The sequence below is a fragment of the Methanomicrobiales archaeon genome (genome assembly GCA_030019205.1).
In the GTDB taxonomy this organism is placed as follows: Archaea; Halobacteriota; Methanomicrobia; order Methanomicrobiales; family JACTUA01; genus JASEFH01.
Genome location: JASEFH010000003.1, coordinates 112,543 through 168,240, shown reverse-complemented (window position 1 = coordinate 168,240; position 55,698 = coordinate 112,543). Strand labels below are relative to the sequence as shown.

Sequence of the window (55,698 nt, the reverse complement as noted above, 5' to 3'; positions counted from 1 at the left end):
GGATACCGTCGTCTGTGACAAAGGATACTACGCCTACGCAAACTACGTGCAGGGGATCTTCCGGTTCAACGTGGTTCCCCTGATCCTGACCAAGAAGAACTTCTCCCTGCAGAAACTCCTCGGGAAATTTGTCTATCCTCTCTCGATCTTCGGACGATCGGATACCGCCGACCGGATCCGGCGGTATCGGGAGCTGGCCCGCCGCCTCCTCCGGCAGCTGCAGGAGCAAGACCGGTTCCGGGAGATCCGATCCCGGATCGAAGATGTGTTCAAGATCGCCAAGAATGCATTCTCCTTACGGAGAATACACCGCTATACGACACGATCCGTGACAAAGGCGGTAGTCCTGAATGTACTTTTAACCGGACTCGTCATATCGCAGGGATTCCGGTCAAAGGTGCAGTTGCAGCGGCTGGCGGAATGGTGAAATGCGGAGGGGGCTATACGAAATTATGGCAGGCGTACTCCGCTCGAAGAAAGAGGAGGCATTTTTCGTCGCCCCTTCGCAGAGACCGAAATCCTTGAATGTACAATCCAAGCTGCCGAGATCGCAAGCATAATCAGCGCGAGGATGGCTGCGGCCGGCTCCCCGGTGAATGCATTCGATATTCTTATCGCCGCCACCTCGATGGCAAACCATGCTCGGGGAATTCTCACGGCCGATGCAGACTCCACTGAGATCGCAAAGTTCACGGAGATCGGCGTGCCCGGCTGCGACAGAGAATAATCTGGCAGCAACGGGGTTCTCCAATCTGACCGAGATGGTGCGAACCCGCACCACGCTGAAACCATTACCTTTTCACAATACGAGATTGTTGTGCAGATCGTCTGAACGTTGGCATGCTTGCGTTAGCGCAGGATTATCAGAGAATCTGCAGGAACGTGGATTACTGTCATTCTATGTCCGGGACCAGAACCTGGCCCGGTTTCCGCCATGTCGGAAGGATAATCTAGGGCCGGGAAAATACATGGACCGGCACAGATGGACGGACTCAAACGCTTCTCCTGCATCGCACGGATGCCCGACGATCCCGGGGCCCTGCACCGCGCCGCGGAGATCATAAAAAAGTACGAGGGCAACATCAACCGCATCCACTACAACCGCCGCATCGATCCCTACACGGTATTCTTCGAGCTGACGGCGACCGATGCGGCCTATGCCAGGATGACAGAGGACCTGGAGCGGATCGGCTACCTCCAGACCACGCTCGCGACGCCGAGCTTCCTGCGGTTCAACGTTTATCTCCCCCACCAGCCGGGCGCCCTGCTGGAGTTCCTCGATTATACCACCTCCGCCGACGCGAACATCGCCTTCATCGACTTCGACGACAAGGGGCGGCACCCGGAGCGGGTGACGATCTCCCTCACCCTCGAGGAGAGCGCGATCGCCGACCGCCTGCTGACGGCGCTGAAGCCCCGCTACCGCCTGGAGATCCTGGAGTACGACACCACGGGGGAGAGACTGGACGACACCGTCTTCTACGTGCGGTTCGCCCAGAAGCTGCGGCCGCTCGTCGGCGAGGCGGAGGACGCGTTCCTGATGCGGCTCCTATCCGATATCAACCACATCGTCCAGGAGCTGAGCGCCCTCGGAAAGGACCACCGCCAGGTCTTCGAGAGCATCCTCCGGAGCGGCGCCACCCTGCACCAGACGGCGGGGGACGGCTTCTACGCCGACGTCCAGCGATTTCCCGTCACGGAGAGCGTGGAGCTGCTCTGCTTCCAGCTCCCCTGCGGCGGGAACGTCTACCTCCTCGCCACGCCGGAAGAAGCCCTGATGGTGGACACCGGCTACGGCATCTACCATCCCGATGTGGCGGCGATGATCAAGTGCTACTACGCGGACGGCCCGATCACGCGCATCCTGGTCACCCACGCGGATGCCGACCACTCCGGGGCCGGGGGCTACTACGATGTGCCGGCCGACATGCACCCGGCGACGCGGTCCATCATCGAGAAGGCGAACCGCGCCTACGGGTCCCGCATCGAGACCTCCATTCTGGAAGAGGTCTATACCAAGCTGATCAACCTCTTCTCCCGCTTCCGCCCCCCGGAGCGCTACCGCCTCTTCCCGCCCCCGCACGGGGAGTACTACTCCGTCTTCCCCGTCCTGGAGCGGATCGGTATCGGAGACCTGGAGTTCCTGGTGCTGGAGGGGCTGGGCGGGCACCTCCAGGGGCAGGTCTACCTGATCTGCCCGGAGTGCGGGCTGCTGTTCACCGGGGACACGGTGATCAACTTCGGGAGCCTCACGGCCGAGCGGAGCGAGTTCAACACCTACGCGGACTTCCTGATGACCTCGGTGAACGTGGACTCCGATGTGGCGAGAGGAGAGAGAAAGGCCCTGCTGGATATCGCCCGGGACCTGGATGCCGCCGTGGCCGCATCGGGGCGGCGGTGCCTGGTCTGCGGCGGGCACGGCGCCGTCTCCGTCCTCAGGGAGGGGAGACTCGAGAGCGCGGGCAGGGTGGAGCGCTACAAGAGAGAGGGTTAGCGGGGGTCTCCCGCATCGGGCCCCCGGTACTTCGCCTGCTCGAGCAGGCAGTCCAGGATCACCAGCGCGAGCATCGACTCCGCCACGGGAAGGATTCGGGGGACGATGCAGGGATCGTGCCGCCCCTGCACCGTTATCTCCACTGCGCGGTTCTCGGTGTCGACTGTCTTCTGGGGTTTTGCTATCGATGAAGTGGGCTTCACGGCGATCCTCACCACGATCTCCTGCCCCGTGCTGATGCCGCCCAGGATCCCGCCGGCGTGGTTGCTGGCAAATCCCTGCGGTGTGATGGGATCGTTGTTCTCGGAGCCGAAGAGCCGCGCCGCCCGGAAACCCTCGCCGATCTCCACGCCCTTCACGGCGCCGATGCCCATCATGGCAGCGGCGATGAGGGCGTCCAGTTTTCCGAAGACCGGGTCCCCGAGGGCGGGCGGGACGCCGGATGCCGTGACCTCCACGATGCCCCCGACGGAGTCCCCGGCTGCCTGCGCCGCCGCGATCTCCTGCTCCATCTCCTTCGGATCCGTCCGCCCGTGGATCTCCCGGATCCGCGCCGCGATCCGGATCCCGCGGGCGGCCAGGATCTTCATCGCCACGGCGGCGGCGGCGACCCGGGCCGCCGTCTCCCGCCCCGAGCTCCGTCCGCCCCCGCGGTGGTCCCGGATCCCGTACTTCGCCTGGTAGGCGTAGTCCGCGTGGCCGGGGCGGAAGACGGTGCGGAGCGGCTCGTAGTCTTCGCTCCGCACGTCGCGGTTCTGGATCAGGAGCGCGATGGGGGCCCCCGTGGTCCTCCCCTCGAAGACGCCGGAGAGGATCTCCACGCGGTCCGCCTCCTGCCGTGCCGACGCGAACGGGCTCCGCCCCGGGCGGCGGCGGTCCAGGAGAGGCTGGATATCGGCCTCGGAGAGCGGCAGGCCCGGCGGGCAGCCGTCGATCACCACCCCGATCGCCTTCCCGTGGCTCTCCCCGAAGGTGGTACAGCGGAAGTTCCGCCCGAAGGTGTTCACGGCGGGATCGCCTCCCGAACCAGCTGTTCCGGCACCCGGATCCCCGTGAAGACCTCGAACTGCTCCCGTGCCTGGTGCACGAACATCTCCCTCCCGGAGATCGTGGCGCAGCCGGCGGCTTTCGCCTCGCGGAGCAGCGGTGTCACCGGCGGGGTGTAGACCAGGTCGAAGACCGTGCACCCGGGTCGCAGATCTGCGGCGGTCAGCAGGGTGCGGGTGTCGGGCTCCATCCCGACGGAGGTCGCGTTCACCACCAGGTCCGCCGGGATCCGGCGGATCTCCTCGAGCCCGCCGGCCCGGCACCCGAAGCGTTCGGCGATTCCCCGCGCCTTCTCCACCGTGCGGTTCAGGATCGTCACGTCCATCTCCAGCGCCGTCATCGCGTACGCCGCAGCTGCCGCCGCACCCCCCCCGCCCAGGAGCACGGCCCGTGAGCCCTTGAGGTGGGCGATTGGCCGCTGGATGCCCAGCCAGTCGGTATTGTAGCCGTACATCGCGCCTCCGCAGCGCACCACTGTATTCACCGCCCCGATGGCGGCGGCGTGCTCATCCACCACATCCAGGTATGGGACGGCATCCGCCTTGAAGGGGATGGTGACGGAGAGCCCGCGGAAGTCCATCCGCTGCACCGCCCGCATGATATCCCCGATCGAGGGCCACTCGATGCGGGTGTAGAATCCGCCAAGGCCGTAGCGGGCGAAGAGGCGGTTGTACATGGGAGGGCTGCGGCTGTGGGCGCAGGGGTACCCTACGATCGCGTAGAGGCGGGTGAGGCGCTGGTCGGGATCGCGGAGGATGCCCTCCACCCGCTGCAGGTCTTCCCTGCAGAGCCCGGTCATCTCTAGGAACCGGAGGCCTTCCCGTGCATCGCTGCGCCGGACCGCGCCTCTCGCAAGGATCCGGGCGATCGCCCGCGCTGTGCCCGCCGTACTGTGAGCGGTCGTATCGACGCAGAAGTCCGCTGCCCCGATGTAGCGGCCGCTCCGCCGCCGCAGCATTTCCCGCACCTCCTCTTCGAGGGGCAGGTCGGTGAGCGCCGGTCGATTCGACTCCCGTATCCTCCCCACGATTGCCTCCGGGGAGGCCTGGAGGAGGATGCAGGTGCTGTGGCGCCTGAGGCTCTCCACGTTGGCGGGATCCATGACGATCCCGCCGCCGGTGCTGACGACCGCATCCGCCGCCGGGAGCGTCTCGACGACCTCACGCTCCATGCGGCGGAACTCCTCCTCTCCATTCTCCGCGAAGATCCGCGGGATGGTCTTCCCTGCCCTCTCCTCGATCACGGCATCGGTGTCGTGGAACGGGACGCCGAGCATCTCCGAGAGCCGTCGCCCGACGGCGCTCTTCCCCGTTCCCCGGAACCCCAGGAGCACCACCCGCCTCACAGCCCCGCCTCCGCGAGCGCCTCCCAGAAGCGAGGGAAGGACTTCTCCACGACTTCCGCGTGCTCGATCGCGACGCCGCCGATCCCGAGACCCAGGACGGCGAAGGACATGGCGGTGCGGTGGTCGCCCTGCGGATCCACGGCGATCCCTCGGAGGGGTGCCGGGGCGATGGCGATGCTGTTCTCCCCCACCTCCACGCGGGCGCCCATTCGCCGCAGAATCTCTGCGGTGACGCGTACGCGGTCACTCTCCTTGTACTTCAGGTGGGCGATCCCCCGGATGGTGGTGGGCGAGTCAGCCACCGCGGCGGCCATGCAGAGGGTCTGGACGGTGTCCGGGGCGGAGGACATGTCGATCTCGATCCCCGAGAGCCCTCCCGTCCGCTCCACGGCAATCCGCCCGGCACTCCTCCGAACGCGGCAGCCCATCGCCTCCAGGGCGTCCAGGAAGAGACGGTCCCCCTGAACGGAGCCGGGGTTCAGGTTCTCAACGGCGACCCTGCCGCCGCAGACGGCGGCGATGGCAAAGAAGTAGGATGCGGACGAGTAGTCCCCCTCGACGGCGTACCGCGCCGCCCGGTAGCCCCTCCCGCCCCGAACCCGGAATCGGGAGTAGCCCTCCCGCTCCACGGGAACCCCGAAAACCCGCATGAGATCGACGGTCACGTCCAGGTAGGAGCGGGAGACCGGCGGGCCTCTCACCCGCACCTCCACGTCCCGTTCGGCATAGGGTGCGGCCATCAGGAGGGACGAGGCGAACTGGCTGCTCACGCTGCCGTCGATCTCGACACTCCCGCCGCGGAGCCTTCCCTGCACCCGGATGGGGGGGCAGCCCGCCCTCCCCAGGTAAGCGATCTCCCCCCCGAGCGCGTTGAACGCCTCCACGAGCGGCCCCACCGGCCGCTCCTGCAAGCGGGCGTCCCCGGTCAGGATGAGCGGGTTCCCGCAGAGCAGAGCCGCGCCGGTGAGCAGGCGGAGGCTGGTGCCGGAGTTGCCGAGGAAGATCGGCTCCCGCACGCGGCAGGGGGGCCGCCCGCTGCAGCCCTCGATCATGAGACGGTCGGTGCGGCAGTGGACCGCCACGACGCCCATGCGCTCCAGGGCATGGAGCGTGCGATCCGTGTCCTCGGAGCGGAGCGGGCGGTCCAGGATCGATTCGCCCGTGGCGAGTGCGGCCGCCACCAGGGCGCGGTGGGTGTAGCTCTTGGAGGGCGGGGCGGTAAATGCCGCGTCCACGCCCCTCCGCCGTTCCATCGTAACGTTCATTCCAGCCTCCCGTAGCAGCCGAGCTCTTTGACGCAGGTCAGTCGGGACAGCTCCGCGATCGCATCGATCCATCCCTCGGACGTCTCGAAGTCCAGGAAGAAGATGTAGCTTCCGATGCCCCGCTTGGAGGGGCGGGACTCGATCCGGGTCAGGTTGATCCCGTGTCGGGCGAAGGCGTCCAGGAGCGAATGGAGCAGCCCGGGACGGTCGGTCCGGGGATCGATGATGATGCTGCACTTGGTGCCCTCCCCCGCCGGGAGGGGCGTATTGCGCAGCAGCACGAAGCGGGTGATGTTGTGGGGGCTGTTCTGGATCTCCCGCAGGATGATGGGAACCCCGTGGAGATCCGCGACCATCTGCGAGACGACCGCCCCGCTGTGCGGGCGGTTCCGCATCGCCACCGCGCTCTCCGCGTTGCTGCTGGTGTGGATGATCGGACGCTCCCAGGCGTCCAGGAGGTTACTGCACTGCTCGTGGGTCTGGGGGTGGGCGTAGATCACCTCCAGCCGCTCCAGCGGCTCGAAGGCGGCGAGGTGATGGTGCACGGGAAGGTAGGCCTCGCCCACGATGTAGATCCGCTGGCGCTGGAGGGCGTCGAGCGTGGGCCCGACCCCGCCCGCCTCGCTGTTCTCGATGGGTACCAGCCCGAGGACACCTCCCTCCTCGACCCGGTTACAGATGCTGCGGATGGACGGGAGGAGCAGGATGGGCCCGGAGAAGAGTCTCTTCGCCAGTTCGTGGGAGAACGTCCCCTCCGGCCCGAGTGCTGCCACGATCATCGGTTCACCAGGAACTGGATGAGCGCATCCGTCTCTTCTGCCGCCTGCGGGCTGTAGTCCGCGTACTTCCGGGCATTCGCCCCGAAAAACGCACGGAATGCGGGCAGATCACCTCCCTCCACGATGGCGCTCAGATCCCCGGCCGCGCCGCGGAAAGCGGCCAGCACCTCGGGGACGAAGGGGTTCAGCTGGAGCATGTCCCCGTAGAGGTCGGGGTCCTGGGAGAGCAGCCTCCCGACGAGCCCGAGCTCGATGCGGTAGATCGGGCTGGTGAAGGCGAGGGCGCTTCGGATGTCCACCCCCTGGCGCCGCATCGCCTCTGCCATGCAGAGGGTGGAGAAGTGAACGAGCCCCTGCACCACCGCCATCATGCGGTCGTGCTCCTCCGGTGTGGCGAGCACGGTGCGCGCCCCCTCCCGCCGGAAGATCTCCAGCAGGCTCTCCAGGCTCTCCGGATCCACGCGGGCCGGCGTCGCCACCACGAGCTGGTTCCGCAGCGATCCTGCCGAGGGCCCGAACATGGGGTGCAGCCCCACCACCCGGGCCCTCGATGCGAGCATCGCCCGCACGGGCTCCACCTTGAGGGATGTGAGGTCGCAGAGGAGCTGGTCCTCCGAGAGAACAGATGCAATCTCCCGGATGACGGGGACCGTGCTGCGGATGGGGACGGAGACGACCACGAGGTCGCTCTCCTCCGCCAGCTCCCGGTTCGTGTAGGGCCCCCGGCTCCCCGTGCAGCGCACGCGATAGCCGGCCCGCTCCAGCACCCGGGCGAACAGCCCCCCCATCTTCCCCGTGCCGCCGATGATCCCCGCCTGCATCCCCTCACTTCTCCAGGATGGTTTCTTTCACCGCCACGCCGAAGTGCCGCCCGCCCTCTTCCGTGACGCCCAGCACGCGGTCGCCCACCTCCAGGTCGACGACCGAGATCGGCTGTCCGTCCTCGCCGACCAGGCGGACCGTCTCCGCGTTCTGCAGAATCAGGCTCGCCGTCCCCCGCTCGGACTCCGCCTCGACCAGGAGGAGGGGGCGGCGCTCGATCTTCACTCTTCCTACCACGGCGACGGAGAGCCCCCCGCATCGGTCTGCGACCAGCACGTCGTCCCCGATGGCCAGCTCGGAGAGGTAGGCGGTCCTGCCATCCGGCATCAGGACGTAGGCGTGCACCGCGCTGGCGTTCACGCGGAACGGGCGGGGTTCGACGTAGGGGTTCTCCAGGGTCTCGGCGTGCACCAGGAGGAACCCGGAGGAGGTGTTCCCGACCAGCATGCCCTGCCCCTCGGAGAGGAGGGTGCAGGTGTCCACGCAGACCCGGTCCCCCATCCCCACCGGGCGAATCGCGGTCACCGTGAACGGCGTCAGGCAGATCTCCCCCGTGGTCTTTTTGAGGAGCCCGCTCACCGTCCAGACGACAGCGGGATCGTCGGTCGCGAGCAGCAGCCCCCGCGCCCCCTTCTCCAGCACGTGCAGGGCGAGCTCCGCCTCCTCCGGCGTTCTAACAGCCGCGATAATGCGGTTCGACTGCGAGACCAGGTTCTCGAGCGGGATGACGGTCCAGTCGGACGTGTGCACGATCACCCTTCCTGCGGCGGCGAGATCCAGGGCCCGCTGCTCGCTCTCCCTGTCCGTCACCTCGACCTCGAAGACGTCCTTCCCGGGGACGAGATCGCCGTTCTCGGCGATGGTGACGATCCGCCCGAGCTCCCGTACAGCGTCGGCATCCTCCACCACCACGGCATCCGCGCCGCTCTCGATCGCCGCGGTGGCGATCCCCTTGTTGAAGGGGCGGATGTCCACCCAGAGCTCCTTCATTCGCGCATCCCCATGGCGTCTCCCGGTTCGACTCCCTCGTGCACCACGCGGCAGATGGCGGAGACGAACTCCCGCGTGTTCTCCCGCTGGAAGGCGTTCCGCCCCATGCAGACGCCGGCTGCACCGGCCCGGACAGCGTCGCGGATCATCTGGAGGGACTCGAGATCGCTCACCTTCTCTCCGCCCGCGACCAGCACCGGCACCGAGCAGGCCTCCACGATCCGCGCAAACGACCGCGGATCGCCGGGGTAGTTGGTCTTGATAAGGTCAGCCCCGAGCTCCTCGGCGACCCGCACGCAGTGCCCGATCGCCCGGGGATCGGTACCGTCTATCCCCTTCCCGCGGGGGTAGATCATCACCAGGAGCGGCATGCCCCAGCGGTTGCAATCCTTCGCGATCCCCCCCGCCTCCTCCAGCATCTTCGACTCGTTCGGCGCCCCCAGGTTGACGTGGATGGAAACCGCATCCGCTCCGAGGGCGATCGCCTCCTCCACGCTGCAGACGAGCACCTTATCGTTCGGGTCCGGGTTCATGGACGTGCTCCCGGAGAGGTGGACGATGAGCCCGATGTCGCGTCCGCGCTTGCGGTGCCCCCGGCGGACGATGCCCTTGTGCAGCACGATCGCGTTCGCCCCGCCCTCGCTCACCTCGGAGATCGTCTCGGTCATGTTGAGCAGGCCGTCGATCTGGCCCAGCGTGAACCCGTGGTCCATGGGGATGATCACGGTACGCCCGGTGTTTCGGTCCATGATCCGCTCCAGGCGGATCTCCTTTCCGATCATGGCGCCTTCCCCCGCAGCACCGCAAGGGCCTCTTCCGCCGTCCTGCCCTCGTGCACGATCATCGCCGCGGCCCGCACGAAGCGGTCCGGCGCCGGGTGCTGGAAGGCGTTCCGCCCGATGGAGATGCCGGCCGCCCCTCCCTGCATCGCCCCCTCGATCAGCTCCAGGGTCGAGCGATCGTCCGTGCGGGAGCCCCCGGCCACCACCACCGGCACCGGGCAGCCCTTCGTGACCTCGCGGAAGGTGTCGACGTCCCCCGTGTAGACGGTCTTCACGATGTCGGCGCCGAGCTCGGCGCCGACTCGGGCTGCCAGCTTGACGTTGTCGACGTCGGTCTCGCACTCGACCTTCTTTCCCCTCGGGTACATCATGGCGAGAAGCGGCACGCCCCACTCCATGCACTCCACCGAGATGCGCCCGAGGTCGGCGAGCATCCGCGCCTCCGACTCCGCGCCGATGTTGATGTGCACCGAGACGCCGTCCGCGCCCATCTTGAGGGCGTTCGTCACCGTATTCACGAGCACCTTGTCGTTCGGGTCGGGGCCGATCGCCGTGCTCGCCGACAGGTGCAGGATCAGCCCGACGTCGTGTCCCCGGCGGCGGTGGCCGTGGAGGGCCAGGCCCAGGTGGCCGATCACCGCGTTCGCGCCGCCTTCGGCCACAAGGCTCACCGTCCGCTCGAGGTCTATCAGTCCCTCGATCGGACCGTTCGTTACGCCGTGGTCCATGGGGACGATGACCGTCTTGCCCGTGTTCCGATCCAGAATCCGTTCCAACCGAATCTCTTTTCCTCTCATAACCAATCGATCCTCCCATTTTTCAACCGATCAAAATGGGAAATGCCTAAAAATACCAGAAGAAGCGATAAAAGACGGCGGATACCGTCGATGGGATTGCCATGCCTGACGGTACGGCCGCTCTGCTGGATGCGGCAGACACGATCCCGAAGAGGCGCCGATCACCAGACATTGCTATGCTATAGCATGGCATTGTATTTATACCTGCCTGTCCTGATCCGCCCCCGTTCCGCCCCTGCATTCCATATGGTACCGGCGCATCGCTCTCTCCCCGATCGATCCGGCGCAGGGGCAGACGGGAACGGCTCCTGTGTCCTCAGGATATGCCGGTCGAGAATATGAATGTTCCAGATCATGCGGAAGCATCCCGATCGCATCCCGCACGGCGATGCTGCCGCCGCACTCCCCCAAAGGTCGCCCGGTGCCCTGTCCCGGCGTCCGCCGCATCGGGCGGGGTCCGCGGCCTCCGCTGGATCGATGGCCGATCGGAGGGGCGACTGCCCTGCATGCCTGCCGTTACAGTCCCCGATCCCGAAGGGACTCCTGAACATTCACGTTGTAGGCGATCTCTTCGGCGGTGAGCACCGCCCAGGGGGAGGTCTCGTCGCCCCACTCAATCGCCACCGTCCCGGGGATCATCCGCCCTGCCAGCGTATCCCACGTCCTGACCTCGTTCGTCCAGGAGGTTTTTGTGCTGCTCTCCTCGCCTCTGTAGCGCATCGACTGCAGGGTGCGCAGCCGGGCGGTATCCGGATCGAATCGAGCAATAATCCTCTCCTCTGCATCGCCGAACGGGACGACCAGCACTGCTGTCTGATCGTCCACGGGTTCCCAGCGCACCCGGGGGTCGGTGACCCAGACGGCCGGCATCCATACGCCCTCGGCCCAGAGCGCGAGGTTGGCGCCCTGGTCCACCTTCGGCCCGCCCGACACGCCGAACGGCAGTTCAAGGCGGGCGGTGCCATCGAGGTAATACTCGTTGACCTTCAATAGCGGCAGCCCGAAGAACGTAGCCTCGATATAATGGCGGTAGTTCCGCCCGGCTTCATGGACGAACCGGAACCGGACCGGCAACGTGACGCCGCTGATGCGCATGGTGCCGCGACCGCTGATCACCGCCGACTCGATCCGCGGCACCTCCCTGCCATACAGGGCCCGGTAGAACCGATCCACCGGTGAGGGCAGTCCCTCCGCCAGCGGGGCGGTCTCGATCGCCGGCTCAGCCTGAGGAAAAGGCGGGAAGAGCGAGGGTTTGATCTGCAATCCCAGCCAGCCCAGCAGAACGAGGAAGAGAAGAACAGTCAGGACGATGAATATCGTATGTACGGATTCTGCCATCGTTTCACGCTCGCAGGGGCTATTGAGATTGACCGCTGCCATCCCCCCTCCGTTCGAGCAGATCGAGCACAGGAGCGAATGCTCCACCCGTCTCCGCGGGCTCCGCCCGATATCCCGGGCGCGTCCCGACGCCCGCCCACCCGCAGGGGAGGGAAGCTGCACCAGTACAGGAGGTTTTTATTCTTCATGAAAGTACCGTGACTATGCGGATGAGAAAGAGCCACGCGCTTCTCCTGCAGCTCTACCACGATCCCCGGTACGAGTTCGCACAGGTGCGGGTCGACTACGTCGACCGCGGCGCCCCGCAGGACGCCTCCGCGGTGGATGGGAAGAGCATCGCCCGCCTGGACAGTCGGTACATGGAGATCCGCACCGAGAGGGGGATCACCTGCATTCCCTACCACCGCATCCTGCGGATCCGCTACGGCGACGAGACCCTCTGGGAGCGGTATGCGCAGAGAGAGCAGACGGAAGACGAGATCCACGACTGAGCGCCACCTTTTTTATCGATAATGCCAATATATAGAGGATGCCTCAGTGGCTCAGCCGGTAGAGCGGCGGTCTTGTAAACCGCAGGTCCCGAGTTCGAATCTCGGCTGAGGCTCTCCTTATTTTCGTTTATAGACCCTGTCAGGCTTCTTCCCCGTATCAGAGAGAGGATGTGTTCGGCGATGCATCGCAGCGGAGGCCTGCTGCGCCACGCTCTTCCACGAGCTGACGCACTGGACGGGGCACGCGAGTCGCCTGAACCGTTCGGGCGCCGCGGAGCCGCACCGCTTCGGAGCCATGCTCGCGGCTGTAAAAATCATTCCCGCTTAAGAGGAACCATGCGGCGTGCTTGATTAAAACTGTCCATAGCGTCTATGGGTCTGTTCAATCGTCATGATATCCGGGATCCGAACGACCTGTTCCTCTTCCAGAATGCGGTAAAAAGCGGTATAACCCCGCCCGATGTGGATGCGGTAGAGCTCGTAGCCTTCGCCCAGGTCGAGGCGTTTTTTATCGCCGCCATGTCCGGGATAGGGATCCTCCTGCAGGCGGAGCAGGTGCTCTTTTACAATCCGCCGGCTCCGCTCGGGCAGGGCGTCGAGCAACTTCTGGGCCCTGTTCTTGCTGATGGTCAGCCGATACATCCGGGATCCGCATCAGGGTTCGAGGTCAACGAACTCGTCTTCTTCAATCCGCTTCATGTCCTCCCGGAGTCGGCATTTCTTCTCCCTCTCCGCCATGGTCGCGAGAAGGGCATCGAAGGTCTGGCCCGGCTCCTTGGGCTGCGAGATCTCCCGCCGGACCTCTTCGGAGAGCGGGATCCGCTTCACGGCACCGCCGCGGGATTCTGTCATGGTCACAGGAACGCACCCCCGTATACAGTTGTAAATGCTTACAATGGTGAAAGGTTTACAGTAGGTCCGGACATCGCAAAAGGGATCTTCACCCATGCCTTTTTCGGATTACCCGGTACTCTGATTGCGAGCGAAAACATGTCGATGCTCGGCGGTGACACTACCCATCCCACGCGCCACGAGAGGAAGGGGGAAAGGCGCATTATCGGCTCGCATGGACAGGCGGGAGCCGATCGCTCCAGGGCATCGCCTGTTCAATCGAACTTGCCAGGCGGATGAGTGCGCCTTCCTCCCCGAACCGGGCCATGAACTGCACCCCTATCGGCAAACCCGATCTGCTCTGTCCCAGAGGCAATGTGATGGCCGGCTGTCCGGTCACATTGGCAGCCACGGTGTGGACCCGGGTTTCATCGCAGAGACGCATGTAGTCGACATAGCCGATGTCTGTCCGCATCTTCGTGTATCTGCCAAGTCGCTCCGGCAGCTGGATCAGTGTGGGCGTGAGCAGCATGTCATACCGTTCGAGGAACTTCCCGAAGGTCCGTCGGAAGCTGTTCAGGACAAATTCGGCCATGAACATATCGGCGCCCGTGAGCCCTCGGGAGTACTCGTAGTACGACAGCATCACGGGTTCCAGGGTATCCTCGCTGATCGGCCGCCCCGTCATCGCCGCGAACATGTCCATCCCCGCGTACATCCCAAAAGCCCAGGCCACGCACACGGCATGCAGGTACGTTTCATAGTCAAACACGGGGCTTGCCTCGACGAGTTCGTGACCGGCCGCTTCACAAACGGAGACTGCCTGCTCGACACAGCCGACGACTTCCGGATCGACGGTGGTTCCAGGCTGCCAGGAATCCGCCGTCCAGGCTATCCGCAGTGGCGGTACCGGGGCATTCACCTCCTGCGCATAGGGTCGAGCGGGTTGGGCGATGACAAACGGATCGCCAGGCGCCGGTGCCGAGACCGTGTCGAGCATCCGGGCGGTATCCCGGACCGTCCGACTCAGAACGAACTCCTGCAGCATGCCCGGCCACAGCTCTCCGATGTCCGGACCGAGGGTCACACGCCCCCGAGAGGGCTTCAGCCCGACCAGCCCGCACGCGCTCGCTGGAATGCGGATCGAACCTCCGTTATCACTGCCATGCGCAACTGGCACGATGCCGGCTGCGACACCCGCCGCGGAGCCGCCGCTGGAGCCGCCCGCCATGGCCTCGAGACTCCAGGGATTGTGCGTCTCGCCGACCAGCGCCGATTCCGTCGAGATTCCCAGGGCGAATTCCGGCGTGGCCGTGCGGCCCAGCAGAGTCAAACCCGCCTCCTTGAAACGCTCGGTCAGGAATGCGTCGCTATCCACGATATGTCCCTGCATCAGCCTCGAGCCGCACTCCTGATGCCGTCCACCTTCACCGGCTCCGATGTCCTTCATCAAGAACGGCACGCCGCTGAATGCACCCGCAGAAATTGCACCGTCGTGCAACCCGTCAATACGGTCGTGATAGACCTCGATGACAGCGTTGATTCTCGGGTTGACCTTTGCTACCGCCTCCGCAAAGAGACAGGCCAGCTCTTTTTGGGATACCTCTCCTCTCTTGACCAGATCCGCTAGAGCGACACCATCGCAACGAGAATATTCTCCCAGATTCACGGAAACAGACCCCCAGGCCCATCCCGGATCATGACGATTCTGCGGGCCGGGATGCGACCCGCTTTGCCAGCGGGTCTTTGCCAAGAACCCGCTGGAACAGGGCTGAGTAACCCGGCATACTTCATACTGCACCCCCCTCGATAACACTACAGGGTATCGGCATGGCTTACAAGTGGTGAACGATATTTCCAAGAGCTGTGCACGTTCAGCCAGATTCCGGCTGCAGCGAACAGTGCATAATTCGAACCCTTCCGCTTTCCTTTTTGTACACCGGGATCATTGCAGTCATCGGTATGCCACGAGGGAGAGGACTCTCCACGCAGGACCGGACCTCTCACCGCACCATATCCGAGTGCAGCGGGCGCTCGATCGCGACTGCTCTGGCCGAAGGACGCCTCGCCTGCAAGACATTGACCGCATCCAGGCGTGGTGCCCCGGAGTCGGTGCTCACACAGGTGCAGGCCGTTCGATCTCCGCAAACGAAAAGAATGCATGGGGAAAGGTCAGCTGTTCCTCTCCACGACAAACGTAACTTTCACGATGGCACGGTATTCCACGATCCTGTCGCCTTCGACCTTTGCCGTGCACCCCTTCAGGTAGACTCCTTTGATATGTTTGACGGTCTTCGCGGCTTCCTTCACGGCATTGGCCGCGGCATCGTCCCACCCTTTCGACGAGCTGCCGATCAGCTCGATGACTTTTGCCACGCTGGGCTCGTTTGCTCCTGGCATTTTCCTGCCTCTACCGCTCCCTTACGTCGACCTCCCAGATGAGGTTTTCGCAGAACGTTCGGACAGAAGTGCATGGAATGCCGGCCCGAACTGCGGATGAACCGAGACGGCGGATGAGGGGGCGCGGTATCGGGACCTGAGCGAGACGGCTCGATAGCGGGAAAGAACAGACCTTCCGGCGGAACCAACGCCGCTGAGACCTGCGGTGCAGCCGCCTACATCGACCTCCGTGCCCGATACCCCTTGATCGGGCAGCGCTGCTGCAACCCGCAGGTGCCGCAGCCGCGGGGATCGGCGGGGCATCCGGCACGCGCCGCGATGCTTCGTGCACGTTCGCCTCCCTCGGCTCTCGCGGACGATGGAGGCGCTCCCGCCCTCTCGCCGGCAACTCCCGGGTATCCGTGCATCCTGACGTTCGCGAGACCCGCCTCTCGTGCCTTCCGCACCGCCTCCTCCATCTGGCACTGGATGGCATGAGGGTGGTGCTCGAGGACGAAGTTCGGGCGGAAGGCGAGGAGGTTGAAGGGGAGCGTCTCGTCGATCTCTGCGATGAACGCGGCTACCGGGGCAACTTCATCCACCGTGATGCCGGGGATGACGAGGAACCGGAACTCCCAGAGTTTCTCCGGGGCATTCGTTGCGATTTCGGCAGCGTTCCTCAGCACCGGAGCGACAGGGGCGCCGGTCAACGCCCGGTGGACGTCGTCGTGGTACGCCTTGACATCGTAGGTTATCGAGGTGGAGAACGCGAGCACCCGTGCAAGGGATTCTTCGGTCATGAAGCCGTTGGTATCAAAATTGACCTTTACCCTGCTGTCCCGTCTCCGGGCCTCCCTCACCACCTCTTCCACGTAGGGCAGCGAGGGCACGGGCGATCCTCCGCTGAAGAATATCCGGTCAGCACAAAACAGCCTTCCTTTCAGCGACCGGATTGCGGCCAGGGCTTCTTCTGCCATGCTACCGGGATCGACGAAACCCCGCACGGGCCGATGGGTATCGGGATAGTGGGCGATCTCCCAGTTCTGGCAGTTGAGGCACCGCAGGTTGCAGCCGGCAAGGAAGATCGTGTAGCTCTCCGGCGGTGCGGGGTGGAGCATCGCGGAGGCAACCTCGGGCATGCCGATCCTGCAGACCCCCCGCTCCCCGCCCAGGCGATCGGCACCGCACCGCCACTCGCAGAGTGTGCAGTTCTCCAGTTCACGAAGGTAGTCCGGCACCACTGCCCCAGTATTGTCCGTCGCAGCCGATAGGGTTTATCCCACCGGGCATCCGCCCAGGTTCTGCAGGATAACCTTCGCCGGGACGATCTCCCTGAGCGCCACTGACCGTTCACCCGCAGCAGCTCCAGCTGCCGGGCGGACGCATTGCGGTTGCCCACCGCCGCGCGGGCGATGGTCATCCCCCGGAAGCGGTCCGTGAAGGCTTTCCGTATGCGGGCGGCGGTCTCGGCCCGCGCTGCATGACACGGTATCCGCCGATCCGGTTTCCATCACCCTCTGCAATGAGAATCATCCGATCGGGAGTCTGCCATGATCCGCGTGGAGGCGCCTTTCAGGTCCCGGTCCCGCCGAACATCCCGTTCCCCTCCCTGTCAGCCGGGATCCGCGCCGCTTGCATTCCCCGCAGCACGCCGGACGTGACACTGGCGAAGCGTCCCGGAGAGGCCCCGGTTCCGCGATCTTTGCGAGTGCTGCGAGCCGATCGTGGAAAACCAGGATCTTCGGAACGAATGCGGATAGAATAATCAGCTCGTTTCTCCAGTATGTGCGGTTCACCCTCATCGAATCTCGATTCGTTCCCCGGTCACCATGTAGTACACTTTTTCCGCGATCTGGCATGCATGATCGCCGCAGCGTTCGAGGTACCGCGCGATCATCACGTAGTTCGTGCACCGCGTGATGTTCTTCGGATCCTCGATCATGTAGGTGATGCACTCGCGGAAGATGGAATACCGCAGGGCGTCTACCGCGTCTTCCTGGGTCCTGATATCCTCAATCCGGGACAGATCTTCCTGATCGTAGGCAACCAGGGCATCCGCAATCATGCCAATGACGATATCCCCCATGTGGGGAATGCTCACCAGGTTGCCGATATGCGGCGCACCGCTCAGCCCGGGGACTACGATAGCGATATCCTTGCCGTATCTGCCGATGCGGTAGAGAGAAGTGATCATCTTCATCGAGGCGGCAATGGTTCTCAGGTCTTTTGCCATCGGCTGGTAGAGCGCGATGAGCCGCAGGCATTTCTGTTCGATGTCGTGATCGAAGTCCGAGATCCGCTTCTTCTCGAGATCCACGGAACGTGCCAGTGCACTATCCCGGTTCTGCAGCGCTTCCATCGACTGCTGCAGCATGTCCCGCGCGAGATACCCCATCTGCAGCACATCCTTCTTCAGGGATGCGAGTTCCGAACGATATTTCTCCACCATGGCCTATCCGAACCGTCCTGTGATGTACTTCTCTGTCAGTTCTTCCTTCGGATCCTCGAAAATGCGCGTGGTTTTATCGAATTCCACCAATTTCCCGAGGTACATGAACCCGGTAACGTCGCTCACCCGTGCCGCCTGCTGCATGTTGTGCGTGACGATGACGACGGTATGCCTCTGTGCGATCTGCACGACGAGATCCTCTATCTTTGCCGTGGCGATGGGATCCAGGGCAGAACAGGGTTCATCCATCAGGATCACCTCCGGTTCCACCGCGAGGCAGCGGGCAATGCAGAGCCGCTGCTGCTGCCCGCCGGAGAGGTTCAACGCCGGTTCGTGGAGGCGATCCTTCACCTCGTCCCAGAGTGCGGCATTTTTCAGGCTATTTTCAACGATGCGATCGAGCGCTTTCTTCTCCCTCACTCCGTGAATACGGGGCCCGTAGCAGACGTTATCATAGATGCTCTTGGGGAATGGGTTGGGCTTCTGGAAGACCATGCCGATCTTCTCCCGAATCCTGTAGACGTCAGCATCCGCGTCGTAGATGTTATCGCCCTTGAACAGGACCTCTCCCGTGACTTTCGATGAGCCGTTGAGATCGTTCATGCGGTTGAAGCAGCGGATGAGGGTGGACTTCCCGCATCCCGACGGCCCGATCAGGGCCGTGATCCGATGTTGGGGGATGCGGACAGTGATATCTGTGAGAGCCTGCTTCTGCCCGTACCAGAGGTTCAGATTTTTTGCCTCAAGGATCGTGGATTCGTCCATGTCTAGAACACCTTTGCCCACTGGTATCGCCAGCGGACGAGAATCGCCGCGAGATAGATGGATAGAACGAGCATAAGGAGCACGAGTGCGGTCCCGAACTGCTGATCGGTTGCTCCGGGGACGTTTGTTGTGAGAATGAACAGGTGATAGGGGAGAGCCATCACCGGCTCGGACAGGGAGGAGGGCAGGAAGCGGCTGCTGAATACGGCCGCGGTGAACATGATCGGGGCCGTCTCGCCGGCAGCGCGTCCGATACTCAGGATCGCCCCGGTCATGATGCCGGGCATTGCAGGGGGGAGAACGGCATGCCATACCGTCTGCCACTTGGTCGCCCCGACCGCGTAGCTCCCTTCGCGGATGGAAGCGGGGATCGAGCGGAGCGCTTCTTCCGTCGTGCGGATGATGGTGGGAAGGATCATCAGCCCGAGGGTGATCTGGCCGGCGATCAGTGAGACACCGAAGTTCAGGAAGAGCACCAGGAATGCGAACCCGAACAGCCCGAAGACGATCGACGGCATCCCGTTCAGTAGATCCACCGCCGTGCGGATCCCCCGCGTCAGCGCATTGTCAGCGGTGTACTCGATGAGGTAGAGGGCGGTCGCGATGCCAACCGGCAGGGCGATTGCCAGCGCTCCACCCACCAGGTAGAGCGTCCCGACAATCGCCGGAAAGATGCCGCCCTCCCGCCCGAGGTTTCGGGGAGACTGCGTCAGGAACTCCCAGCTGATCGCCCCGGCGCCGTTCACGACGATCCCGGAAAGGATCACCCCGAGAATGGTGAGCACGATCAGGACGGAGAGCGAGATGAGGCAGAATGCCCACTTCTGTGCGGATCTGGGATGGAATGTCCATTTCAGGGGCTGATGCACGAAGCAGATCGAGGTGATGCCGTCGATCAACCGTGCAACCAGGACGGGAGGAGCCAGAAGGAGGGGGAGGAAGGCGGTTCCGGCACCTGCCAGGAGGGTGAAGGGCCACTTCAGTGCAATGCCGTTCATGAGATTTCGCATCCGTCTAAACCCTCCCGGCTGGATTCCGGACGGACCGGGCTTCTGCAGCCCCTGCGTCCCCTGGATCCGCCTGATGATGAGCATCGCCGCACCGTTGACGCTGAGCGTGATGAACAGGAGGATCACCGCGATCCCGAAGAGCGCATGGTAGTGCAGGCTCCCGAACGCAACCTCTCCCATCTCGATGCCTAGGGTGCCGGTCAGGGTTCGGATCGGAGAGAAGATGTTCGTCAGCGGCTCCGGGATGATGGCCGCGTTTCCCGTCACCATCAATACCGCCATCGTCTCCCCGATGGCGCGCCCCATGCCGAGGATGATGGCGGCGCTGATCCCGGAGAATGCGCCGGGCACGATGACGTTCCTGATCGTCTGCCAGTGGCTCGCCCCCAGAGCCAGGCTGCCTTCCCCGAACTCCCGCGGGACGGCGCTGATCGCATCCTCTGCAACGCTGGTGATCGTCGGTAGGGACATGATGGCGAGAAGGATCGATCCTGCAAGCCAGCTCGATCCCGATGGCTGGCCGAATGCGATGCGTATCCAGTCGGTCAGGAGGATAAGGCCGAAGAATCCGTAGACGACGGAGGGGATACCGGCCAGCAGTTCGACGGCCGGCTTGATAACGGCTCTGGTGCCGGGAGCGGCTATCTCCGCGATGTAGATGGCGCTTCCGATGCTGAGCGGGACGGCGATGACCATCGCCAGTGCCATCACCAGAATCGTTCCCACAATAAGCGGAAATGCTCCGAAGGAGGGATATTCGCCTGCCGGGTTCCACTGCACCCCCCCTATGAAGTTCCACACGCCCGCATCCATGAAGATCTGGTAGCCATCGCGGAGGAGGAATGCGATGATGAAGAAGACTGCGGCGATGGCGAAAAGCGCAACAGCAAAGAGAACCTCTCCAATGAGCCGATCGACCAGACGTCTGTTCATCCGGGGAAGCGATGCGCCGATCAAAGAAGGAAGTTGAAGCCTCCGTCCTCGGAGCCGTTCGAATTCCGTGGACAGCGCCGAAATGCCGTGACTCTTCTCCATAACGTCCCCCTCTCTTGCCTGGAAAAGGATCTGACCGCTCACGACGGCAACGGGATATACTCCGCACGGGCGACGATCTCCTGGCCTTCGTCGCTCAGGATGAAGTCGATGTACTCCTTCGCCAGACCGCCCGGTTGCCCCTTCGTCAGCAGGAAGAGCGGGCGGCTGAGGGGATACCGACCGTCCCGGATGGTCTCAAGGGTCGGTTCGACGGAGGTTCCATCCACCTGCAGATGGAGAGCCTTCACGCCCGAGGTGTACCCGAGCCCGACGTAACCGATCGCCCCGGGCGTCCGTGAGACCTTCTGCTGGATTCCGCCATTGGAGTTGAATTCCTCCTGTCTGCTGGTGAAGTTGCCCTTCTTCATCACGGACTCCCAGAAGTATTCCCGCGTCCCCGATGCGCTGTCCCTTCCCACGACGACGATCGGCAGGTCGGATCCGCCGACCTGGTTCCAGTTCGCATACGTCCCGTTGAAGATCCCCCGGATCTGGTCGAGCGTCAGGTGATCGACAGGGTTCTGCTGGTTGACGATCAGGATGATGGCATCCCGGGCGATCTCGTGCCTGACGATATCGGGGTACAATGCAACCTCTTCCGGCTTGAGATCCCGCGAGGACATGCCGATATCCGCCGTGCCCTCCCCGACGGCTTTGATCCCGACACTCGAGCCTCCTCCGCTTATTTTGATATCCGCATCGCTGAATTTCGCCTCGAAGGCCTCCCTCTCGCTTTCTGCGATGGGAAGCACCGTCGTGGATCCTGTTACGGCGATATGCCGGGATGCCGCAGCCGAACCTTCATTCCCGATACAGCCTGCCGCCAGCAGGAACAGGACCAGGATACCTGCAAAGGCACCCCTGGCAACCGCTCGTTTCGCTGGAAACCGTACACCGTTCATCGCAGAGTAGATGGTCCGGGATTTCTATATTGATTTTCGACATAAAATATATTAATCTCAATAATAAATATAGACAAATATATTTTATTTGGATAGAATATATTTATGTAGAAAAACATAGAATATTGGCCTATGGAGCTGCGAAAGGTACAGATGACGGGCGGATCTTCCTACGTCATCTCCCTTCCGAAAGACTGGATCCAGTCGATGAACATCAAGAAGAACGAGCCGCTCCAGATCAAGATCCAGAGCGACGGAAGTCTTCTCATCCTCCCGCACCCATCAGAAGCGAAAGGTTCGCGGGTGAAAGAGTTCAAGGCCGATCGTATCCAGAATCCCACGTTTCTCTTCCGCTGCCTGGTGGGGGCATACATCGCCGGCCACACAACAATCCGCGTCACCTCCTCCACCCGCCTGTCCCCACCCATCCGCAAGGCCGTGCGGGACTTCAGTTCGATGAGCATCGGACAGCAGATTGTCGAGGAGACCGACTTCTCCATTGTGATCAAGGATATTCTCAATCCCGCGGAGATGCCGTTTGCAAACAGCGTGAAACGGATGTACGTCATCGTCGAGACGATGTACAACGACGCGATGACTGCCCTCGAGACGAGGGACAAGCAGCTGGCAGAAGATGTGGTCAACCGGGACATCGAGGTGGATAAACTCCAGTGGCTGGTAGCGCGCCAGTACCATCTCATGCTGAACGATCCCGCCCTTGCCGAGAAGATGCAGGTATCCGCCGGCGAGGCGCTGAACTACTTCGTCGTCAGCAGGATCCTCGAACGGATCGGGGATCACGGGGTCCGCGTTGCAAAGCATATCCCGATTCTCATCGATCACCAGATCGATCGGACGATAGTATCGGACATGAACGATGCGACAAGGAAGGCACTGGATGTATTGAGTTCCAGTATGCGCTCCCTGTTTTCGGCCAGCATCACCAACGCCAATCGCACCATCGACATGGTGAAAGACCTGGAGAAGATGACCGACGAGATCAGTTCCATCGCATACCAGAAGAAAGGGGTTCTGGCGATCTCCATCGGATACATGGCGGAGAGCATCCGGCGTGCGGGGGAATACGGGTGCGATATCTCCGAGTCCATCATCAACCAGCTCATCAACGAGGAACAATAGCGCAACTGCGGCTTTTTGCACGTATCTCGATTTCAGGCAATATCTGCCCGCTTCCTTCGTCGGAGCGATTCCCCCTCGCCCCCCGATCGTCGTCTGTGCGCAGGCACTCGGCAGGAAGGTAGGCGGGATGCCGGTACAACCCCCGTGACGCGGGGCGTGCCGAACGAGACGCATACCATGTATTCTGGCCCGGTAAGAAGGGGCGGGGCCGCCGCCACAGCCAATCCGCAGTCCGCTGTGCATCCCGGCCGTTGCGGTCGTGCCGCGGCCGCGCTCCCGGGTCCCGCATGCATGCGAACCACGGATTACCGAGGGTGTTCGTTGTGAGGTTCGCCGTGCTGCCCGATCTCCTGACCGAAGACGCCGGAAGGGATCCCGCAACATCCACCCGTTCCCGACTCCCGCCGTCTCGAACGCGTGCTGATAGTTCTTCCCGGGAAGCGTGCGGCAGCAGCATCTCTGCCACCTGAATGCCCTCCCTCTTCTCCACGTCCCGGAACCGACTGGAGACGATGTCCTGCCGTTCAAGCCTGCCATGATCGGTATCGAAGACGGGAAGCGAAAAATTGGGTGCTTCGCCGAAGTGCTCGCGCAATCAGCCCCCGCGGCCCTGCAACGGATCAGCGTACCGCAGGTGCGTCTCCCCTCCGAGTTCTCAGGGGACGAGGATCCGTCCGACATTCGGCACTGATGGATCCTCGATGCGTTCGCTCTCCCGGTACGCCTTCGCAGGATCCTGCTCCGCCATCCCGACCGTCGCCTCAACGGAGATGGAGCGTCCGGGGCTGCGCCCTGTCGCCGTCTTGATCCGGCTCACCGTAGGGTCCGGCGGGATGATGCATCGCATTGAGCGTATATCGGATCTGACCGGGGCATCCAGGCAGGTCCGGGTGCTGTCTTTCGAGATCCACCACCCCGGGTGGACGATGAAGACGGCGACGATGACCGCCGCGATCCTGTCAGGCACCGGAATACTGTGCGACCAGGGAGAAGAGCGCGAGGGACGGGAAGAGCATATCGAACCGATGCGGTTTCCCGGCCGCAGCCAGGCCCGGAGAGTTTTTCCACTCCCCCACCGTCACCTCCCAGGTCCCGGTGAGGTGGCAGCGACAGCGGGAAGGAACCGTCCGCTATGGGGTCGGGCAGTGCCATCGCCGACGCCAGGGCTATCTCAATCGCGGTGAAGAAGATGGGGAGGGCGACGCCTCGACGATGCTCTCCGCCCTGCAGAGCCCATGGGGGAGATGCAGGCTCCTACTTGCGGAGAGGAGGGTGCCCGCGATCAGAGCGATGGAGACGTCCCAAAACCAGTGGATGCCGTCAGCCCGCAGGATCAGGCTGCCCTGGATGCGAGAGTCAACCTGGCGGCGACCCGCTGATGTTGACGGCAGGGGGAGCAGAGGGCGAACCGCAGAATGCTCTACGACGGCGCTCGATCGCCCACCGTCGTCCCTTCCTGCACGCCGGATCACCCCGTCGGGCGGTCTTTACCGCGACAGCAAAACCGTTCGGGCCCGCCGCTGCGGGGACCACCAGGAGAGGGGCTGCGATTCGTTGCCGGGGGAAGAGACGGGCTGGAGAACGATCGAGCCCGGGAAGGGGGCGCGATCCGCCAGGCTCGGAAGATATACCAGCCGGCACCCCTCACCCCTGGCGCAGAGGGCCGCTCAGGCAGCCCGGGTGTTCAGATGGACTGCTCCCACCCCTGCCCCATGTCGATGAGGGGGCGGACCTCGGTGACCTCGAACGTCACCGCCGCCTGGATCATCCGGGCTGCCTGATCGCCGATTGCCTTCGCGAGATTGCTCCGCAGCGCATCGAGCGACGGCCCGGAGGTGGCGATCTCCCTTGCTGTCAGGTAGACCCGGACCCCCTTCCAGTCGGCGATCCCCTGCCCCGGCTCCATGATCAGGAAGACGGCACGGGGATTCTCCTGGAGGTTGGCGAGCGTGCGGTTCTTCCCGAGCCCCATGACGACGGTCCTCTCGTCGACCATGCGCGGGGAGCCGAAGACCGCAGAATCGACCTTTCCATCCCGGCTGGCCGTGCTGAGCGTGCCTATCCGGGGCTGTTTATTGAAATAGTCCATCAGTTTCGACGCCATAATTACCTCTGCATACCCCTATTATCGCCGTACCTGTTAAAAAGGTGCCGCCTTCCCCGCTGATGAGGGGCAGCGGGGGGGGAACGGGCGGTCTGGAGGAGGAGGCAGAGGCAGGCCCTGCATGTCCGCAAATCCTGTCCGGGATCCCCGCGGTCCGCGGGGTGCGCCGGCAACGCCATGGCAGGCCCAGCTGGCAGTCGCGGGAATGGCAACTCCCATTGCCCGCAAGGTGCAGCCGCACCGCCAGGCCTCGCCGTTCGGGCGGTGGGCGGTGTCGTGCCAGCGGATCGCCCCCGGGTCGCTCGTCCGCCCGGAGAACGCGAGGGCGTTCTCGCGGGGATGATGGGATCCCGCAGGTCGTACGGGAACGGGAGCGCCGCCGGCGCGGGGCACGCGGGGGATCGGGCCGATCGGACCCATCCCGATGGCGCTCGAGAGATTCGGCGTTGCGATCGGGCATGCCGAGCATGGCAACACCTGCAAGACTCCCGCACCCGCCTCCCGATCCTGCTCCGGACCCCGCCCACGAGGGCTCCGATGCTGCAGCCGACGGGCCCGAGCCGGCCCGGATCCGCGTTGTGGCGTGCGGCAAGCAGGTCGGCCCCCCGCCGGATCGCGATCACCGTCGCCACGTGCTCCCGCGCGGCCCGACCCGGATCCGCGAGCGCCATCCCCCGACCTGCGCCCGCCCCCCGGGGAGGCTGAACGAAGAGGACGGAGGCATGGGTTCCCGCACCCTCCGGCACGATGAGAGTCGGCGTCCGCCTTCCGCTGCAGGGTCGCCGCATACGCCGGATCGTGAATGGAGAGGCCCTCTCATCCCTCGAAGTCCCTCCCTTTCATCGCGGCCGAAAATCGCTCCGTGCGGGGGGTGCCGGGCTCCACGGCAGCGTCAATCGCCATTCTGCAATCGAACACCGGCGGGGCTTTTCCGTTCCCGCCGCGGGGAATCTGCGGGGGCGTGCCGCGTCGAGGGGCCTGCAGATGTCGTCGCTGCCGGTGGAACTGCAGATGCGCTCCCCATCCGGGGCGCTGACGCCTCTGAATTCCCTGAAACGACCGGATTCAGGCATATTAACCGATCACAGGAAGCAGAACGCCCCATCACAATAACCAATGCAAAATCAGACTCCGATGGCAAATCAAGCCATGAAATATCGTGCGCTCCACTGGAAGAAAAGGGGTATAATAACATTCTGTATTTTTCCGATTGGCTGCAGAAGCAACGTATCACGATGAAACCGGAAATCCTCCCATCACGGGGCGCTCTCCGTATGCAGCGGCGAGTCCGAGGCCATGCGCTGACACATTCGGGATATCCGTCATCCTGCGTGAAAACGGGACTTCTGCAGACATAGTTTCGGAAGAGTCTGTGGCGGCAATACGGGCAGGGGGGGACCGCTGTGCTGGCGTACGTCACAACAGAAATAGGTTTCGGAAATGCTGCTCCGTCCCCTTTCGCACGTCCTTGCCCCTATACCCGTTCCTTCGACCCTTCCGCGACAGACCCGGCGCGTCAGGGCGGATGGATGGAATCGGTCCATCCGGTGCAGGGGTTCCGGAGATCGCCGCGATCCCCTGCTCTCGCCTACCGCCCTCCCTCGAAACACCGGCGGAATCGCTCGACCAGGTCGGCGATCTGCTTCTCGCGCTGCCCGCGCCAGATGACGATCCCCGTCGCGCAGACGGTCGCGCCTCGGGACTCGCAGACCTGCCGCATCCGCGCGATCGCCTGATTTCCGCCGGTTCCGGCAAAAGGCAGGCCCTTTGTAACGAAGCAGGCGACCGTCTTCCCCTGGAGCGAGGGGATCTGCGACAGGTAGGTGTCCATCCCCTTCGAGAGGGCGAACCCGTGGACGGGAGCGCCGAAGACCAGTCCCTCGTAAGCGCCCGCATCCGGCGGATCCACGATCCCCACGTTCCTGTCCTGCGGCTTTCCGGTCAGTTTCAGCCGTTTTGTTTCCGCCGTGTGCCCCGCAGCCCGCAGCCCCTCCTGAAGCTGCCGGGCAACCGCGAGAGTGTTGCCCGTCTCCGAGTGCACAATGATGCCAATCTTCATCCCCACTCACCCCCTTGTTCTCCCCGCCAGCGCCGAAACGCCGCCGGCTCTTCTGACCGTCGTACCGGTATCGTGCATGCATGGATTCTCCCCTCATGCTATTACAATGCTACTGTTCCTGAAACGACCGCATCCGACCGGGGAGTGCTCGCCGTTGCCTCCGGCACGCCTGCCCTGTGCATCGGAGTGACCTGGTGCACAGCGGCGGCAGGCATCCGCGTCATCCGGGACCGATCCGAGGATCCGCCAGCACGGGTGCTGGAACATCCCGATGCACCGCATTTTCAATTGAAAACTTCGAGCAGCCGGAAGGCCCGGTGAGCATGATCGAACCTGCGACGCCCGACGCATGGTTCAGGCATTCCGTTCGGATCCTCTGCCGGGGCGGAGGATCGAGAGCGTCCATGCCGCTGCATCCAGCCCCCGGCGCGGGCGATCGGCCGCCGCGGGAGATCTGCGTCGCCCGGATCCGTAAGCGGTGGCAGGAATGGATCCCGGGGTGCGTGCCACGGAAGGCGGATATTCCGGTTCACGTTGCCTGGCCACCGGGATCCGGAAGCAGCTGCGAAATTGGAGCCGGATGCGCAACACCGGCAGGGGCAGGCGCGGCCCATTTTCGAGCTGCACATGCACCTATCCAGCGCCCCGATCATCGCCTGCCTCCGCAGGGTCCGCCGGTTCACTCCGTGGCCTCTATCCGATCCGCGGGCGATATCGCGGAGCAACGTGCGGATGGCGCAGGAGTGCGGCGAAGACTCCGCCGCAGCCAACATGCTCGTCGGCTACCCGCCTCCCGTCCGGGCTGAACAGGAGATCCCCGGGGCGATCGTGATCGGAATAGCGCTTGGATACGCCGATATGAACCGTCCGGACAACCAGGTGCGGAGTCCGGGACGGCCGCTCTCCGAGGTTGCGCACGGACAGCAAGAACCCCGGGGCAGGATCTCGCCATCGGGGAGGGGATCCGCTATCCGGCCGGTGTCATTCTGCGGCTCTTTGCCGCACAACCGCCGGGTGAAACTATCTCAACATCTTCGGGCGGGACATCACCGAGCGCAAGCGTGCGGAAAAAGACCTGCAGACGAAAAACGAAGCCCTTGCGATGGCATACGAGAAGCAGAAGACCATCCAGGAGGAGCTGAAGCAGTCCAAAGACAGACTCACAAAGAGCCAGAGGGAACCGGAGGAGACCGGCCTGTGCCTGGAGAATCCTATCGGATATGCAAACGCCCCCTTCCATCGTGTGGGACCCATCCCCCAGAGTTCACGTCTCGGCCCGTCGCCGGGACGGGATGGTGCAGTTCTCGGTGCAGGACAACGGGATCGGGATCGATCCGCGGTACTCAGAGAGGATCTTTGCGATCTTCCAGCGGCTGCACGGGCAGGAGCCGTAACGAGGGCACCGGGATCGGTCGAGCGCTCTGCAAACGGATCGTGGAGCGGCACAGGGGTAAAATCTGGGTCGAGTCGGAGCCGGGGAAGGGCTCGACCTTCTGCTTCACCCTAACGGCGGTCTAACCGTCCTATCCAGCCCGGGGGGCAAACGGCAGGGCGACTCTGCGACTGCAGGGATCCATTTATCTTCCGGGAACGCAAGGATCCGCACCACCGAGTTCAGGGAAGTGCAGATGGCAGATCATGACTTCGGCTCCCCATCCCGATGCAGAACGGCAGGATTCACCCTGCGATTCGCCGCAGAAGCGACCTCCTGATACGGCATGCGCCGATTGGGCGGCGGATCCCTGCCGCGCGGATTCCGGAGCGGGCGAAGAGGGGCTGCGGGAGCACCGCCTGAGGGCGCTCGTGGATAAGTCCTCGGACACCATCCTCCTCCTGGACGGGCGGGGGACCATCCTGTTCGCGAGTGCTGCCGTCGAACAGATCGGAGTCTTCCGCGCGAAGACGCTCGTCGGCAGGAGCGCGTTTGAGCTGGTGCAGCCAGAGTTCGTCCCGCAGGTGCGGGAGGCATTCTCCTTCCTGCTGCGGCATCCCGGGGATAGCAGAACGATCGAGCTGACCTTCCCCGGCCCGAAAGGCGACCAGCGGATCGAGGCGATCGCCACCAACCTGCTGGAGGATCCTGGCGTGCGGGGTGTCGTCGTCAACATCCGCGACATCACGGAGCGGAAGCGGATGGAGGAGGCCCTGCGGCAGAGCGAGGAGTTCCTGAACGATGTCTTCCACAGCATCCAGGACGGGATCAGCATCCTGGATCGCGATCTCACCATCGTGCGGGTGAACCGCGCCATGGAGGAGTGGTACTCCCGTGCCATGCCGATCGTGGGAAAGAAGTGCTTCGCGGTCTACCAGGGGCGGGATCGGCCCTGCCTGAACTGCCCCACGCTCCAGACCCTGGCGACCGGCGAGCCCGGGCATGCCGAAGTCCCCCGCCCGGGCCCCGGCGGGGAGGTGGAGGGCTGGATGGATCTCTTCACCTTCCCCCTCATCGACGACCGCACCGGGGAGTTCCGGGGGATCATCGAGTACGTGCGGGACATCACGGAGCGGAAACGGGCCGAGGAGCGGCTGATGGCGAGCGAGGAGAAGTACCGCCGCCTCTTCGACGAGGATATCACCGGCAACTTCGAAACGAGCCTTGACGGGCGAATCCTGGACTGCAACCCGGCCTTCGCGGCGATGTTCGGGTTTGCATCGGTGGAGGAGGCGAAGGGATCGAGCGTCCTCGATCTCTACATCAGCCCCCGGGACCGGGAGGAGGTGCTCGCCCGCCTGCAGAAGGAGAGGCGGATCTTCAACGAGGGGAGGATGCGGCGGCGGCGCGACGGGACCCGCATCCACGTTGTGGAGAATATTATCGGCATCTTCGACGAGAAAGGTGCCCTCGCGGGGGCCAAAGGCTATATCATCGACGATACCGAGCGCCACCGCGCGGAGGAGGGTCTGCGGCGTTCCATGATCAGCCTCAAGCGGTCCAACGAGGATCTGGAACGGTTCGCCTACGTCTCCAGCCACGACCTGCAGGAGCCGCTCCGTACCATCGTGACCTTCTCCCAGCTGCTGGAGCGGCGGTATAAGGGGCAGATGGGCCCGGAGGCCGACGAGTTCATCGGCTTCATCGTGGACGCCGGCAAACGGATGCAGGCGCTGATCAACGACCTGCTGGAGTTCTCGCGGGTGGCCACGCGCGGCGGCCCGCCAGCCGAGACCGAGAGCGAGGCGGTGTTGGAGCACGCCCTCGCCGCCCTCGCCTCGACGATCGCGGAAAGCGGCGCGGCGATCAGCCATGGCCCCCTGCCCGCGGTGCTGGCGGACCCGACGCAGCTCCAGCAGATCTTTGCGAACCTGATCAGCAACGCGATCAAGTTCCGGCGGGAGGGCGTGCCGCCGGATATCCGGATCTCCGCCCGATGGGATGACGTGATGTGGGAATTCGCAGTGGCGGACAACGGGATCGGGATCGAGCCGCAGTACCAGGAGAAGATCTTCGTCATCTTCCAGCGGCTGCATGGGCGGGAGAAGTATCCCGGCACCGGCATCGGGCTTGCCATTGTGAAACGGATCGTGGAACGGCACGGCGGGCGCGTCTGGGTCGAGTCGGAGCCGGGGAAGGGCTCGACCTTCTACTTCACGCTGCCGGCCGCCCGGGAGCCCGCCCCGGAGAAGGAATGAACTCTGCGACGCCCCGCATTGCTGCATTCAGCATTCCCGTCCCGGCACAGCTGCATCGACGCACTTCCCGTCGCACTGTCAGCCCAACGCGCGGGACAGGGCGGGGAGACGGTCGATCGCCCCTCCGACGCCTCGTGCCAGGCAGGGAATCCCGAGGAGCATGTGCCATTCCCCCCTCCGGCAAAGGCCCCCTGTAAAAAGGAGATCGTCCGGCCCTACCATTTGACCTGAACGGCCTCTTCCAGGGGCATCGCCGGTGCGATATGGGCCACCCCGTACTTGCTGAACGGCCCTGTGATCTTGAGGAGAGACTCCTCGTCCGGTGCCTCAAAGATGGCGACAGACATATGCCTCCCGATCAGGAGGTACCGCTCCCGCACCTTCACTTCACCCGGGTATCTGTATTCTCTCCAGAGCCTGTGCACCTCCTGGGCATGCTCGGGGTCGAATTTGTACCACAGAACGAATAACATGCTTTTCCACCTCGTGCCGATATCCTGCCCCGCTCGGAATGCACAGGGCTTTCCGCACTCTGCATGCAGCCGAGCCGGAGCAGGGGTGAACGATGCGCATCGGTGTATATATACCCACCCATCACGGGTATTCCGCCCCGCCTCCAGCCACGGAGAGCGTGCTGGAGCGTCTTTGGCCACCGGACGATACGACTCTCCTGCAGCCGGGCTCTCTGTATCGGACAGCGAGAGCTGACAGTCCCCGGGGTCGAGAGCGAGCGGCCGCCGTTACTGCAGATGCAGTGGAGGAGCTCGCGGTCAAAGGCCTGCAGCAGCGGACCGGGCTCCAGCGCAATTAGGTGCGACGGATCCTGCAGGGATGATCCGGGATGCCGGGGGACGGCAAAATCCAGGCCGAACGGAATTCCTGCAGTAAAGTTCCGGTTCGCCGCCAGCGCCCCCGACGGGAGGGGATCCGGATGCTGCCGCCCCAACGAGCCCGGCGGAGATGGGCACGCAGCGCAGACGAGGGGCTTCGCTGCAGATCCTGGCGGATCCGACCCGGGGCTGCGGCAGAATCCCACAAGGGACGGAAATCCCGAATGGATCGCTCTCCCACCGCAGAAGCCCGTTCAGCCGGGTCCGGGATCCTCGAAGCGGTAAAAGTAGCACTCCCCCCACCCCCGCTTCTTGCCCGGGCCCAGTTCCCGCAGCCGGGCGTCGGCGTGCTCCTCGCAGACGGTGGAGGCGCAGCAGCCGAAGATCTGGATCCCGATCGCCGCTCTCCCGCAGACATCACAGATCTGGTCCATCTCCCTCCTCTCCATGGTTCGGTCTCCATCGCAGTTTCCGGCGCGCGCTGCCCGGTGGTTTACCCCGGCCAGAGGCCGCCGCGAGGTTCTGCGAACCAATCCGAGGCGGCGGGGGGCGGCCGGGAGGCATTATCGGAGTTCCTGCCGGGATCGCGCTCCTCTCTCGGCAGTCGATCTCGATGTTGATGCGATTCTTCCTCACCGTGATGTTTTCACCCCCTTCGAGGGCGTGCTGGATGCCATCGACGGTGCCTTCGGCCCCGGCCTCCCTGCGAATCTGATCGGCTCCTTCGCGCGAGCAGAACCTTCTCTCCCTCTTTCGGGCGGTACCCCAGGGCGGTCGGCCTGCCGACATGCTCCGGGCAGCGCTGCGATCGGAGATCTTTCCGGAGAGACTATCCGCCCCGCTCTTAATAATACCTGCAGATTCGGCGATGGCGTCGTATCTCTCGCCTGGCGATCCCCCGATCGCCCCTCCTTTTCCCTCCCCCCGTCACTCTCTTCGGAGGGGCAGCCATCAGAGCACCTGCAGGGGGATGGCGTGGCATTCGTCGCGGCTCCGTTGACGCCGGCATGTGAACGGAGCGGTGCCGCGGGGAATATCCGCGGGCGGGCGTGGCAGAGGAGATCGGCGGACCATCCCGGGTGCGATCCCTGGACCATCGGCCTCTGCCCGAGCAGGCATGCTCCTGGCAGCATTCGATTCTCCGGCAGACTGCAGACCTCGATCCCGGCGGATACCCGTATCGGCGGATGCCGGAGGGAATCCCTTTCGATAGCCCCGGAGGCGATTTCGGAACATATCGAAAAGGGGAGGGGCGGAACGAAGAAAAGAGAAGGTATTTAGAGCGGAATTTCATGAAGATCCGGATGGTGATAGCATGTGGTTTGAACTGCTGATACTCATCATCGGTATCGCTTACGGCTACTTCAGCGCCGGCAAGCAGGACCTCTGGGGCATCCTGAAACAGGGGGCGATCATCGGCATCGTCCTGGGTGTCATCTTCGGCCTGATTGCAGCGTTCCTCGCTCCGGAAGGATTCAGCCTGGCTGCTGGCATCGGCGGACTGGTCGGCACGGTCATCGGGATCATCATTCTGGTGATCATCTTCATCGTGGGCGTCTTCCTGGGCGACATCATCGAAGGCGCCATCAAGAAGAGATAACTCCGGAAGCACCTTCCATATCCCCCTTTTTCTTCGCCCCTATCGCGGACGAGCCGGGATACCGGGCAACTTGATGCCATCTGCGATACTGCCGCTCGCTCGAAGGACCATCGTGCCGCCGGGCATCCCGCCGCTCCTGCAGAGCGCTTTAGTCCTCATGGCAAGGGATTGACGACGCCATTGCACCGCAGGGAATGATATCGAATGCCATGTTACCGGACAGCAGAATGCGGCACTGCTTGCGCTGTCGAAATTCTCATCGGGAGCATGGTGAGGATTCTCTGAAATTCTCCGCGGAGGGCGTCGCTCCTCCTGCCTCCTTCGTTCGATGGAGAGCCTTCTCCCCGGCATTCATCGTCCGGGCCTGTCGCACGATTCCCCTCTCCCCGGAGAGGGCAGCTCCCGCAGGGCTGCGAGGGGGATCGTCGATGGGGTATCCGCGGGATCGGTGCAGAAATACCCGGAGAGGTTCTGCAGAGCCGAACTGCATCCACTCTCCCGGATGCCGTGTACGGATGGGCGTATACACGAATCCCGGCAGCAGTCCAGCGGGAACATGCTGCCCGCCATGCCGCTGGACGCCGACGCTTCCTGCCGCGCTGAGGCATTCAGGGCATGCCGGTGCACCATGCAGTTGCCTTCGCAAGAGAATCCGCAGGGGGATTTGGCGTCCGCACGGAGGGGGCTTGGTTCTCGAATACCAGCCGAACGCTGTCTCCCGACCAGACTTCGTCGCGCTCGAAGTTCGCGCTGCCGGCGAACACGTCGGCAGTGCCGTTGTTTTTCCGGTACTACCCGGGATCCGAGACGGTTCCGTCGGGCAGCCCTAGGGAGTGGATCGCCGTCTGCGCGCAGCCGCTCGAGAGAAGCAGGGCAACGAGTGCGACAACGAGAGGAGCAACGCGAATCTTTCTCTCCCTACTGCTCAAAGTTTCAGAATAGATCCTCGATCTCTTTTGAATTCAACGGCAGGCCGTCAGGAATACTGCAGTGTAAAAATACTGTAGGATCTGGCGATTCGCTCACCGGGTGCCGGGGGTCGGGTTCGGCCCCCGGCATCGCCACCCGCAGCCGGGCATTGCTCTGCAGTCGATCCAGCAGGGCGGAGCTGGACCTGCCGCGGACGTCGGTCCCCGACATGCGGATGGACTCCGCGGATTCGGAGTCGGGGGTGGACCTGAAGGACGGTCAGGCATGCAGGCCCTCCCGACGCCACAAGGGCGCCCCGGGCGGCTTTCTCCCGCGGACAACCCATTTCCGTGCAAGAAGCCCTGCTCTTCCGCTGCGAGGGCCCGGCTGCAGCTGAACATACGCTGCATCCCGTTCCTCACGGAACCAGGCTGGATGATGTCTGCCATAATCCATGTAGTGGGTGCGGGCAATTCTGACGGGGTTCTCCCGGAGACCGCCGGGGGGTTGCCGCGAGGGGCAGCAGGATCGCGCGAACCCCTGCATGCCGCTCCTGCGAGGGGGGTTGGGGGCGGCACAGTCATGGCGAATTTCCGGAGCGGTCCGGGGGTGCAGGATCCCGATGACCCGGACGGGCGAGGGGCATTGCCTGTCAGCGATCACCCCCCCGAGCGGCTCGGCATCGCAAACCACGATCCGGATTCCGAGGACCCCGAAGGACATCCAGGCCCGGGAGCATGATACGCTACGGAACCCTGTCTTCCCGAAGATTCCCCCTTCTGTAACCCTTCGAGAGGGGGCACCGCCCGATGCCGGGGATTGCCCTCGCAGGCACTGCCGGTCCGTCCCGATGTCCGGCGTCATGCGCCTGCACTCCCGGTGCCTCCCTGCCGTTTCTGCGGCAGGCGCATCCGCATATACGCAGCAGCTGCGCCGCCACCATGTCTCCCGTTCATCGTCCCCGAATCGAATGCAGCAGGTCGGTTGCGAAGATCCTGCCCTGCGCTCCGGGAGATGGGAACGCACGGGCTCCACGCGGACACGACCGTCCCGGGAATCCTCCTGATTCGCTCCCAGGGGACCGAAACATGATATGCCGGACAGGGATGAGCGCTCCCTACTCCCTGTCTTTCATCTTCAGCCCATCGATCAGTGCAGATACCCGTTCCCGGGCCTCCTCCGTCGCCTTCTCATCCTTTGTGACGAGGATATCCAGGATGTCGCCCTCCCGCAGCGGCGGCAGCAGCCGCAGGGGAATGAGGAACTGGACCGATTCGTCCCCCCTCACCAGGAGAACCGCCAGGTCGCCCTCGATCCGGTCCACCGTGACCTTCATTCAGCACGCCTCCCCCGGCGATTCGCAGACTTCTCCATCGCTATCACTATCAAGTTGATGCATGTCGCCTTTCCCCAGCGGCAGGCAATAGTCATGGCAGGCCTGTGCCTGCGGCCGGCACGAAAAATCGCTGCAGTCGAAGCGGTCCGCAGTGCAGTCGCATGCGGTCGCCCATGAGGATGCCGGCGTGGCTGCCAGCACCGTACCGGAGCGTTCCGTCTCGATCCGATAGGTGCGGCCGTCCGAAATGACCGATATCGTTCCGTCCTGATCGGTGCGGTAAATCGCCGATCCCGTCTGCTCGAGCCGTCGGATCGTCTCCGCCGCGGGATGGCCGAAGGGATTGCCGCTCCCCACGGAGATGATGCTCACCTCGGGAGTCACCCTGCCGAGGAACGCCTCCGATGTGGAGGATGCACTCCCGTGGTGCGCCACCTTGAGGATCTCCGAGTCGATCGCCTCGTCCGCGATCTCCCGCTCGACCGCACTCTCAGCATCGCCCATCAGGAGGACGTCCACCGCCCCGTACGACACCCGCAGCACGACCGAGTTCTCGTTCGTCCCGTCGTGGAACGTCTCCGGGGGATTGAGCACGGCGACCCGCACGGCGGGATCCCAGGCGAGAGTATCGCCGCGGGTCGGGGTCCGGTAGGGGATATCCAGACGGTCGATCGTGGCCAGCATATTCTCGTAGGTTCCGGTGGTATGGGGATACCCCGCATCGACGAACTGGCGCACGGGAACGGCCTCGAGTACCGGCACCATGCCGCCGATGTGGTCGGCATCGGGATGCGTGGCCACCGCGACGTCCAGGGATTTGAAACCGTACGCGTTCAGGTATGCCAGCACCTCGGGGGCGGATCCTATCGAGCCGGCATCGACCAGCATCGTTCTTCCCGCGGGAGACCGCAGCAGGATAGCATCGCCCTGGCCCACGTCGAGGACGTGCACCGTGAGGTTGCCGGATGGTGCCGGGAGGGTGTCGGGAGAGGGGGTTTTAGGCGGGGCATCCTGGCATCCGCCCGAGAGGACGAGGAGGATGCCCACTAGGATCGCGATCCTGTACCACGTCTGCATCGGAGGTCCAGGGGACGTCTCCCCCTGAAATACTTTGGCTTCCCGGGGCGGAGGACGGATCACTTTCGCACCTCCCGTTCTCAAGGTTCAAATGACCGTCCCGGCCACCTCCCATGCATGCAGGATCACATCCAGGTGACGTGCCACCGCTGCGGCTACACCTGGACGTACATGGGGTATAAGGCGGGGCTCGTCGGCAGGGTTCGGAACACCATCCGCATCCAGTGCCGGCGGTGCAGGACATCGACGATTCTGATCCGGGGAAGCCGGAAGCGGTAGCGGCAGTCCCCCCGCTCGGGGCTGCTGGTGCCCAATCCTCCTCCCGCGTCCGGCCGATGCGCTCCTGTAGTCTGCCGGGCGCGGATGCCGCCCGGCATTCCCCCGTCTGCTGCACGCGCTCGCGCCATGCCTTCGGGAGGTTCGGTGAGCCTGCCGCACCGGAAGAATCGGCCGCGCTTCGGAGGACTCCGGCGGGGTGCGCACACGGTATCGTCCGGGAACGGGACGGCGGAATCTTGGACGGCCGCGGGGCGGGCCGATAGCGGCAGCGGCCTCATGCGGGCGTGTGAGTCTGTGCAGGGTGACCGGCGTCGTCCCTCTTCTCCAGGCGCCCCCATGAACGGAACGGCCACAGGACCGGCTGCGGATACCCCGGCATGCGAGGCTGCCGCCGGAGAGCGCGCGATACGGATCGACGGGAGCGTCATGCCCGTGATGCTGGTCTGCAGGTCGCGTTCGGTTTGCCCCGGGATTCGAATGCAGAAAATACGGCGCAGATCCGTGAAGGCCGCCGATGGATCGGATATCGTGCGATCATCCGGGCGGGATGGAACAGGTGGCGGGAGTGCCGAGCGCGGCCACCGCAGGAAGAGATGGGAAAGGCCCATCCGCCTACTCGATGGGGATCTCCTTTCCCCGCGCCTCCGCCGTCTTCTTAAGGCGCACCTCGAGCACGCCGTTCTTGAAGCTGGTCGATACTCCCTGCTCCGTGACATCGGCGGGCAGGAAGACGGTCCGCGACATCGCCCCGTAGGTGCGCTCGCGCAGGTAGTAGCCCTCTCTCTCCTCCTCCCGTTCTCTCCGGCGTTCGGTGGAGATCAGCAGCGTCCTCGGATCCAGGAGCCGCACGTGGATGTCCTGCTTCTCGGCGCCGGGTAGATCGGCCGCCACGATGACCTCGTCCTCGTGCTCCCGCACGTCGACTGTGATCTCGGCCCCCCGCGCGATCGGGAACAGCTGTCGCGTCTCAGGTCCGGGCAGGACCCGTCCAAACCCGCGCAGCATCTCGTCGAAGCGCCTCTGCATGTCGTTCATCATCGCCTCATAATCCCGCCAGAACTCCGATGGCGGTCCTCTCCAAGCCATATCTCTTATCCCTCCTCGTTCTCAACAGACCGCTTCCGCTCTCTCTCCGGGCGGGCGGATGACAAGATTGTCGATGACGTCCACGACCCCCCGGGTGAAATCGGCCGCATTGACCGCTGCAGTGCGGGCAGCCTGGGTAGGAACCGAACCGGAGAGCGTCACCACGCCGTCCGAGACGTTGATCGTCACATCCTCGATGTTCACGTTGCGGTTCCGCTCGATGGCAGCGCGGACGTCATCGGCGATCGTCTTGTCGGCGATGCTCATGGTGGGGACAACGGTGAGCTTGTTCACGATGTCGCACACCCCCCGGGCCCGGCAGGCGATCCTCTCCGCCTCGCCCCGCTTCCAGAACTCGTCCACGGACCCCTCCAGCGTGACCGTGGCGTTCTTCACCGAGACCCGGATGTCCGTCGTATCCAGATCCGGATCCTCGGCAAAGGCCCGCACCACCGACTGCTTGATGTCCTCGTCGCTTAAAAAGGTCACGGTCGGCGGAGGCCTGACGGTGATGTTGTTCTCCACCCAGATGACCCCATCGACGTTCCAGGCATCCCACGTCGCCCGCGTGCGGGCGGTATAACTGGGGACGGTGCCGCTGAGCGTCACGCGGCCGTTATCGACGGTCACCTGTACTTTCGATGCATCCACTCTCGTATCCCAGTAGAGCTCGTCGACGATCTTCTTCTTGATCTCCTCATCCGAAAGTGCCACGGGTCATCACTCCATTGTCATCTGCCGTGATGCCGGCATCTCCTGTTGGATAGAAATTATAAATATGTTTTTAGGGCTCCGGGGGAGACCCGAAGAACGGCGCCCCGGATGGCGCTGCGAAGGGGAGATGGCCCTGGCACCTGGCGGCAGTCTTCCCTGCACCGTTCCCTCACAGTCCGATCCGCGTCGAGACCGCCCTCTCGCGGGCGGCGGCGGTGCGTCCTGCCGTCTGCGATCCCGGCAGTCACCCGGAGCGCCGCGCCATCGCGGGCCATCCGGTCCCCGGCGGTCACGATGCGGACCCGGCAGCCGGAAGGGAGGGCAGGACATCGACCCGCACGATCGGGACGGCATCGTTGCCCGAACCGCGGGCGGAGGGCGGCGACAGAGGGCGCCCGCCCCCGTGCGAAAGCGGCGGCGAGGGCGGATCGTGAAAAGGGAGGGAGGCCGTCCCCCTCCACGCCCTCGGATCGTGCGCCCACGCAGAATCCGTCAGCGCCGAGAGGCCCGAACGGTCAAAAAGAGGAGGAGCCCTAGAATTCGTCCATGCCGCCGGCGCCTCCCGGCGGCATGCCGGACGGTTCGGGGGCTTTCGAAGAGGCGATGACGTCGTCGATCCGCAGGATCATGACTGCCGCCTCGCTGGCACTCGCGAGCGCCTGGGTCTTGACCCGCAGGGGCTCGACGACGCCGCCCTTGGCCATGTCCATCGGCTTTGCGTCGAAGACGTTGATGCCGGCCGTCTTCTCCCCCTTCTCATGGGCGGCGCGGAGCGCGGCGATCATGTCGATCGCGTTGAGCCCCGCATTTTCGGCCAGCGTGCGGGGGACGATCTCCATCGCATCGCCGAAGGCACGGATCGCCAGCTGCGCCCTCCCGCCGAATTGGGTGGCGTACTCGCGGAGGCGGAGCGCCAGCTCCACCTCGGGCGCCCCTCCCCCGGCGACGATCTTCCTGTCCTCGATGACGACCCCCACGACCCGAATTGCGTCGTGGATGGCCCGCTCCATCTCGTCGACGACATGCTCGGTGCCGCCGCGGACGATCAGGGAGACGGCCTTCGGATTCCTGCACTTCTCGACGAAGATCATCTCCTCCCCGCTCAGCTCCCGCTCCTCGACGAGCCCGGCGTATCCGAGATCCTCTCTCTCGATTGCATCGATGCTGTTAACGATGGCAGCGCCCGTCGCCCGGGCGAGTTTCTCCATGTCGCTCTTCTTGACCCGTCGGACGGCAAGAATGCCAGCCTTGGCGAGGAAGTGCTGGGCCATGTCGTCGATACCCTTCTGGCAGAAGACGACGTTGGCGCCGCTCTGAACGATCCTGTCCACCATGGCGCGGATCATCCGCTCCTCCTCGTCCAGGAACGCCTGGATCTGCTGAGGGCTGGTAATCTTGATCTCGGCGTTCGTGTCCGTCTTGCGGTACTCGATCGCCGCGTTGAGGAGGAGGATATTTGCCTCCTCCAGCCGCTCCGGCATCTGGGGGTGGGTGCGCTCCTTGTCGATCACCATTCCCTCCACGAGGCAGGAGTCATCGACGGCGCCTCCGACTCTCTTGTCCACCTTCACATTCTCGGTGTCGACGGTGCCGTCCTCGTCCGCAACGGCCATGACCGCCTTCACCACCAGACCGACGAGGTGGTCGCTCGATGCCTCGGCGCTCTTGCCGGTCAGGGCAGTGCGGGCGATCTTCTCGAGGGTCGCGCGGTCGGTGGGCTGGACGGGGATCGCGATGGCGTTCAGGATCTCCTCCGCCTTCTCGGCGGCCAGGCGGTAACCCTCGGCGATCACGGTCGGGTGGACCTCCATGTCGAGCAGGACTTCGGCCCCCTTGAGGAGCTCGCCCGCGAGCACGACCGCGGTCGTGGTGCCGTCCCCAGCCTCTTCGTCCTGGGTCTTGGCGATCTCGACCATCAGCTTCGCCGCCGGGTGCTCGATATCCATCTCCTTGAGGATGGTGGCTCCGTCGTTCGTGATCGTGATGTCCCCGATGGAGTCGATGAGCATCTTGTCCATCCCCCGGGGCCCGAGCGTGGTTCGCACGGTGTTCGCGATGGCACGGGCTGCTGCAAAGTTCATCCCCTGGGCGTCCCGACCCCTGGTGCGGGTGCTGCCCTCCTTCAGGATGAGGATTGGTTGTCCGGCTAACTGGTATGACATGGAAAATCAACCTCTGCAGGAGAAAACTAGGTTTGTTGTTCTATATAAGTGTAAGGGATTTTGGTCGCAGTGCGTCTCCCGTAGATGACCCCTCCCGGAAGCCGGATGCGTGGCGGTTGCCGGGGGGGGCGCATCGATACCCCCTTCGAAACCGGCAAATCGTCGATCGACGGTTCGGCTGCGCCCGCGGGACTCGGGAGGCCTGCAGGGAGCGTTCCCCTGCGGGGTTCATGGGGAAGAGGATGCCTGCACGACGGATCTCGTAGATCTCGAGCCTGACTCCCCGCGAGGGAACAGGAATGAATGGGAAAGGACACGGTTCAGGGAGATTCCGCAGGGAGATCGGCCATGACGGCTGCAGAGTGAAGGTCGTTTTGTTTCACAGGGAGATGCTCGAGGCTTCGTTGACGGCAATCCATTCCCGGGAGGGGCAAGTCGCAAGGAGCCGCTGGATCCGGGTGCGGGACAGGATTTGCGACGGACAGCACCGGCAAACAGTACTCCCGTCCCTCGCCCAATGCACGGATGCGTTTACTCTTCAGGCGTGCAGGAAACCATGGGGTTTTCAGGCCATCCAGAGTATACGAATGACCGGCCCTCCCGCGTGTTCGCAACCCCCGAGCGCCTGAGGGCAGTATCCGGGAGAGCGATGCGGGCGGCACCCCCGCAGGACGACCACACCCCCGAGAGCCGAGTGCGAAGGGAGGAATCGTCGGGCGGCTGCCCTCACGAATGCCGCGATGGGGGATGCGGACAGGTGGACGCTGCCGCCGAAAACGGAGAGCAAGGGGGGGATGTTCACCGAAAAGGTGACGGATGTCCGCGTCACCGCAGGACCGCGCCCCGGTCCGCCTGCTCCACGCGGTCCGCGTACCGCTCGAGGAGACCGGGAATCTCGCGGGGCGGACGGACATACCGCTTCCTCCGCTGCTCGAGCTCGGGGGGAGGGACCAGCAGGTTGATCGCCTTTGTGTCCAGATCGATCTCGATCCGATCGCCGTTCTCCACGAGCCCGATCGGCCCTCCTGCCGCCGCCTCGGGGGCCACGTGCCCGATGCAGGGGCCGCGGGTGCCGCCCGAGAACCGCCCGTCGGTGACCAGCGCGACCCGGGTGTATCCCAGCCCCATGATGGCGGAGGTGGGGGAGAGCATCTCGGGCATACCCGGACCTCCCCGGGGGCCCTCGTACCGGATCACGATCACCTCGCCCTCCTGCACCTCCCTTGCCAGGATCGCCCGCATCGCCGCGTCTTCGCCGTCGAACACGCGAGCGGGGCCGCTGTGGTGCCACATGGAGGGATCGACGGCGATGCACTTGACCACCGCGCCGCGGGGCGCCAGCGTGCCGCGGAGGATCTTGAGTCCGCCGGCGGCATGGACGGGATCGGCCAGGGGTCGGATGACGGACTCGTTCTTCACGCGGGCCCGGGCGGCGATATCGGTGATCCGCTCGCCGGAGACGGTCGCGGCCGGATGCAGCATCGGCAGGAGACGGGCGAGCACTGCCGGGATCCCCCCGGCGCGGTGCAGATCGAGCATCGAGAACGGGCCCGCGGGCTGCATGTTGCAGATGTGGGGCGTGGCGTCGGCGATCGCGTCGAATGTCTCCAGATCGAGGGGAGCGCCCGCCGACTCGGCGAGAGCCATCAGGTGGAGCACGGTGTTAGACGAACCCCCGAGGGCCATGTCCACGCGGATGGCGTTCTCGAGGCTCTCGCGGGTGATAATATCGCGCGGGCGGACACCCTCGCGCACGAGCGCCATCGCGCGTTCTCCCGTCTCCTTGGCAATCCGCAGTTTATCCGCATCGACGGCGGGAATGGCGGCGCAGCCGGGGAGCGACATGCCCAGCGCCTCGGTCATGCACGCCATGGTATTCGCCGTGTAGAGCCCCTGGCAGGAGCCGCAGCCGGGCATCGCGCTGCACTCCAGTTCGTGGAGGAGATCGTCGTCGATGACGCCCGCCGCGGCTTTGCCCACCGCCTCGAAGACGTCGATGAGCGATAGATCCCGCCCGCCCAGGGAGCCCGGAAGCATGGGCCCGCCGGTGAGCAGGATGGCAGGGATGTTCACCCGGGCCGCCGCCATCAGCATACCCGGCACGATCTTGTCGCAGGTGCCCACGCAGACCAGCCCGTCGAAGCGGTGCGACTGCACCATCAGTTCGATGGAATCCGCGATGTTCTCGCGGGAAGGGAGGGAGTAGCGCATCCCCTCGTGCCCCATGGCGATCCCGTCGCAGATCCCGATCACCCCGAACTCGAAGGGCACCCCGCCGCCGGCCGAGATGCCTTCCCGCACCTTCCGGGCCAGCGCCCGCAGGTGCACGTGGCCGGGGACGATATCGTTCCAGGCGTTCGCGATCCCGATGAAGGGGCGGTCCATGTCCCGATCCGTGACGCCGAGGGCGCGGAGCAGCGCCCGGTGGGGAGCGCGGGGGTAGCCCCTCTTGATCTCGTCGCTGCGCATCGTTGTCATCGGCTTGAGTTCGGCGGGCGGAGTAAATAAGGGCGACGGTTTCAGGCTGGCGCAGGGTGAGATGCAGATGGCCAGGATCCCCGATTATCGGGATATCGTTCGGTACAAAGACCCTGGGGGGAATCGTCTGCACGCGATCCCTCTCGGGGTGCTCATGCCGGTGGAGGAGGCACCCTGGGGGGAGGAGACGGCTGCAGGATCGCCATGTCGGGGCGAGATTCTCCCTGGACGGTGGGAGCACCAGAAGGTGCAGTGCACCCAAATACTGCCCGCAACACCGACGTTGGGGGATCTCACAGAAGCGAGAGCGTGGATGCCCCGCGGACCGAAGATTACCGGACCGGGGAGGACGACGCCACTCCTCCTCCCGGGGGCCGTAGACGGGTGCGACTTCTCGCTCACCGGCTCGCGTCGCGGACTCGCCATCGTTTCTTCGGGTTTTTCCTGTGCCCCGGATACCCCCGCTGCCCTCGTGTCGTGGCGGCTGTATAGTCTCCCCGCTCGCATCCCCACGTCTTCGCTTGGGAATGCTCGCGGTTACTTGTTGCCACTGTGCGAGGGGGTGCTTTCGATCGCTTCCGGCTCGAGCCGGCTGCGTTTGCGCATGCAACAACAAACACGGATGGCGGGACTTTTCCTGGAGAACCCCTCCTGCTCTGGAGCCACATGAACCCGATATCCTTAATAATCAAAGGTTCAAATATATTTGAACCGTGTTGCAGGACTCGCTGTTCGCCTGCAGACGCCATGTAACCGGGAGGGATCCGGGGAACTCGCTTGTCCGCCGGACAGGAGGGACAATCCCTCCAGATCCCGAAGGGCGAACGATGCACACCAGACAGGGAAACGGAGTGGATAAGAGATCGTGCAGTGCACCCTCTGCGGCGCCACGGGTACGCAGTTCTTGAAGGCCCGGCATACCCGGCTGGGTATCGTCTACCTCCCCACTTCCTGCACGAAAATGGAGCGGGAACGCCTCCACCCGGTGCGCGGAGAGGGTCATGTGCATGCGGGGGATCTCTGATGGATTCGAGGGGCCGCACCCCGTGCACCAAAGCAGTTGCCCTTCCCCCCTGATTGGGCATCGCCAATTTCCCTACGATCATCAAGGTGGAGACGATGAACCAACGCCAAACACCCGCTGCATCCAGTCGTTGGATGGCATTCTGCGGGGGCATTCTTGCCGTCCTTCTCGTTGCAGCCCTTTTAACCGCCGGCTGCTCGGAGACGCGTTCCGGCCCCGAAAACGCCGGTGGCACGGATCGACTGCCGGCTGCCAACAGCAGCGTGAGCAGGATTGAAGTGTTTCACTTTCACCCGGCACACCCGTGCACCTCGTGCATCGTACTCGGCAACTATGCCGAGGAGACTGTCAGTACCTACTTCGCCGACGAACTGGCATCCGGGAAGATGGTCTTCGCCCACATCGACGGGCAACTGCCGGAGAACCGGGAGCTGGTGGAGAAGTACGGGGTGACGGGCTCGTCGCTCTGGATCGGCGTCTACGATGCGAACGGGTTCCACAAAGAGGAGAACATCAACGTCTGGTATCGGCTCAACGACAAACAGGGATTCATGAGGTACCTGAAGGGGATCCTGGAGAAGCGGCTGGCGGGGGACCTCTCGTAACATGGACCCGATGGGATTCATGGAGGCGATGGGCACGAGCGGCATCCCGCTCGTTGCTGCGTTCTTCATCGGCCTCATGATGACGATCAGCCCCTGCCCGCTCGCAACGAACATCGCTGCCATCGCCTTCATCTCGAAAAACCTGGATGAGGGGCGGCACACCGTTCTTGTCGGATCCGTGTACAGCCTGGGGCGGATGACGACCTATGTGGGGCTGGCGTCGCTCATCGTCTTCTTCGGCATCGGGGCGCAGGGTATCGCCCTCTTCCTGCAGCAGTACGGCGAGCGGTTGATCGGGCCGGCGCTCGTCCTGATCGGCATCTGGATGCTCGATCTCATTCCCATGCCGGAGCTGGGGGGAGGCGGGCGGCTGCAGCGGTGGAAAGAGCGGATCACGGGATCGCTGGCGCAGCGGGGATACCCGGGCAGTTTCCTCCTCGGGGTCTTCTTTGCCCTCTCCTTCTGCCCGTTCAGCGCCGTGCTCTTCTTCGGCATGCTCATCCCGCTCGCGATCCGCACCGGGGACGGCGTGGTCGTCCCGGCCGTCTTTGCCCTGGCAACCGCCCTTCCCGTCGTCATCTTCTCGGTCCTCCTCGCCTTCAGCGTCGGGCACCTGGGGAAGACGATGCGCAACGTGGAAGCGTTCGAGTACTGGATGCGGCAAGCCGTCGCCGTCATCTTTCTGGCCGTCGGCATTTACTATACGGCGATCATTTATTTTAATTGAAGGGAACTCGAAACCCGGCGTGGAAGCCACGGCTTCCGCTCTTTTTACTATCCCGCATGGATGAATGATACTCTACCCCTGTATGAGAATCCTATCCCGAGCCCCGGATCGGGAGTGGGGGCGGATCAGGAGGTGCGTCACATCCTCCGCGGCATCGTCCGCCGGTGCAGGAGCATCGTGACGGCGGTTAAGGCCAGCGTGAATGCGGCAAGCACGGCGATGTCGAGCAGCACCGGGAAGAAATTAGCGCCCATAAAGGAGTAGCGTGCAATGTCCGTGAAGTACGTGAGGGGGGAGCAGGCCGCGAGCGCCAGCCCCCAGGGCGGCAGCTGCTCCAGCGGGATGAAGATGCCCGAGATGAAGACCAGGGGGAACTTCAGGAGCGATGAGAGCATCATGATGTTGGAGGGCACGTTCGTGGGAGGCACGGCGAGCAGCATCCCGAGCGCCGAGAAGCAGCATGCAGCCAGGAGGATGGCTGCAATCAGGGTGATGCCGTGCAGGAGCGGAAGCCCGAGCGCCAGCCCGATACCGAGGGTGACCATTGTTATCCCGATGCCGAAGAGGACGGAGGCGATCATGTCCCCGAGGACGATCGCCTCGATGGTGACGGGGCAGGCGGCGAGGCGTTCCAGGGTCCGCGCCTGCCCCTCCCACGGGAAGATGGCCGGGGATACCGCGGTCGCGGTGAAAAAGAGCGTCATCCCCATCAGCCCGGAGAGGAGGAACGGCAGGGGAAGCTGCCGGCTCCCCATGAAGAATGCCAGGAAGAGGAAGACCGGCATGAAGATCCCGAAGATGAGCACGGGGCCCTTGATGTAATAGATGCGGATATCCTTCTTTGCAATCGCCCACGACCGCCGGACCTGCTCGGGAAACTCCGACGGATTCACGGCGATGCCTCCTGCGTCAGCCGGAGGAAGACCTCGTCGAGCGAAGGGGCGAGGGTGTTCAGGGTGACAATCGCCGCACCGTGCTGCCGGGCGAGATCCACGAGGGATTTTACGGCAGCATCCTGGTTCTCCGCCGTGATCCGCCACTTGTCCCCGGCCCGGCTCACGCTCAGCACACCGCCGAGGGCGGACAGGGCATCGCCGGAGACCTCCCGATCGAAGCTCACCTCGATCTGGTGCACGCGTTCGACCGCGGACTTCAGCCTCTCGGGAGCGTCGATGGCGACAATCTTCCCGGCCCGGATGATGCCGATGCGGTGGCAGAGGCGGTTCGCCTCCTCCATGTTGTGGGTGGTGAGAAAGATGGTGGTCCCGCCGGCATTCAGGTTCCGCAGCATCGAGAGGATCATCTGCGTGCTCTGCACGTCGAGCCCGCTCGTGGGTTCATCGAGAAAGAGAAGTTCCGGCTCGTGGAGGAGCGCCATCGCCAGGATCAGCCGCTGTTTCATGCCTTTCGAGTAGCCCTGCACCTTCTGGTCTCTTCTCTCCAGCAGCCCCAGGGTCTCGAGGAGATCCGATGCACGCTCCGTCGCACGGGAACGGGAAAGCCCGTAGAGCTCCCCCATCAGCATCAGGTTCTGCCAGGCGGTGAGGTCGGCGTAGGCATTCGACGTCTCGGGCACGATGCCGAACCGCTCCTTGGCGGGCACGGGTTCGGCCCGCATATCGTGCCCGAGGACGGTGACCCGCCCGGAGTCCATCGGGATGATGCCCGTGAGCATCCGCGTGGTCGTGGTCTTACCCGCACCGTTCGGCCCCAGGAAGCCGAAGATCTCTCCTCCCGGTACGGAAAACGAGATATGGTCGACGGCGATGGTGGCGCCGAAGACCTTGGTCAGGTCCTGCACAACAATGGCATCCGGCATCAGGATCGGCCTCTTACACGTCCCCGCGGATGCCAAGCAGGATCATCCGCTGCTCGCAGCGGATCCCCCGGTCTTCATCTTTTGCCACCGAAACGAGGTGCAGGGGTTTCACCGGATGCCCGATCGCTCCCGAGGTGATGACCCCTTCTCCCTCCAAAACGACGAAGACCACGGCATAGGGTTCGGGATGGGGAGGAATCTCCTGTCCCGCTTCGAGGCATACCAGGACGATATTCGAGCCCGCTGTCTTCAGGAGATCTTTTTTCAGCGGGCCCTCCCGGGAGAACTCGGCAAGGCTCAGGAGATTCATCAGCGCACCCGTGCTTTCTCCAGTTCGTGGAGCCTGCGGTCCACCACAGCCATCCGAATCCGCAGCACCGACTGCACGGCCTCCAGCATCCGGATCTCATCTTCCGGGGCGAGGGGTGCTGCACAGCAGCACTTCGCGCTCAGCCCCGCTGCACCATCGCATACCTGCCGGAACATTTGTCTATTCTTCCTGATTCTATCATAACTATCTATTGGATAGTATTCATAGTATCAAGTATATAGTAATGAAGCAACTATGTGCGAGAATAGCGAGACTCTCTGCGTTTGCCCCCTGGGGGGTATCCTCACCACCATATCGAAGAAGTGGGCGCTTCTTATCATCAACAAGCTCGGCACGGCAGGACGGCTGCGGTTCAACGACCTCCATGCCGAGCTGGAGGGGATCAGCCCGAAAACACTCTCCGATACGTTGAAAGAACTCCAGACCGAACGGCTGGTTGCCCGGGAATCCTTCTCTGAAATTCCTCCCCGGGTCGAGTATTCCCTCACCGAGGAGGGTCTCCAGCTCCGCGAAGCCATTGCACCTCTCCTGATCTGGGCCTCCCGTCGCGATGGTCTGAAAAGGGTTGACTGCGAGGTATCCTGCCGCCGGCGATCCTGCACCCCCGGAGGCAGGGCCTGCACCCGAAGACGGGGTACATAACCGGTAGTCCGGAAGTGCAGCCAGATAGTTGGCAACTTCTCTGTGCATCTCGAGCCGGCTATCGCAATGGAGAAGCGGTGTATTCTGCCTGTCCCGTGTCTTCGTCGCAGCCTTATCGACCGTATCCATCGCATCCCCCAACTTCTACAGGATTACACGAAATATTAAAACGAAAATCCCTGCAACGATCGCAACAACCGCCAGGACCCGGACCGCAAGCATGAGGAGGGAGAGCCGGACCCGGGTCTCCCGGCGGCGGAGCCGTTCTTCGAGCCAGCGGTCCCGCATGGCTACCACCCTTCCCCGCGTTTCGCCTTGGTGAGCTTCCGTCGGTAGAGATCCTCCCGCTCGAGCTCCTCGAGGTACTCCTCGATGTACTGCATGGTATCGCGGAGGCGGGGGAGCAGGATCAGGTCGAGCGCGTTCACCTTCCGGCGGGTGGCGGTGATCGCCTGCTCCAGCACCCGGAGTGCACCCTCCTCCCCGGCGAGCTGCAGGAGAAGTCGCAGGATGCGGGCGAACCGCGCCGCGGCGATCACGGAGAGCGGAGGCGTGCTGAGAGGGCAGTAGCCCTGAAGTTCGGCGGGTTCTTCGGGGAGCGCTGCGACCGCAGGCACACGGATCCCGAGCAGGGAGCGTTCTTCCATGGCAACCTCCCCGGCGTCCGGGATGGCATAGGCTGTCTCCCAGAGGGCCGGGCGGCCCACCGCCATCTCCGCATCCAGGAGCACTTCGTACGCCTCCGCGATCTCCCGTTCGAACGCCTCGCGGTGCGCCTGGTAAACGGAAAACCGCCTGAAGAACTCGAGCAGCATCGCGTTCAGCTTCTCTTCCAGGAGATCCCGTCCTTTTCTTGCGATCTCCTCCTGCCTGCGGAGCTTTAAGAGCTCGATCCTCGAGGGGCGGATGCCGGGGATGATCCTAGCCACGCCACTCCCTCCGTTCCCCGGGATAGTACTCCGCAATGAGTTCGGGCTCGATCCGCCGGAGTTCGGTGGGCGGGAAGAGGGCGAGGAGATTCCAGGCGAGCGTGAGGGTCTCCTCCACGGACCGCCGTAGCCCGGGGGGCTGATGCACGAACTCCCGCTCGAACCGTTCGGCAAACTCGAGGTAGAGGCGATCCATGGTGCTCAGGCTCTCTTCGCCGACCACCCCGACGAGGTTCCGTAGCGACCTCCCCCGCGCATACGCCGCATAAATCTGGTCCTTGACCTCGGCGTGATCCTTCCGGGTTCTCCCTTCCCCGATACCGCCCTGCATCAGCCGCGAGAGGGAAGGGAGCAGATCGATCGGCGGATAGATGCCCTTCCGCTGGAGATCGCGGGAGAGGACGATCTGCCCCTCGGTGATGTAGCCTGTGAGGTCCGGCACGGGATGGGTGATGTCGTCGTTCGGCATGCTGAGAATGGGAATCTGGGTGATCGAGCCCTTCCGCCCCCGTATGCGCCCGGCCCGTTCGTAGATGGATGCGAGGTCGGTGTACATGTACCCGGGGTATCCCCGGCGTCCGGGCACCTCCTCCCGTGCCGCGGCCACCTCGCGGAGAGCCTCGCAGTAGTTGGTCATGTCCGTGAGGATGACGAGCACGTGCATCCCGAGATCGAATGCCAGGTACTCCGCGGCCGTGAGCGCCAGCCGGGGCGTGATCAGACGCTCGATCACCGGATCCTCGGCGAGGTTCACGAAGACCACGGCCCGCTCGAGCGCCCCGGTCTGCCGGAAGTTCTGGATGAAGAAGTTCGACTCTTCGAACGTGATCCCCATCGCCCCGAAGACGACGGCGAACTCCTCCTCCCGGCCGAGCACCCGGGCCTGCCGCGTGATCTGGGCCGCGAGCTCGGCGTGCGGGAGCCCGGCGCCGGAGAAGATGGGCAGCTTCTGGCCCCGCACGAGCGTGTTCATGCCGTCCAGGGCCGACATGCCGCTCTCGATGAAGTCCCGCGGGAACTCGCGGGCATTGGGATTGATGGGATTGCCGTAGATGCTCCGACGCTCCTCCGGAATGAGGAACGCCCCGCCGTCGATCGGGTTCCCGACGCCGTTCAGGATCCGCCCGAGCAGTTCCGGGGTCACGCCGAACGTCAGGGTCTCGCCCGTGAACCGCACCGAGGTCCGTTCGGTGTCCAGATCCTGCGTCCCGCCAAAGACCTGCACGATCGCCAGGGAAGAACGGCTCTCCAGCACCTGGCCGAGCCGCTGGCCGCCCCCCGGCAGGATCACCTCGACGACCTCCCCGTACTCCACGCCTTCCACGCCGGAGACCGCGATCAGGGGACCGGTCACCCGGGTGACCGTCCGGTACTCCCGGTAGCGCCGCGAGGGCATCCCGGGTGACGTAGGCGGTCGTGATGGCTCCTGCATCGCCGTTCACCTCCGGATACGGGGTCCCCCGCGGACCGCAGCGAAAGCCTCGTCCATCTCCTTCTCAATCGAGGCATACTCGGCCGCAAATTCGGCGTCCGGGACGATTCCCATCCGCTCCAGGCGGTTTTTTACCGCCAGGCCGTGGATCGCCGCCGCGAGCGCCCCCGCTCTCACCGCTTCGCGCGCCCGGCCGTAGAAGCGTGCGAGGAGTTCGAGCATGGCATACTGTTTCTGCGGGGGACAGAAGGTGTCCACGGGATGGAACGCCGGCTGGATCAGGAAAGCGTCCCGGATCAGAGCAGCCTGCAGGAGCACAAGCTTGTCCTCTTCGGGCAGGACGTCCTCGCCCACCAGCTGCACCGTCTCTAAAAGTTCGCTCTCCTTCTGGAGAACCGCCATCATGGCGGCACGGTTCTCCGCCCAGCGTGGCCCCGCATGCTCCGTCCACCATCCCCGCACCATCTCCCCGTAGGCGGAGTAGGATGTCAGCCAGTTCACCGCGGGGAAGTGGCGGCGGTGGGCGAGGTCGGCGTCCAGCGCCCAGAGCACTTTGACCACGCGGAGCGTGTTCTGCGTGACCGGTTCGGAGAAGTCGCCGCCGGGCGGGCTCACGGACCCGATGATGGAGATGGAGCCGGTCCGCGCCGGACTGCCCTCCACCTCCACCCTCCCCGCCCGCTCGTAGAAGTCCGCGAGGCGGGAGGCGAGGTAGGCGGGGTAGCCCTGTTCGCCGGGCATCTCCTCCAGCCGCCCGGAGATCTCCCGCATCGCCTCCGCCCAGCGGGAGGTGGAGTCGGCCATCAGGGCAACGTCGTAGCCCATGTCGCGGTAGTACTCGGCGATGGTTATCCCCGTGTAGATGCTCGCTTCGCGGGCCGCCACGGGCATGTTGCTCGTGTTTCCGATGAGCACCGTCCGCTGCATGATCGACTCACCGGTGGCCGGATCCACGAGCGCCGGAAACTGCCGGAGCACGTCGGCCATCTCGTTCCCGCGTTCCCCGCAGCCGACATAGACGATGATGTCGGCGTTGACGTACTTGGCGAGCTGGTGCTGGACCACCGTCTTCCCGGCGCCGAAGGGACCGGGGAGAGCAGCGGTCCCGCCTTTGGCCAGAGGGAAGAAGGTGTCGAGCACGCGCTGCCCGGAGATCAGCGGGAGGAGGGGCTCGAGTTTCCTCCGGAACGGGCGGGCGGTGCGGACCGGCCAGGAGCGGAGCATGCGCACCTCGCGGACCGTGCCGCCCGATTCGATGGAGGCAATGGTGTCCTCGATGGTATAGCTGCCTGCAGGCGCGATCGCGGCGAGGCGGCCGGACACTCCCGGCGGCACCAGGACACGGTGGGTCAGGATGCGCCCCTCGGGGACGGTGCCGAGCGGATCGCCGGGACCCACCCGGTCGCCTACCTGCCGATCCGGGACAAAGTCCCAGCGGGCAGCCCGGTCCAGGGGAGGGGCCTGGATGCCCCGGAGAATGAAGTCGCCCGCGATGTCCTGCAGCACCCGAAGCGGGCGCTGGATACCGTCGTAGATGCGGCCCAGGAGACCCGGGCCCAGCTCCACGGAGAGAGGCATGCCGGTGGGGAGCACCGGCTCCCCCGGGGCGACACCGTCGGTATTCTCATAGACCTGGATCGTCGCGACGTCCTCCTCGAGTTCGACGATCTCCCCGACCAGGCGGTCCCTGCCGACCCGGACCACTTCGTACATCTGCGCCCCCCGCATCCCCCGGGCCGCAACGACGGCGCCGGAGACCCTGACGATCTCACCTGTGCTCCTCATCGCTCCTCACCATTCCCATCCGCTCCAGCCCCGCCAGCCTCCGTACGGATCGCAGGAAGCGGTCCTCATGCAGCACGGGTCCGGAGGGCCCGGGGCATTCCAGGATCAGGGGAAACACCCGGGACTCCGCCCGAATCCGTTCCAGTGTCGGTTCGATCTCGACGGCGAAACTGTCCTGAACGACCAGCACACCCAGATCCGGATCCTGCAGGGCCTTTTCGAGCGCCCCGGCTGCCTCCTCGCCATCCCGTACTGGGAACGTGGTGTGCACTCCGGCGAGCTCGAAGGCGAGGACCATCGTCTCCTCGCCGATGACGGCAATCTTCACAGGCGGTCCCCCCGCGTGACGAGAAGCGGTTGCATGCGCCCGGCCGGCATGCCCCGGGCCACGCCGGTCAGCACGACGTGCAGGTTCCTCGCCTCGTACTCCAGCGCAGTCAAGAATTCCAGGATCGGTCCCGCCTGCAGCGGATCGGTGGCGCCGAGAGATGCGGCATACTCCAGGAAGAACCGGTCCAGGGCGGCGAGAATCCCGCGGACATCCGGGTCCGCCTCGAACCCGCGGACCTCCGGTGCGAGGACCTCCCAGTACGCCGTGCGATCGAGGAACGCCATCGATTCGAGCAGGGTGGGCGCCTCTGCCATGTGCTCCAGGAGATCCAGCGGGAGCGCCCGGCCGCCGGGGACCAGGTATTCCTGGATGCGTTCCCGGCAGTGCCCGGAGGCCTTTCCCGAGAGGACCGCCAGGAGATTGGCGATATCGATGCGCGTGCCGGCGTAGGCGCCGATTGTGGCGCGGAGGCTGCGGTCGCTGCGCTGCACCGAGAGCGAGAGTTCCCGGAAGAAGTAGCGGTCCAGCGCGACGGTGAGCGGGAATACCTGGTTCTCCGCGCGGTACCGGGGGAGCGCCTCTTCCAGCACCCCGCCATAGGGCGTCCTCCCGAGCCGCTCGACCAGGTCTTCCATCGTCGGGGCCGCTGCCAGCTGCCGCAGGAGGGCGGGGTCGATTGTTCCGACCGGAGGGACCGCCGTCTCAATGTCGTCGGGAGGAATCCCCCGGTGTTTCCGGACGATCACACCCTTGAGGGCCCCGATCTCCGGCTCCAGGGCTAGCGCCCGGAAGAACGGCTGGATCCCCCGGGGCACGCTCGCCTGCAGGGCGAAGAACTCCGACTGCTGCCACGCCCTGATCCCTGCCCGGAGAGAGACGGGGTCGGACGGCTGGATCCCCGTCAGGTCGACGCCCTGCCGCTGGACGGCGTTCAGCACCTCGTCCGGGTGACGCGATCCCGTCAGCGAGTCCACGATCCCGCTCTCCACGAACGGCGTTCCGGTTGCCTTCACATGGGCGATGGGATAGGCGAACCGGGCGATCGAGAGCACCGGGAGAAGCGCCCCGGTGAGCAGGGCCGCAATCAGCGCAAGCGAGACGGCAACGAGCAGGAGGAGCACGATCACCTCGCCCGACGGCAGCCCCAGGAAGCCGCCGAGCTCGTCGATGAACGTAAGCGCGGTGTCCGCAGTGGGTGGTGCTGTGGGGATCATGGGCGGTCGAAGAGAATCCGGGATACTTCGGCGATCAGGGTCGGCCGCTCCCGCTGCAACCGCACTTCGAAGGTCTGGTTGACCTCCCGTTTGCCGTTCCGGGAGCGGATGATGGCTCCGCCGCTCGAGATGGATCCGTCCGCTGCCGGAACCACTTCGGCGGCCGTTCCGGGGATGCTGGCGGCGATCGAGCGGGCGAGCGGGAGGTCCCGCGGATGCACCAGGATCACGGCCTCCGCCTCCGCGAGGTGCCGGATCCCGTCCCCGATGAGGCGTAGGAGCAGGGCCGGATACGCCGGGGAGGCGACGATCTCGGGGAACCTGGCGCGGGCCGCATCGAGACATTCCTGGACTATCGCCGAGCGTTCCTCCCCGATCCGGCGGCGGGCATCCACGGCTGCGGCGGAGAGGATGCGGTCTGCCGTGGCCCTGGCCTCCCGGCGCCCGCCCTCCACCATTCGGGCGTATTCGTTCTCTGCCGCCTCCCTCTCGCGCCGGCGGATCGCCTCGGCTTCGGCTGCCGCCTCCCGCTCCACCGCCGCCGCACGGGACGCAGCGTCGGCCTGGATCTTCCCGATGATCTTCTCCACACTCATCTGCTCCCTCCTTTCAGCCGAAAACCCCGATACCGAAGAGGATTAAAATTGCGATCAGGAGCCCGAAGATCGCGAAGGTCTCGGCGATGACCGCGAAGATCAGGCTCCTGCCCATCGCCTCCTCCGACCTCGACGTCGCCTCGATTCCGGCAGCCGCGGTGATCCCCTGCCCGATCGCCGAGAGCCCCGCAAACCCCACGGCAAGCCCGGCGGCGATCGCAGCAAATCCGACCACGGCTGTGATGGTCACATCGCGCGTCAGGATACCGGTAAACGCCATGATCAGGACGGCCACCAGCAGGCCGTAGATCGCCTGCGTCTCCGGGATCACCGAGAAGATAACGCTCCTCCCGAACATTCCCTCCTTCTCGGCCGTAGCGGCGATCCCTTCGGATGCCGTGATCCCCTGGCCGATCGCCGAGAGCCCGGCGAGCCCCACGGCAAGCCCGGCACCGATCGCCGCAAATCCCGAGGCGGCCATGATAGTGACATCCCTCGTGAGAATGCCGGAGAACGCCATGACCAGCACGGCAACGAGGAGGCCGTAGATCGCCTGGGTCTCCGGGATCACCGAGAAGACCAGGCTCTTTCCGAACATCTCGTCGTTCTCGGTGGTGGCTGCGATGCCCGACGCGGCGGTGATCCCCTGACCTATGGCCGAGAGCCCGGCGATGCCGACGGCAAGCCCGGCGCCAACCGCGGCGAGGCCCGCCGCAATCGAGATGGTCACATCCTGGGTCAGGATACCGGTAAAGGCCATGATCAGGACCGCGACCAGGAGGCCGTAGATCGCCTGGGTCTCCGGGACGACGGAGAATATCAGGCTTTTCCCGAACGACTCCCGCCTCGCCGCCGAGGCCGTCGCTCCAGCAGAGGCCGTGATCCCCTGGCCGATCGCCGAGAGTCCGGCGAATCCCACGGCGAGCCCGGCACCGATGGCGGCCAGCCCCGTGGCAGAGGTCGTCTGGACGTCCCGGGTGAGGATGCCCGTGAAGGCCATGATCAGCACGGCGACGAGGAGGCCGTAGATCGCCTGGGTTTCGGGAATGACCGAGAAGACCAGGCTGCGTCCAACGGATTCATCGTCGCGTGCCGATGCGCCGATCCCGGCCGCCGCCGTGATCCCCTGTCCGATCGCCGAGAGCCCGGCGAGCCCCACCGCGAGCCCGGCACCGATGGCGGCCAGCCCCATCGGCACGCTCACGTCCGCCGCCTCGCCGCCCAGGATGCCCGTGGAGACCAGGATCAGGATGGCGACCAGGAGCCCGTAGATCCCCTGGGTCTGCGGGATCGCCTGGAACAGGAGCGATGACCCGAATTTCTCCGGGCGGTTCGCAC

At 64.5% G+C, this 55,698-nt stretch carries 55 protein-coding genes and 1 tRNA gene (1 of these 56 only partly in view); 15 read left to right on the top strand and 41 right to left on the bottom strand.

Going from position 1 to position 55,698, the window contains the following annotated elements:
- The coding region (locus tag QMC96_03425; GenBank protein MDI6875806.1) for a transposase at positions 1-427 on the top strand (427 nt) is incomplete at its 5' end.
- A 555-nt stretch (positions 428-982) separates the two neighbouring features.
- Positions 983-2,494: an MBL fold metallo-hydrolase gene (locus tag QMC96_03420; protein MDI6875805.1), complete on the top strand. Its 1,512-nt coding sequence runs from the start codon at positions 983-985 to the stop codon at positions 2,492-2,494.
- Here QMC96_03420 and aroC read toward each other — a convergent pair.
- From aroC to QMC96_03375, 9 genes are all read right to left on the bottom strand, one after another.
- A complete protein-coding gene (aroC, locus tag QMC96_03415) occupies positions 2,491-3,501 on the bottom strand; it encodes a chorismate synthase (GenBank protein MDI6875804.1) in 1,011 nt (336 codons plus the stop codon). The two genes, QMC96_03420 and aroC, sit on opposite strands and share 4 nt — an antisense overlap.
- On the bottom strand, positions 3,498-4,886 hold the full coding sequence (aroE, locus tag QMC96_03410; GenBank protein ID MDI6875803.1) for a shikimate dehydrogenase: 1,389 nt from the start codon (positions 4,884-4,886) through the stop codon (positions 3,498-3,500). The genes aroC and aroE overlap by 4 nt, the downstream gene beginning before the upstream one ends.
- Entirely contained in the window at positions 4,883-6,151 is a 1,269-nt protein-coding gene (aroA, locus tag QMC96_03405; protein MDI6875802.1) for a 3-phosphoshikimate 1-carboxyvinyltransferase, read from the bottom strand. Before aroA ends, aroE begins: the two co-directional genes overlap by 4 nt.
- Positions 6,148-6,930 (bottom strand): prephenate dehydratase domain-containing protein, encoded by a 783-nt coding sequence (locus tag QMC96_03400; GenBank protein MDI6875801.1) that lies wholly within the window; start codon positions 6,928-6,930, stop codon positions 6,148-6,150. Before QMC96_03400 ends, aroA begins: the two co-directional genes overlap by 4 nt.
- Positions 6,927-7,751 carry a prephenate dehydrogenase/arogenate dehydrogenase family protein gene (locus tag QMC96_03395; protein ID MDI6875800.1) on the bottom strand — a complete coding sequence of 275 codons (825 nt, stop codon included), beginning with the start codon at positions 7,749-7,751 and terminating at the stop codon, positions 6,927-6,929. Before QMC96_03395 ends, QMC96_03400 begins: the two co-directional genes overlap by 4 nt.
- Before the next feature lie 4 nt (positions 7,752-7,755).
- Positions 7,756-8,742, bottom strand: a complete 987-nt coding sequence (locus QMC96_03390; protein ID MDI6875799.1) for a 3-dehydroquinate synthase II — start codon at positions 8,740-8,742, stop codon at positions 7,756-7,758.
- The gene (locus tag QMC96_03385; GenBank protein MDI6875798.1) at positions 8,739-9,524 is read right to left on the bottom strand and encodes a 2-amino-3,7-dideoxy-D-threo-hept-6-ulosonate synthase; all 786 of its coding nucleotides are present in this window, start codon (positions 9,522-9,524) and stop codon (positions 8,739-8,741) included. The genes QMC96_03390 and QMC96_03385 overlap by 4 nt, the downstream gene beginning before the upstream one ends.
- The gene (locus QMC96_03380; protein MDI6875797.1) at positions 9,521-10,321 is read right to left on the bottom strand and encodes a 2-amino-3,7-dideoxy-D-threo-hept-6-ulosonate synthase; all 801 of its coding nucleotides are present in this window, start codon (positions 10,319-10,321) and stop codon (positions 9,521-9,523) included. The genes QMC96_03385 and QMC96_03380 overlap by 4 nt, the downstream gene beginning before the upstream one ends.
- Positions 10,322-10,837: 516 nt before the next feature.
- On the bottom strand, positions 10,838-11,659 hold the full coding sequence (locus QMC96_03375) for a hypothetical protein (protein MDI6875796.1): 822 nt from the start codon (positions 11,657-11,659) through the stop codon (positions 10,838-10,840).
- Positions 11,660-11,868: 209 nt separating this feature from the next.
- Between QMC96_03375 and QMC96_03370 the strand changes: the two genes are divergently transcribed.
- The 3 genes from QMC96_03370 to QMC96_03360 all read left to right on the top strand — a co-directional run bounded on the left by QMC96_03370 (position 11,869) and on the right by QMC96_03360 (position 12,478).
- Positions 11,869-12,150 carry a DUF504 domain-containing protein gene (locus tag QMC96_03370; protein ID MDI6875795.1) on the top strand — a complete coding sequence of 94 codons (282 nt, stop codon included), beginning with the start codon at positions 11,869-11,871 and terminating at the stop codon, positions 12,148-12,150.
- A 40-nt stretch (positions 12,151-12,190) separates the two neighbouring features.
- Positions 12,191-12,263, top strand: a tRNA-Thr gene (locus QMC96_03365).
- Positions 12,264-12,334: 71 nt separating this feature from the next.
- Positions 12,335-12,478 (top strand): zincin-like metallopeptidase domain-containing protein, encoded by a 144-nt coding sequence (locus tag QMC96_03360; protein ID MDI6875794.1) that lies wholly within the window; start codon positions 12,335-12,337, stop codon positions 12,476-12,478.
- Between the two features lie 23 nt (positions 12,479-12,501).
- Here QMC96_03360 and QMC96_03355 read toward each other — a convergent pair whose 3' ends face one another.
- The 9 genes from QMC96_03355 to QMC96_03315 form a co-directional block, all read right to left on the bottom strand.
- Entirely contained in the window at positions 12,502-12,792 is a 291-nt protein-coding gene (locus QMC96_03355) for a type II toxin-antitoxin system RelE/ParE family toxin (protein ID MDI6875793.1), read from the bottom strand.
- A 12-nt stretch (positions 12,793-12,804) separates the two neighbouring features.
- Positions 12,805-13,002: a hypothetical protein gene (locus QMC96_03350; GenBank protein ID MDI6875792.1), complete on the bottom strand. Its 198-nt coding sequence runs from the start codon at positions 13,000-13,002 to the stop codon at positions 12,805-12,807.
- Between the two features lie 202 nt (positions 13,003-13,204).
- Positions 13,205-14,650 carry an amidase gene (locus QMC96_03345; GenBank protein MDI6875791.1) on the bottom strand — a complete coding sequence of 482 codons (1,446 nt, stop codon included), beginning with the start codon at positions 14,648-14,650 and terminating at the stop codon, positions 13,205-13,207.
- Positions 14,651-15,153: 503 nt separating this feature from the next.
- Positions 15,154-15,357: a dodecin family protein gene (locus QMC96_03340; protein MDI6875790.1), complete on the bottom strand. Its 204-nt coding sequence runs from the start codon at positions 15,355-15,357 to the stop codon at positions 15,154-15,156.
- A 239-nt stretch (positions 15,358-15,596) separates the two neighbouring features.
- Entirely contained in the window at positions 15,597-16,598 is a 1,002-nt protein-coding gene (locus tag QMC96_03335) for a radical SAM protein (GenBank protein ID MDI6875789.1), read from the bottom strand.
- Between the two features lie 560 nt (positions 16,599-17,158).
- Positions 17,159-17,809 carry a phosphate signaling complex protein PhoU gene (phoU, locus tag QMC96_03330; protein ID MDI6875788.1) on the bottom strand — a complete coding sequence of 217 codons (651 nt, stop codon included), beginning with the start codon at positions 17,807-17,809 and terminating at the stop codon, positions 17,159-17,161.
- A gap of 3 nt (positions 17,810-17,812) precedes the next feature.
- Positions 17,813-18,574: a phosphate ABC transporter ATP-binding protein PstB gene (pstB, locus tag QMC96_03325; GenBank protein MDI6875787.1), complete on the bottom strand. Its 762-nt coding sequence runs from the start codon at positions 18,572-18,574 to the stop codon at positions 17,813-17,815.
- 2 nt (positions 18,575-18,576) lie between these two features.
- Positions 18,577-20,517, bottom strand: coding sequence for a phosphate ABC transporter permease PstA (gene pstA, locus QMC96_03320; protein ID MDI6875786.1), 1,941 nt, complete (start codon positions 20,515-20,517; stop codon positions 18,577-18,579).
- A gap of 140 nt (positions 20,518-20,657) precedes the next feature.
- Positions 20,658-21,521: a phosphate ABC transporter substrate-binding protein gene (locus QMC96_03315; GenBank protein MDI6875785.1), complete on the bottom strand. Its 864-nt coding sequence runs from the start codon at positions 21,519-21,521 to the stop codon at positions 20,658-20,660.
- Positions 21,522-21,653: 132 nt separating this feature from the next.
- Between QMC96_03315 and QMC96_03310 the strand changes: the two genes are divergently transcribed.
- Positions 21,654-22,661: a phosphate uptake regulator PhoU gene (locus QMC96_03310; GenBank protein MDI6875784.1), complete on the top strand. Its 1,008-nt coding sequence runs from the start codon at positions 21,654-21,656 to the stop codon at positions 22,659-22,661.
- Positions 22,662-23,316: 655 nt separating this feature from the next.
- Here the strand turns inward: QMC96_03310 and QMC96_03305 are convergent.
- Positions 23,317-23,628 carry a hypothetical protein gene (locus QMC96_03305; protein ID MDI6875783.1) on the bottom strand — a complete coding sequence of 104 codons (312 nt, stop codon included), beginning with the start codon at positions 23,626-23,628 and terminating at the stop codon, positions 23,317-23,319.
- A 277-nt stretch (positions 23,629-23,905) separates the two neighbouring features.
- On the opposite strand from QMC96_03305, the gene QMC96_03300 reads away from it, so the two are divergent.
- A complete protein-coding gene (locus tag QMC96_03300) occupies positions 23,906-24,040 on the top strand; it encodes a hypothetical protein (GenBank protein MDI6875782.1) in 135 nt (44 codons plus the stop codon).
- A gap of 305 nt (positions 24,041-24,345) precedes the next feature.
- On the opposite strand, the gene QMC96_03295 is transcribed toward QMC96_03300, so the two are convergent.
- On the bottom strand, positions 24,346-24,765 hold the full coding sequence (locus QMC96_03295; protein ID MDI6875781.1) for a pyridoxamine 5'-phosphate oxidase family protein: 420 nt from the start codon (positions 24,763-24,765) through the stop codon (positions 24,346-24,348).
- A gap of 205 nt (positions 24,766-24,970) precedes the next feature.
- Here QMC96_03295 and QMC96_03290 point away from each other — a divergent pair, with 205 nt between their 5' ends.
- Positions 24,971-25,108, top strand: a complete 138-nt coding sequence (locus QMC96_03290) for a hypothetical protein (GenBank protein MDI6875780.1) — start codon at positions 24,971-24,973, stop codon at positions 25,106-25,108.
- A gap of 1,245 nt (positions 25,109-26,353) precedes the next feature.
- Here QMC96_03290 and QMC96_03285 read toward each other — a convergent pair.
- On the bottom strand, positions 26,354-26,824 hold the full coding sequence (locus QMC96_03285; protein ID MDI6875779.1) for a hypothetical protein: 471 nt from the start codon (positions 26,822-26,824) through the stop codon (positions 26,354-26,356).
- 1,241 nt (positions 26,825-28,065) lie between these two features.
- Here QMC96_03285 and QMC96_03280 point away from each other — a divergent pair.
- Both QMC96_03280 and QMC96_03275 read left to right on the top strand, forming a co-directional pair.
- Complete coding sequence (locus tag QMC96_03280) at positions 28,066-28,218, top strand: hypothetical protein (protein MDI6875778.1); 153 nt, start codon at positions 28,066-28,068, stop codon at positions 28,216-28,218.
- Between the two features lie 244 nt (positions 28,219-28,462).
- On the top strand, positions 28,463-30,454 hold the full coding sequence (locus QMC96_03275; protein ID MDI6875777.1) for a PAS domain S-box protein: 1,992 nt from the start codon (positions 28,463-28,465) through the stop codon (positions 30,452-30,454).
- Positions 30,455-30,669: 215 nt separating this feature from the next.
- Here the strand turns inward: QMC96_03275 and QMC96_03270 are convergent, their stop codons facing one another.
- Entirely contained in the window at positions 30,670-30,927 is a 258-nt protein-coding gene (locus tag QMC96_03270; protein MDI6875776.1) for a hypothetical protein, read from the bottom strand.
- Between the two features lie 611 nt (positions 30,928-31,538).
- Entirely contained in the window at positions 31,539-31,718 is a 180-nt protein-coding gene (locus tag QMC96_03265; protein ID MDI6875775.1) for a hypothetical protein, read from the bottom strand.
- Positions 31,719-32,599: 881 nt separating this feature from the next.
- Here QMC96_03265 and QMC96_03260 point away from each other — a divergent pair.
- A complete protein-coding gene (locus QMC96_03260) occupies positions 32,600-32,884 on the top strand; it encodes a hypothetical protein (protein ID MDI6875774.1) in 285 nt (94 codons plus the stop codon).
- 2,026 nt (positions 32,885-34,910) lie between these two features.
- On the opposite strand, the gene QMC96_03255 is transcribed toward QMC96_03260, so the two are convergent.
- Together QMC96_03255 and QMC96_03250 are read right to left on the bottom strand one after the other, a co-directional pair.
- A complete protein-coding gene (locus tag QMC96_03255; GenBank protein ID MDI6875773.1) occupies positions 34,911-35,129 on the bottom strand; it encodes a DUF3006 family protein in 219 nt (72 codons plus the stop codon).
- On the bottom strand, positions 35,130-36,206 hold the full coding sequence (locus QMC96_03250) for a ComEC/Rec2 family competence protein (protein MDI6875772.1): 1,077 nt from the start codon (positions 36,204-36,206) through the stop codon (positions 35,130-35,132).
- A gap of 117 nt (positions 36,207-36,323) precedes the next feature.
- Here QMC96_03250 and QMC96_03245 point away from each other — a divergent pair, with 117 nt between their 5' ends.
- Positions 36,324-36,485: a hypothetical protein gene (locus QMC96_03245; GenBank protein ID MDI6875771.1), complete on the top strand. Its 162-nt coding sequence runs from the start codon at positions 36,324-36,326 to the stop codon at positions 36,483-36,485.
- Positions 36,486-37,097: 612 nt separating this feature from the next.
- Here the strand turns inward: QMC96_03245 and QMC96_03240 are convergent.
- From QMC96_03240 to ilvD, 4 genes are all read right to left on the bottom strand, one after another.
- Positions 37,098-37,571, bottom strand: a complete 474-nt coding sequence (locus QMC96_03240) for an Hsp20/alpha crystallin family protein (GenBank protein MDI6875770.1) — start codon at positions 37,569-37,571, stop codon at positions 37,098-37,100.
- A gap of 21 nt (positions 37,572-37,592) precedes the next feature.
- Positions 37,593-38,285, bottom strand: a complete 693-nt coding sequence (locus QMC96_03235) for a BON domain-containing protein (protein MDI6875769.1) — start codon at positions 38,283-38,285, stop codon at positions 37,593-37,595.
- 533 nt (positions 38,286-38,818) lie between these two features.
- A complete protein-coding gene (gene thsA / locus QMC96_03230; protein MDI6875768.1) occupies positions 38,819-40,447 on the bottom strand; it encodes a thermosome subunit alpha in 1,629 nt (542 codons plus the stop codon).
- A gap of 825 nt (positions 40,448-41,272) precedes the next feature.
- On the bottom strand, positions 41,273-42,916 hold the full coding sequence (ilvD, locus tag QMC96_03225) for a dihydroxy-acid dehydratase (GenBank protein ID MDI6875767.1): 1,644 nt from the start codon (positions 42,914-42,916) through the stop codon (positions 41,273-41,275).
- A gap of 1,128 nt (positions 42,917-44,044) precedes the next feature.
- Between ilvD and QMC96_03220 the strand changes: the two genes are divergently transcribed.
- Together QMC96_03220 and QMC96_03215 are read left to right on the top strand one after the other, a co-directional pair.
- On the top strand, positions 44,045-44,554 hold the full coding sequence (locus QMC96_03220; GenBank protein ID MDI6875766.1) for a nitrophenyl compound nitroreductase subunit ArsF family protein: 510 nt from the start codon (positions 44,045-44,047) through the stop codon (positions 44,552-44,554).
- A gap of 1 nt (position 44,555) precedes the next feature.
- Positions 44,556-45,281, top strand: a complete 726-nt coding sequence (locus QMC96_03215) for an aromatic aminobenezylarsenical efflux permease ArsG family transporter (protein MDI6875765.1) — start codon at positions 44,556-44,558, stop codon at positions 45,279-45,281.
- Positions 45,282-45,418: 137 nt separating this feature from the next.
- Here QMC96_03215 and QMC96_03210 read toward each other — a convergent pair whose 3' ends face one another.
- From QMC96_03210 to QMC96_03195, 4 genes are read right to left on the bottom strand one after another with little or no spacing between them, the layout of a single operon-like run.
- Positions 45,419-46,174 carry an ABC transporter permease gene (locus QMC96_03210; protein ID MDI6875764.1) on the bottom strand — a complete coding sequence of 252 codons (756 nt, stop codon included), beginning with the start codon at positions 46,172-46,174 and terminating at the stop codon, positions 45,419-45,421.
- Positions 46,171-47,100 carry an ATP-binding cassette domain-containing protein gene (locus tag QMC96_03205; GenBank protein ID MDI6875763.1) on the bottom strand — a complete coding sequence of 310 codons (930 nt, stop codon included), beginning with the start codon at positions 47,098-47,100 and terminating at the stop codon, positions 46,171-46,173. The genes QMC96_03210 and QMC96_03205 overlap by 4 nt, the downstream gene beginning before the upstream one ends.
- A gap of 13 nt (positions 47,101-47,113) precedes the next feature.
- Positions 47,114-47,410, bottom strand: coding sequence for a hypothetical protein (locus QMC96_03200; GenBank protein ID MDI6875762.1), 297 nt, complete (start codon positions 47,408-47,410; stop codon positions 47,114-47,116).
- Positions 47,410-47,586: a hypothetical protein gene (locus tag QMC96_03195; protein MDI6875761.1), complete on the bottom strand. Its 177-nt coding sequence runs from the start codon at positions 47,584-47,586 to the stop codon at positions 47,410-47,412. Before QMC96_03195 ends, QMC96_03200 begins: the two co-directional genes overlap by 1 nt.
- A 79-nt stretch (positions 47,587-47,665) precedes the next feature.
- On the opposite strand from QMC96_03195, the gene QMC96_03190 reads away from it, so the two are divergent.
- Positions 47,666-48,073, top strand: a complete 408-nt coding sequence (locus QMC96_03190; GenBank protein ID MDI6875760.1) for a helix-turn-helix domain-containing protein — start codon at positions 47,666-47,668, stop codon at positions 48,071-48,073.
- A gap of 144 nt (positions 48,074-48,217) precedes the next feature.
- Here QMC96_03190 and QMC96_03185 read toward each other — a convergent pair whose 3' ends face one another.
- The 8 genes in view from QMC96_03185 to QMC96_03150 are tightly spaced (at most 42 nt apart) and all read right to left on the bottom strand, a layout consistent with a single transcriptional unit that may run on beyond the window.
- Positions 48,218-48,370 (bottom strand): hypothetical protein, encoded by a 153-nt coding sequence (locus QMC96_03185; GenBank protein MDI6875759.1) that lies wholly within the window; start codon positions 48,368-48,370, stop codon positions 48,218-48,220.
- Positions 48,364-49,002 (bottom strand): V-type ATP synthase subunit D, encoded by a 639-nt coding sequence (locus tag QMC96_03180; protein MDI6875758.1) that lies wholly within the window; start codon positions 49,000-49,002, stop codon positions 48,364-48,366. Before QMC96_03180 ends, QMC96_03185 begins: the two co-directional genes overlap by 7 nt.
- Positions 48,995-50,398: a V-type ATP synthase subunit B gene (locus tag QMC96_03175; protein ID MDI6875757.1), complete on the bottom strand. Its 1,404-nt coding sequence runs from the start codon at positions 50,396-50,398 to the stop codon at positions 48,995-48,997. The genes QMC96_03180 and QMC96_03175 overlap by 8 nt, the downstream gene beginning before the upstream one ends.
- A gap of 42 nt (positions 50,399-50,440) precedes the next feature.
- Entirely contained in the window at positions 50,441-52,219 is a 1,779-nt protein-coding gene (locus QMC96_03170; GenBank protein ID MDI6875756.1) for a V-type ATP synthase subunit A, read from the bottom strand.
- Positions 52,203-52,547 carry a V-type ATP synthase subunit F gene (locus QMC96_03165; GenBank protein ID MDI6875755.1) on the bottom strand — a complete coding sequence of 115 codons (345 nt, stop codon included), beginning with the start codon at positions 52,545-52,547 and terminating at the stop codon, positions 52,203-52,205. The genes QMC96_03170 and QMC96_03165 overlap by 17 nt, the downstream gene beginning before the upstream one ends.
- Positions 52,544-53,764, bottom strand: a complete 1,221-nt coding sequence (locus tag QMC96_03160; protein MDI6875754.1) for a V-type ATPase subunit — start codon at positions 53,762-53,764, stop codon at positions 52,544-52,546. The genes QMC96_03165 and QMC96_03160 overlap by 4 nt, the downstream gene beginning before the upstream one ends.
- Entirely contained in the window at positions 53,761-54,360 is a 600-nt protein-coding gene (locus tag QMC96_03155) for a V-type ATP synthase subunit E family protein (GenBank protein MDI6875753.1), read from the bottom strand. The genes QMC96_03160 and QMC96_03155 overlap by 4 nt, the downstream gene beginning before the upstream one ends.
- A 13-nt stretch (positions 54,361-54,373) precedes the next feature.
- Positions 54,374-55,698, bottom strand: partial view of a V-type ATP synthase subunit K gene (locus QMC96_03150; protein ID MDI6875752.1) — the 3' portion only. The gene runs 115 nt beyond the window's last position; the window shows 1,325 of its 1,440 coding nt (coding positions 116-1,440); the start codon falls outside the window, past its right edge — the gene reads right to left on this strand; its stop codon occupies positions 54,374-54,376.

Excerpts from the sequence above, each read along its gene's own strand:
- QMC96_03420 (MDI6875805.1), top strand. The coding sequence starts at position 983 with ATGGACGGACTCAAACGCTTCTCCTGCATCGCACGGATGCCCGACGAT.
- aroA (MDI6875802.1), bottom strand. The coding sequence starts at position 6,151 with ATGAACGTTACGATGGAACGGCGGAGGGGCGTGGACGCGGCATTTACC.
- QMC96_03400 (MDI6875801.1), bottom strand. The coding sequence starts at position 6,930 with ATGATCGTGGCAGCACTCGGGCCGGAGGGGACGTTCTCCCACGAACTG.
- QMC96_03395 (MDI6875800.1), bottom strand. The coding sequence starts at position 7,751 with ATGCAGGCGGGGATCATCGGCGGCACGGGGAAGATGGGGGGGCTGTTC.
- QMC96_03390 (MDI6875799.1), bottom strand. The coding sequence starts at position 8,742 with ATGAAGGAGCTCTGGGTGGACATCCGCCCCTTCAACAAGGGGATCGCC.
- QMC96_03385 (MDI6875798.1), bottom strand. The coding sequence starts at position 9,524 with ATGATCGGAAAGGAGATCCGCCTGGAGCGGATCATGGACCGAAACACC.
- QMC96_03380 (MDI6875797.1), bottom strand. The coding sequence starts at position 10,321 with ATGAGAGGAAAAGAGATTCGGTTGGAACGGATTCTGGATCGGAACACG.
- QMC96_03375 (MDI6875796.1), bottom strand. The coding sequence starts at position 11,659 with ATGGCAGAATCCGTACATACGATATTCATCGTCCTGACTGTTCTTCTC.
- QMC96_03370 (MDI6875795.1), top strand. The coding sequence starts at position 11,869 with ATGAGAAAGAGCCACGCGCTTCTCCTGCAGCTCTACCACGATCCCCGG.
- QMC96_03355 (MDI6875793.1), bottom strand. The coding sequence starts at position 12,792 with ATGTATCGGCTGACCATCAGCAAGAACAGGGCCCAGAAGTTGCTCGAC.
- QMC96_03350 (MDI6875792.1), bottom strand. The coding sequence starts at position 13,002 with ATGACAGAATCCCGCGGCGGTGCCGTGAAGCGGATCCCGCTCTCCGAA.
- phoU (MDI6875788.1), bottom strand. The coding sequence starts at position 17,809 with ATGGTGGAGAAATATCGTTCGGAACTCGCATCCCTGAAGAAGGATGTG.
- pstB (MDI6875787.1), bottom strand. The coding sequence starts at position 18,574 with ATGGACGAATCCACGATCCTTGAGGCAAAAAATCTGAACCTCTGGTAC.
- pstA (MDI6875786.1), bottom strand. The coding sequence starts at position 20,517 with ATGAACAGACGTCTGGTCGATCGGCTCATTGGAGAGGTTCTCTTTGCT.
- QMC96_03315 (MDI6875785.1), bottom strand. The coding sequence starts at position 21,521 with ATGAACGGTGTACGGTTTCCAGCGAAACGAGCGGTTGCCAGGGGTGCC.
- QMC96_03310 (MDI6875784.1), top strand. The coding sequence starts at position 21,654 with ATGGAGCTGCGAAAGGTACAGATGACGGGCGGATCTTCCTACGTCATC.
- QMC96_03300 (MDI6875782.1), top strand. The coding sequence starts at position 23,906 with ATGCAGGCTCCTACTTGCGGAGAGGAGGGTGCCCGCGATCAGAGCGAT.
- QMC96_03295 (MDI6875781.1), bottom strand. The coding sequence starts at position 24,765 with ATGGCGTCGAAACTGATGGACTATTTCAATAAACAGCCCCGGATAGGC.
- QMC96_03290 (MDI6875780.1), top strand. The coding sequence starts at position 24,971 with ATGGCAACTCCCATTGCCCGCAAGGTGCAGCCGCACCGCCAGGCCTCG.
- QMC96_03285 (MDI6875779.1), bottom strand. The coding sequence starts at position 26,824 with ATGAAGATTGGCATCATTGTGCACTCGGAGACGGGCAACACTCTCGCG.
- QMC96_03275 (MDI6875777.1), top strand. The coding sequence starts at position 28,463 with ATGACTTCGGCTCCCCATCCCGATGCAGAACGGCAGGATTCACCCTGC.
- QMC96_03270 (MDI6875776.1), bottom strand. The coding sequence starts at position 30,927 with ATGTTATTCGTTCTGTGGTACAAATTCGACCCCGAGCATGCCCAGGAG.
- QMC96_03265 (MDI6875775.1), bottom strand. The coding sequence starts at position 31,718 with ATGGACCAGATCTGTGATGTCTGCGGGAGAGCGGCGATCGGGATCCAG.
- QMC96_03260 (MDI6875774.1), top strand. The coding sequence starts at position 32,600 with ATGTGGTTTGAACTGCTGATACTCATCATCGGTATCGCTTACGGCTAC.
- QMC96_03255 (MDI6875773.1), bottom strand. The coding sequence starts at position 35,129 with ATGAAGGTCACGGTGGACCGGATCGAGGGCGACCTGGCGGTTCTCCTG.
- QMC96_03250 (MDI6875772.1), bottom strand. The coding sequence starts at position 36,206 with ATGCAGACGTGGTACAGGATCGCGATCCTAGTGGGCATCCTCCTCGTC.
- QMC96_03245 (MDI6875771.1), top strand. The coding sequence starts at position 36,324 with ATGCAGGATCACATCCAGGTGACGTGCCACCGCTGCGGCTACACCTGG.
- QMC96_03240 (MDI6875770.1), bottom strand. The coding sequence starts at position 37,571 with ATGGCTTGGAGAGGACCGCCATCGGAGTTCTGGCGGGATTATGAGGCG.
- thsA (MDI6875768.1), bottom strand. The coding sequence starts at position 40,447 with ATGTCATACCAGTTAGCCGGACAACCAATCCTCATCCTGAAGGAGGGC.
- ilvD (MDI6875767.1), bottom strand. The coding sequence starts at position 42,916 with ATGCGCAGCGACGAGATCAAGAGGGGCTACCCCCGCGCTCCCCACCGG.
- QMC96_03220 (MDI6875766.1), top strand. The coding sequence starts at position 44,045 with ATGAACCAACGCCAAACACCCGCTGCATCCAGTCGTTGGATGGCATTC.
- QMC96_03215 (MDI6875765.1), top strand. The coding sequence starts at position 44,556 with ATGGACCCGATGGGATTCATGGAGGCGATGGGCACGAGCGGCATCCCG.
- QMC96_03205 (MDI6875763.1), bottom strand. The coding sequence starts at position 47,100 with ATGCCGGATGCCATTGTTGTGCAGGACCTGACCAAGGTCTTCGGCGCC.
- QMC96_03200 (MDI6875762.1), bottom strand. The coding sequence starts at position 47,410 with ATGAATCTCCTGAGCCTTGCCGAGTTCTCCCGGGAGGGCCCGCTGAAA.
- QMC96_03195 (MDI6875761.1), bottom strand. The coding sequence starts at position 47,586 with ATGTTCCGGCAGGTATGCGATGGTGCAGCGGGGCTGAGCGCGAAGTGC.
- QMC96_03190 (MDI6875760.1), top strand. The coding sequence starts at position 47,666 with ATGTGCGAGAATAGCGAGACTCTCTGCGTTTGCCCCCTGGGGGGTATC.
- QMC96_03175 (MDI6875757.1), bottom strand. The coding sequence starts at position 50,398 with ATGCCCTCGCGGCGCTACCGGGAGTACCGGACGGTCACCCGGGTGACC.
- QMC96_03170 (MDI6875756.1), bottom strand. The coding sequence starts at position 52,219 with ATGAGGAGCACAGGTGAGATCGTCAGGGTCTCCGGCGCCGTCGTTGCG.
- QMC96_03160 (MDI6875754.1), bottom strand. The coding sequence starts at position 53,764 with ATGATCCCCACAGCACCACCCACTGCGGACACCGCGCTTACGTTCATC.
- QMC96_03155 (MDI6875753.1), bottom strand. The coding sequence starts at position 54,360 with ATGAGTGTGGAGAAGATCATCGGGAAGATCCAGGCCGACGCTGCGTCC.